Source organism: Amphritea atlantica, assembly GCF_900111095.1.
Taxonomy (GTDB): Bacteria; Pseudomonadota; Gammaproteobacteria; order Pseudomonadales; family Balneatricaceae; genus Amphritea; species Amphritea atlantica.
In genome coordinates this window covers 576,714-634,384 of record NZ_FOGB01000001.1, presented here as the reverse complement: position 1 = coordinate 634,384, position 57,671 = coordinate 576,714, and the positions used below count along the sequence as shown (strand labels likewise).

Sequence of the window (57,671 nt, the reverse complement as noted above, 5' to 3'; positions counted from 1 at the left end):
CAGCGCGTCTGCATCACTGGGTTGCTCAATCTGATCCAGTGTCATGCCCTGAAAAACGGGTAACTGTGCGATCTCATCCCGGGTTGGAGGCAGCTGTTTCTCTTTCATTCCGCTCAGCTCTTTTTACCGGTTTTAGCCAACGCTTTTGCCCAGACGGAGTGACTATCCACGTTTGTCGATTGCGCTGTTTTTTCAGCCGCTGGTTTATCAACGACAAACTTCACATCCTGTTTCGCTCGTCTTTCTGCAGAGGGTTTGCGTACCGGTTTATCGGATTTAGTGGCCGTTGTACGCGGAGGCTTACTGGTTTTAGCCCCCGGGGTTTTATCGCGCAACTGGCTTTGTAATCCGCTGAGAAAGTTGCGCAGTACCTGATCCTGACACTCACGATAGTTCTGGTGGCCCTGTTTGCGAAACAGTGCGCTCAGCTCATGCTTACTCAGTCTGACGCCGGCCAGCTTAAGAATTGCCAGAATATCGTCAGCGGTCAGATTAAGAGCGATCTTCAGCTTGCGGAAGATAATGTTGTTATTCAGCCGCTTTTCCGGCACCGGCTGATCCCCCTCCTGTCGGCCCCGCTTTTCGACAATCAAACCGTTCAGAAAGGTCGCCATCTCCAGATCCGGCATGCGTATATAATCGGCATCCTCCTCCCTTTTCAGCCAGCCAGAGAGCTGCACACGGGTTACCGCCAGATCAGCATGACGAAACACCCCGATCATTTTGGTATCACTAAAATCGAAGGTATAGCGCAGGCGGCGGAGAATATCGTTATTGTTCACAAAAAGGGTCCGGACTGAGGTGAATAAGGCTGGCACTTTACCACAGTTAGCCCCTGTTCAGCGCCTATTGTTTAAGGATTAATCGCAACAGAATTAATAGCCGCGATTTTTATCAACACACTCAGGCAGAATTCCCTGTGACAGGTAAGCGGTGATATTTCCGGCGACAATACGGCTGGCGGTGGCCACACTGGTCGGCGCAGAGATATGCGGCAACAGGGTGATTTGGGGGTGATGACACAGGGGGGACTCTGGCGGCAGAGGTTCTTCAGCGAAAACATCCAGCACCGCGTGGCTGATCAGCCCCAGGTTCAGAGCTTCCAGCAGATCGCTCTCAACCACCGTTGCGCCACGGCCAAAATTGATCAGTGCTGCACCGTTTTTAACCTGTTGGAAAAATGCCCGGTTCATTAAGCCCTGAGTAGCAGGCGTCAGCGGCAGAAGATTGACAAGAATATCCGCCTTAGCAAGCAACGCTGACAGCTGATCACCGGCATAGCAATCGACAGAATCGATCTGTTTTACTGAACGACTCCAGCCGGAAACACGAAAGCCATTATCCACCAGCCGTGACGCACTGCGTTGTCCCAGCAACCCCAGCCCCAGTACAGCAATATGCCGATCAGCAGGATCAGTATAAGGAAGCTGTTGCCAGAGAGAGTCCACCTGCTGCTGGCGGTATTGAGGCATATCACGGTGCAGATACAACACCCAGGCCAGCACCGCTTCTGACATCGTTTGTGCCAGTTGCGGATCGGTCAGACGAACAATTTCAAACGGCATGTGTGACAGGTTAGCCATCATCCCCTCGACACCAGCCCACACCGAGTGAACCCACTTCAATCGGGACAGTTGTGCAACCTCCACCGGATCAGGATTCGCCACAATAGCGATCTCTACCTGCCCCCTATCTACTGCGGACAGTTGAGAGAATTCACAGATATCACAACCGGGTAGTTGCGACTGTATTGTATCTATCCAGTCGCAGGCTTCCTGACGACTAAGCTGATGTATAAAAGGGATTAGGGGTCGCATACTGATCTCGTATTACCGCGTTCACAACGACTATATAAAATAGAGGTTGCCGGCACTCTCGCTATGATTTTTTACATCTTCCATAAAGCGGATGAATTCATCAATAGGTATTGGCCGACAGAAGAGATATCCCTGCCCCATCTCACAACCCAGCCGAATCAACTCATTCAACTGATCCTGTGTTTCTATTCCTTCAGGACACACTCGTAAGTTGAGCGATTTCCCCAGCGAAATGACATTTTTAACTATCGCCAGGCTGTCAGTATTATTTCCCATTTTCTGAATAAATGACTGATCAATTTTCAGTACATCAATATTGAACCGTTGCAGATAGGTCAGGCTGGAATAGCCCGTGCCAAAATCATCCAGCGCAATCACAATCCCCTGGTTATGCAACGCTTCGATAATCTCCTGGGCAGTCTCAATATTTTGCATCAGAGCGCTTTCAGTCACTTCCAGCTCCAACATTTCAGGCGGCAGGCTACTCCGACCAAGTATCGTCATAACCCTGTCTACAAAGTCTGTCCGCTTCAACTGAGAGGCGGACACATTCACCGCCACAGGAACTTCAGGATGATCTGGAAGCCATTTATCCGCATCGGAACACGCAGTTTCCAGCACCTGTTCACCCAGCTGTTCAATCAGGTTTAACTCTTCTGCTACCGGAATGAACTCACAGGGCGAGATCAGCCGTCCGTTTGAGTCCCGCATTCTTACCAGGGCTTCTACACCAACAATCCGGTATTCCCAAAGGGAGAACTTAGCCTGGTAGTGCACCTCAAAACTCTGATGTTTAATCGTTGTACGGATTAGCTGTTCTATTGCATGCCTGGAGAGCAAGTCTTCTTCCAACTGGTTGGAAAAAAAGCAGTGGCGCCCCCGACCTTCGTACTTGGCCCGATACATCGCTACATCGGCCAGACGCATCAGATCTTCTGCATCAGCAGCATCATCAGCCGCAATACTGATGCCCATACTCACCGACAGCCCACACTCCCCCTCGGTCAGCTTAAAAGGCTTTTCCATCTGCTTATGAATATTGATCGCCATCCGTTCGACCTGGCTAATATCATCAATATACGGGATAACCATTGCAAACTCGTCACCACCGATTCGTGACAACGTAGAACGGGTCTCACTCAGTTTACTAAGCCGGTCAGCCACCTGTTTAATCAGGCTGTTTCCCTGGGTATGACCCAACGAGTCATTGATATATTTAAAGTTATCCAGATCGATCAGTATTAAAGCTGTTTTCAATCCCGAGGCTTGTGCAAATGCAATGGCATCCTCAAGTCTCTGTTGCAACAGAACCCGGTTAGGCAATCCGGTCAACTGATCGTGGTATGCCAGATAATCCATTTTATCCGAGATCGCCACCGTATCACTGAGATCCCGGAACACAATCACCGCTCCGGTGATTGTGCCATCGGTATCGGTGACGGTGGCGGCAGACCCCTCTATGGGATAGACATGACCATCATCACCGGCTAACTGGCTGTTAGAGGAAAGGTAGTTAACACACAGATGCTCCAGTGCCAGAAGCCATGGACTATCAATGCGATCACCGGTTAATCCATCGTGTAAAACAAAGACCTCTTCAATAGGGAGACCGTATGCGGCTACGGGTGAAATTCCGGTTAAACGTTCAGCAATCGGATTCATATAGGTAACCCGGCCGTCGGTATTAATCGAGATAACGCCATCGCCAATTACATTAAGGGTGACATTATAGTTTTTATTTTGCAGCTGCAGCTCGCGCTCCGTTTTTTTCAGAGAGGTGATATCTATAAGTGTCAGCAAATACCCCTGAACGCCTGTCACCGGATTTGCATTAACAAAGTTCACCTGAAGGTGTCGTTCACTGCCGTTATGCAGATAACTGATCTGGGGAGCGGAACCGGTTTTTTGTGTTGCGAATCGCCTTAACAGCCGGGCTAAGCGGGGCGGTAACAGATCATCAATCGACCGACCGGACATCTCAGTAGCAGAATGACCAAACCATGCACCCTCGGGGTCATTGCTGTATTTATTAACCCAATCCCGGGTCCAGTAAGTGACCTGCACAGGTAAACTGCTAATCATCGATGTTAATGCCTGATGTTCGAGTTTAACCTGTTTCACCTGGGCAGATTGCTGTAGGTGATTTTTCACTTTCAGACGACAGTTTTCAACATTGATCGGTTTAGTCAGATAATCAACGCCTCCGGCCCCCAACGCCTGAGTTTCGATCACTTCGCTTTCAGTTGCTGTAATAAAGATGACAACCGGATGTTCAAATTCGGGATCGGCTTTGAGTATTTCGCACACCTCGATACCGCTTAAATCCGGCATACTGATATCAAGCAGAATGAGGTCCGGTCGATATAAGCGGGCCTGTTGCAACGCAGTTTCACCACAATCCGCTTCAATAATCTCGGCCATACCACTGACGGCGTCTGCTAACAAAAGGCGGGTAGCTTCATCATCATCGACTAATAGAACTGTTAGTGGAGCTTGAGTATCCGTTCTCATTTTTCCCATACTCATCTACGTTAGGATTAACCCGGTCTTTAGAGGTATTACTGAAACAGTCTGTTGCGACTAACCAGGCCTGCTGGATGCATAGGTTATAATCCAATTATAGACAATCTTTAACATTCTACTACTATACAAACTCTATTCCAGAATTATACAACGCCTCAAAAAGACCACATAAAAAGTAGGCAATACATTGATATTATTAAATAATTAATAGAGAGCAATTGACGCTTAGACACACATACACCAAAATTAGTAACAAAAAGAGTGTAATTAAATAGTCTCGTTAGAATGATTGCGAATGCAGATAGTCACCGGCAAATACCGATAAACCTATGAGTTTATTCATGTTATGCCATCGCGATCGAAAGCAACTGTCATATTTGCTGCTCTTATCAACTATTTTGTTATCTATTCTGAAACACCCTGCAGTACCGGGCAGACAGACTCAGGGAGAGTTTTATGCAATCGGCATTCAAATTGCGGCAATTTTATCTGGGAGTAATGATTGCCGTTATCTTATTTCTGACACTCTCTGCTGCCATTTACTACCAGGCGCAAACCAGTATCAGAGGAGATCAGCTTGTCAATCAAAGCCTGGATCTGAAACAGATTGAACGCTATCTTAATGATCAGTTAGACACTCAGCGCAAGCAGATTCGGTTTATTGCCCAACTCCCCGCCATTGAGGCGATTGTCCATAAACTGACTGACGCCAGCATCCCTGACTCCCGCGAAGCGCTCAGCCTGAATCAATGGAAGTGGCATCTGCAACAGACGTTTCTGGCGTTTGTGAAAACGACCCCTGAGATTCGTCAACTGCGCTTCATCGGTATCGCTGATAACGGTCGTGAGCTGGTCCGGGTTGACCGCCGTCAGGGACAACTCAGTATCATTTCTGAGCAGCACCTCCAGTCCAAAGGAGAGTCAGCCTATTTTAAGGAGATAACAAACTCAGCCGATGAGTCAGTCTATTTAAGTGATATTGAGTTTAATCGTGAGTTTGGCAAGATCGAACTGCCGGAGTGGCCCACCTACCGTCTGGCGGTCAGAGTATACGATGCCGACCATACGCTGTTTGGCTTTGTCATTATCAATTACAACGCCGGACCATTACTGCAGAGACTGAACAACATGCACCATGCCGGTGGTGTGTTTTTGCTCAATGACCGTGGTGATTTTCTGTTACATCCCGATCCGGATATCGCCTTTGCTTTTGAACGGGGTAACCCCATCACCTGGCTAGACTATTCAGGGCAGACAGAGCCGGTTAGCGGATCACAACACTGGCAACAGATTAGTACGCCTGATGGCGATACCCTGAACTACATCGCCAGCCAGATTAACCTGGGAAGCAGCAACGAGCCAAGACAGTTCACCGTTATAAAGACACTGACAGAAAACTCTCTACAGGCGCAGGTATATAAACACTTCCTGGCAACATTTGCCGGCCTGTTAATCATCTTCACGATCGCCCTGAGCGTGGTTTTTCTCTACCAGAAAGCACTTTCGGCCCGCAAAGAGCTACTTAAAACCCAAAGCAATTTCCGCGCAATTGTGCTGGGGTCTTCAGAAGCGATCATTACCGTCGACAGGAACGCCTGCGTGAAAGACTGGAACCCGGCAGCTGAGCGGTTGTTGGGCTACAACGCTGCGACACTGCTCAGTCTCAATATATGTCATGTCATAGCGGATACTGATGCGAGCAGCCAATGCCTGTTATCGGTGCAGGACGTCATTGACGATGGCAGAATACGCACAAATGAGGTTCAGATAAAAAACCGTGAAGGGCAGGTTCGTCATGTGGAGATGACGCTGTCGGCAATTAAGGATGATCAAGATAGCCAACACACTGCCACAGCCGCGGTGATCATTCACGATATTACAGCGCTTAAACAGGCACAGGCGCTGCAATTAAAGCACAATGAGGCGCTGGAGCAACAGGTTGAAGCACGCACCCGTGAACTGCAGGACGCTGTCCATGAAGCCCGGGCGGCCACCGAACTAAAAAGCCGCTTCCTGGCCAATATGAGCCATGAGATCAGAACGCCGATGAACGGCATATTTGGCATGCTGGGATTACTCCGTAAAGGGCCTCTCAGCCGCCGCCAGCAACAGCAGCTGGAGCTGGCAGAGAGCAGCGTTAAGTCGCTGACCCTGCTGATCAACGATATTCTGGATTTTTCTAAAATTGAGGCCGATAAACTGGAACTTGAGTTTATTGACTTTGATCTTCACCGGCTGCTGCACGCCTGTGTCCAGTCGATTTCATCTGTCGCCTACAGCAAAGATATTGAGATGATTGCTCATCTGGTGGATGTCGACACCGTCTGGGTCAATGGAGATTCAAACCGGATACGCCAGGTTCTCAATAATCTGCTCAGTAACGCCGTCAAGTTTACCATGACAGGACAGATCTGCCTCAAGGCAGCCACCTATATGAAGGATGACGAAACGCTCTGGCTTAGCTGTTCAGTACAAGACACCGGCATCGGTATTAGCTCGGAGAAACTATCCGGGATCTTTACCTCCTTCTCCCAGGAAGAGATTGGAACTTCCCGGCGATATGGGGGCAGCGGGCTGGGGCTGACAATCTGCAAACAACTCTGCCAACTCATGGGTGGCTCGATCAGTGTGGTCAGCGAAAAAGGGTATGGCAGCACCTTTTCCTTCACCATCCCCCTCAATCCAGCGACCACCGAAGCAACCCCAGCATTTAAACCGGAGCTGGGCGGCCAGGGTGTATGGATAGATGCAACGCAACCCAGCACTTCAGCCAACCTGACAAAAATTTTTCACAGCTGGGGAGCGCGTGTCACGCTGTCGGATGCTGATCAGTTTCATAATATATACCAATCGCCCTCCTACGACCTGCTGGTTGTCGATTCAGTCAATTACATCCGGCTGAAGCCCGGTATTGAGCATTACCTGCAGCAGAGCAACCCATCAGCGCAGGTGATGATCATCGATAACTGGCATGCCCCGGATCTGATCGATCCGGCCGTTCTGGATCCAGACACCGTGTTAATTGACTCACCGGTAACGCTGGTCAATCTGTCAACAGCCCTTGAAGCTTTAAAGATCGACCGAAAACATGCCGAAGATGAGCCGCCAGTTTCAGATACACCACAGCTCAACTTCCATAACCGTAATCTGCTGGTCGTCGATGACCACCGGATCAATCGTGAAGTACTTCAGGGGCTGCTGGAAGACTATCATGCCCATGTATTGCATGCACAGAACGGCCAGGAGGCCATCGAGATCCTCCGCCAGCAAACCGATGATACTGTGCTCGCTATTATCATGGATTGTCAGATGCCGGTGCTGGATGGTTATGAGGCGACCCGGAAAATCCGTACCGGGGAGGCTGGCCCGATCTATATGAATGTCCCGATCATCGCCTTAACCGCCGCGGCCCTGCAGGGCGAGAAAGAGAAGTGCCTGCAAGCGGGCATGAATGACTATCTGAGTAAGCCTTTTGAACCGGAGACGCTAAAACAGCTGCTGTGTCAGTGGCTACCCCACGTTATTGAAGCCCCTGCCCCGGTCAACAGTGCACAACCGCACACTCAGAGTGACGATTCACAAGCCCCCTCGCCGCTCTGGAATAAACACAAGGCATTGCAACAACTGAATCAGAAACAAACGCTGTTACAACGTATTATTGAGATCTATCTGAAATCCGCCCCTCAGATTCTGAAGACTCTTCAGAATGCGGCAGAATCTGGCGATACAGCCGCGCTGATCAGTGCAGCGCACAGCTTAAAAGGGATCTCCGCTAATGTCGGAGCAACCCGTATCGTTGAACGGGCCCGTCAGTTGGAGCGTGAAGCAACGCAGATGAGCGCTGATGAGATCGCAGCGGAAGTGTCACATCTGACAGCGGATATTCAGCAGTTCAGGTGTTTGCCGGAACTACTGAAATTCATGCAAGCGACAGGCTTTGAAGGCAATGATTAGGAAAAACACTGCGGACGAATGAACGGGTGACGCATGTACCAGTCACTAAAGCCCCGACAGATCGCATCATACCCAGAGATTGAAGCTTTAATCGACTCAGGGAAGCTGAGGTTTACTTCAGTTTTTTATAAACAAACAGCAGAATAAAGGCACCAACGGTTGCTGTTGCTATGCTGCCAAGGCTAAGACCATCCAGGGTGCCGAAACCGATCAGATTGCCGAGAAAACCACCGACAAAAGCGCCAGCGATACCCAGCAGAGTGGTGATGATAAAACCGCCACCATCCTTACCTGGCATAATCCACTTTGCCAGTACACCTGCGATTAAACCTAAGATAATCCAGGACAGAATCCCCATAGCCACACCCCTTTTCTGTTTTTTAAACTCGTATACAAGACTAGTCTATCTTAAAGCGCAACGAGATTTCCCCATATTTTTCATACTCTAAGGTAAAATTCATCTCGGGGGCGACTTCAATAACCCCGGCATAGGAACTGGTAATCACCACCTGACCCGCCTTGATATCGATACCCCGCTGGGAGAGGAAATTAACCATCCAGAAAAGTGGTGTCTGAGGATAGCCTGAAGGATGTTTGCCCTCTATTTGTCGACATCCACCTTCCAGCGAAGGGTCGGTAACAACAAATCGAATCTCTGACGCTGCACAGGCCTGTACAACGCTGATTGGCGGGCCGACAAATAACCCCTGATTAAACAGACAGTCGGCCAGATGTTCGAGATAGCTGATCGAATCGGGCTGAACATAACGACTCAGAATCAGCTCCAGTGCCAGATGTGCGCCACACAGAGCGTCCAGTATCTCCTCTTCACTGTAGGGTTCCTGTCGGTGCGGCAGATCACGCCCGAAGCGAAAACCGATCTCCGGTTCAATTTTGCACACCCCCTCGTCCAGTTGCATTGTACAGGGGGAATCATCAGAGATACTGCTGCTGAAAATCGGCGCGATAACAGGCACATTGTCCAGGCCATCAATCGCGATCGGCAGCGCACATTTCCAGCCACCCACCGTCTCTCCGGCTAATGCCATCTGTTCAATCAGTGACTGCTGAATCGCCAACGCCTCTTCTACTGTTGCAGGACGCTGTTCAACGGGTAAAGCTCCGCTGATCTGCTGATTAAGGCGACGGGTAAGCAGGGCCTGAGCGGCTGCCCGGATATCAGTTTGCTGCATAAACGGTTCGCATATGTGTTAACGAAAGCACTCACTTTACTGCAAAGTCAGACAATAGGAAGGGGGGTATAACGAAATCGACGGAAAATAAAAAAACCAGTGGCATCGGAGGAGATGCCAACCGGTTTTTGGGTGATGGAAACGGTAAAGCCTGAGCTTGTTATTGACTGCTCAGGAGAAAATTCTGGCCTGCCGGAGCGCCCTCAAACTCAGCCATGGCATCCAGCAGAGCATCCCAGAGATACGCGGCCGATGCACTGTCACTGAAGATTGAGTAGACAGTTTTCCCTGCCATCGGATGATGACAGATAATCCCGCCGACCCGGGCCAGCGAGGTCATCACCAGATCACCGGGGGCAAAGCTGTCCTCTCGCAGATCAACCGCACAGACCTTAGCCATAATATCCGCCAGATGCTCCCCTGCCAGCGCCAGCCAGGTATAACTGTCATGGCAATAGACCGGATAGATTCCGGAGCCGCTCAGCTGTTGCTGAAGTGCATCCAGATCACGCTCGGCAGCGGCGTTGGGTAGCGCCAGCACCCAGTACTCTGTCCGCCCCAGCCGTAACACCATCATGCCATCATCAGATACCGTCAGAGTGTTTGGCTGTTCCGGGTGCATTAGCCCGGCGGCGATCAGCGCCTCGCCCGCTTTCGGGCCGCGCAGACCAAAGCGGGGCCGCACGGAAAGATCAATCAAAGCGGTGTCCGGATCGCTCTGATCTGCATAGCTGAGCACCTGGGCAGCACCGCTTACCTCGGCAAACTCGGCCTGCGGATGCTTACGATAGATAAAACTTCGACTGTCAAACAGTTCAGGTTTAATAACGGTCATGATCACATCTCCTGTCTCAGGTTTTCAGGATCATAGAACGGCAGTTTAACCACATCCGCCATAATCTCTTCACCCTCTACGCGAATACTAATTCTGGAGCCCGGTTCACTATCTGCAATGTCCGCAAAGGCCAGACCGATAATCGCCTGACTGGCTGATGAGTACTCGCAGGAGGTGACATTGCCGGTAATCTTATCCCCTTTCAGCACCAGATGGCCCTCTTCCGGTTTAGTGCTGTTAAGCGGCAGTTTAAAGCCCACCAGTTTTCTCGTTTGTGGCTGAGCCATTACGATATCCACCGAACGACAACCGACAAAGAACGGCTTCTTGCGGTTCACCGCCCAGGTCAGATCCAGCTCGCCGGGATGGCTCATACCATCGGTATCCTGACTGACAATCAGATGGCCTTTCTCCAGTCGCAACAGACGCTGGGTTTCTACCCCGAATGGGCGGATATCAAACGCTTTACCTGCATCCATCAGCGCATCCCAGAGTGCTTCACCATAGCGGGTCGGTACATGGATCTCATAGCCCAGTTCACCGACAAAGCCAACCCGTAACAGTCGCGCAGGAATGCCCGCAACATGGCCTTCCCGATAGGCCAGATAGGGAAACGCTTCGGCACTGAGGTCGACATCATCCACCAGTTGCTGCAGCACTTTACGGGCATCAGGTCCGGCCAGATTAACCGCAGCAAACGCTGAGGTAACGTGCAGAATATCGACATCAAGACGCCACTGTGCATTCCACTTGGTCATATCCCGGTAGACCCGTTCAACACCACTGGTGGTGGCTGTCACGTAGAAATGGTCCTCGCTGATACGACAGGCAACCCCATCATCGATCACTACGCCGTGCTCATTAGTCAGCACCGCATAGCGGGTCTTTCCTACCGGCTGTTTCAGGAAGGCAAAGGTGTAGATCCGGTTCATAAACTCAGCCGCATCGGCCCCCCTGATCTCTATCCCCCCCAGGGTGCTGACATCGATCAGCCCTACTCTGGAACGCACATGCTCAGCTTCTTCCCGAATCCAGCGATCCCGCTGAGCGGCATCACCATAGAACGCAGGCCGGCGCCAGTTCCCCGCCGGAATCATCTTCGCCCCCAGTTCCAGGTGACGATGATGCATCGCGGTGTGTCGTCGTGGATCAAAGATACGTCCGGCAACATGCGCGAGTTTTTCCGGGGCAAAGGGTGGTCGTGCGGTGGTCACACCGGTTTGCGTTACCGTCCGCTCGGTGGATTTCGCCACTAGCCGGGCGGTTGGCAGAGCTGAATGACGGCCCTGGGACGGTCCCATACCCACGGTTGAGAAACGCTTCACCAGCTGCACATCGCGGTACCCCAGACGGGTCGCATTAACGATATCTTTAGCCTGCAGATCTTCATCATAATCGACAAAATCTTTACCCTTGGGATGGCTGAAGATTGGCCAGCTGAAATTGGGTTTGGCAAGACAGCTGACCGGCTGTTCAGACTCATCACTGAGTTGCAGACGGCGCAGTGCGCGGATCGCAGCATTCGCACCGTCATTCAGTACCGCTTCCAGTGTATGTAAGCCATTCACAGAACCGGCAATGTGCACCCCCTGGGGTAGCCCGGACAGGGTAAACTCTGCGGCATCATCGTTATAGGAGAGCTGCGCACCCGCCTGACACAGCAACTGATAAGCTGGCATATAACCCGCTGACATACAGAGCAGATCACACTCCAGTGTTGTACTGAACTCACTAACCTCGCCTTCGCCAACGATAGTGCGGATATCAACGCCCCGTATATGTTTGTTGCCTTTGGAGGGTAACGCTTCATAAACGGTGCTGTTCTGAATAACCTGCACCCCTTTCTGCTTCACGGCGCCCAACAGTTCCGGCCAGGGGTGTTCAGATCGCAGATCAACAATGGCGGCGACTTCAACACCATTTTCAAGCAGTTCCAGCGCCGTCAGATAACCATCATCATTGCCGGTCAGCACGACCGCCCTGCTGCCCGGTCTGACCGCATAGAGTTTCATCAGCCGGGTCACCGCGCTGCACAGCATAATGCCCGGCAGGTCGTTGTTGCGAAACACCACATGCTGCTCATAGGCACCGGATGCAACGATGCACTCCTTAGCCCGCAACTTATAAAATCGTTTGCCTCTGATCAGTGGCAGGTAGTTATCGGTAACCCAGGCGTTGCACACCGTATCGGTCATCACCTCGATGTTGTCGTGGGCGGTGACCTTGTCGATCAGCTCGCAACGCAGAGAGTCCGCCTGCTGCCCCGCAATATCGAAGCGGTTATAGGTCAGCGCACCGCCTAACAGCGGCATCTCCTCGACTAACAGTACTTTAGCTCCGGCATCGGCGGCTTTCAGTGCAGCACTGAGCCCCGCCGGGCCGGAACCGATAACAACCACATCGGTGAACAGATACTTTTTATCGTAGTATTCCGGCTTAAACGTCAGGTCCAGTTTGCCCAGTCCCGCTTTATCACGGATAAAACTTTCCCATTTATCCCACACGCCCATCGGCTTAAAGAAACTGCGATAGTAGAAGCCCACCGGCATAAAACGACCAAAGTGGCCGAGATAGGCATCTTTGTCCCCTTCGAGGGTACCGTTGTAGTTTTGACCCTCGGCACTGATCCCTTCGCGAATCATCTCACGATCGGCCAGTACATTGGGCTCACCGCCCAGCTGTACTAAGGTATTGGCATCCTGACCGGCCATGGTCAGAGGCGCACGGGGGCGGTGATATTTAAACGAACGGGACATCAGCCACTGCTGATTAGCCAGCAATGCACTGGCAATGCTGTCGCCTGCAAAACCCCGGTACTGTTTACCTTCAAAGCTGAACGACAGCGGTTTCTCCCGATCGATCAGCAACCCCATCGGGGCCTTTAGGCGCTTCTCGCTGCTCATGCGGTAATCTCCTCAGACTGACTGCTCTCTGCTTTCGCACTGAACTCGACCCGTTTGGTAAAGATTTCAGAGGGATCGTAAGTTCGCAAAATCTCATCGCTGCCGGTATGCCGTTCGGCGATAAACCAATAGCCTGACGGAGCGTGCAGCCACCATTCGGTAATCACGCCAATCTGGTTATCGCTGTAAAACACATACTCGGCCCACTCCCTGTCAGTGCAGTTGTTTGGGTCCGGCATCTCACGCAGCTCGCCACCATGGACAAATTCGCTGCTGTTTCGGGGTCCGTTCAGAGGACAATTAATAATCTTCATTGCAGATTCCTCAGTGGCTGGCCGCCGTAGCGCCCATCTCGTTAACCTGTCGGAATGTATCAAAGCGCGACATGGCAAAGGGCTCGATCAGTTCAGGCACTTTGCCCGTGGCGACCAGCTCGGCCATGGTTTTGCCGCAGATCGGTGTGGACTTGAAGCCCCAGGTTCCCCAACCCGCATCAAGATAGTAGTTATCTACCGGACTGAGTCCCATAATCGGGCTGTAATCAGATGTCATATCGGTCAGACCGCCCCACTGACGCATCAGCCGCATATTGGCCATAAAGGGAAACAGCTCGACCGCATGGGCCAGCAAGCTCTCTTTCAGATCCATGGTGGAACGGGTGCTGTAAAGGGGATAGGGATCAGAGCCACCGCCGAACACCAGTTCGCCACGACCAGTCTGCTGTACATAGCAGTGCAGTGCCGGAGAGCTGACCAGCGGATCAAGGAACGGTTTAACCGGCTGGGTCACCATCGCCTGGAGTGGATAGGTAGTGATCGGCATACGAATACCCGCCATCGCGGCCACCACTGAACTCATTCCGGCCACCGCCTGTACGACGCAACCACAGCTGACTTTGCCGCGATTGGTCTCGACGCCAGTCACTTTTCCCTGCTCGACAGTGACACCGGTCACTTCGGTCAGTTGATGTAGTTCAACACCCCGCTGTGTAGCACCCTTGGCATAGCCCCAGGCCACCGCATCATGGCGTGCTGTAGCCCCGTCGATATGCCACAGACCAGCCAGAACCGGCTGATCCGCAGGATTCATATTCAGGGTCGGTACCAGCTCACGAATCTGCTGTGGATCGATCAGCTCGGTTTTGCCGCCAAAGTGTTTATTCACCTCAGTACGCTGCCGGAACCCCCGCACTGCGGCATCTGAATGCGCCAGGGTCAGCTGTCCCCGACGGGAGTACATGATGTTGAAATCAAACTCGTTAGATAACCCCTGGAACAGCTTCACTGATTCGCTATAAAACTTCACCCCTTCGGAGGTGAGATAATTAGAACGGATAACCGCCGTATTCCGGGCCGTATTTCCGCCCCCAAGATAGCCTTTCTCCAGCACTGCAACATTGGTAATACCATGGTATTTCGCCAGATAGTAAGCGGTGGCTACACCGTGACCGCCGCCACCGATAATCACTACATCGTAGTGAGATTTCAGCGCTGAGGGCGCTGGCAGATCTGCATTCTGTTCAAATGGGTAGTCTTTATTCAGACCGTATTTCAGTAATGAGAAAGGCATCGACCTCTCCTCCATTCAATATCGCATTCTGTATCAGCTAATGGGATCATGCAGAGACCTGTTGGCGTGCCGCTGTGAGGGTGTTTTTCATCAGGCAGGCGATCGTCATTGGTCCGACACCTCCAGGCACCGGAGAGATCGCCCCCGCGACTTCACTCGCCTCACCAAACGCCACATCGCCGACCAGACGTCGCTTGCCATCTTTCTCAACCGCGTTGATCCCCACGTCGATCACCGTTGCGCCCGGTTTAATCCAGCTGCCTCTGATCATCTCGGGGCGCCCGACCGCCGCCACCAGAATATCCGCCTGACGGCAGATCGCTTCGATTTCGGCAGAGCGGGAATGAACCACGGTCACCGTGCAGTTTGCCTGCAATAGCAGCGCCGCCATCGGCTTGCCGACAATGTTTGAGCGCCCTACCACCACCGCATGTTTACCTGACAGATCGCCCAGTGTCTTTTCTAACATGATCATGCAACCCATCGGGGTGCAGGGGATCAGCTCAGCCATACCGGAGGCCAGCGCCCCGACATTAAGCGGATGGAAACCATCAACATCTTTTTCCGCCGCAATCAGACGAATGATCTCCGGTTCATTCAGTTGCTCAGGCAGGGGGAGCTGCACCAGGATGCCATGAACCGAGGGATCGTTATTCAGCTGTTCAACCAGTGCGTTAAGCTCTTCCTGGCCGGTGTCCGCTGGCAGACGATGTTCGGTGGAATGAAAGCCAGCCGCCGTCGCCTGTTTTACTTTATTGCGCACATAGACCTGACTGGCAGGGTCATCTCCCACCAGTACCACTGCCAGCCCCGGTGTCACACCAAACTCAGCGATAAAGGTTTTAGTATCGATCGCCAGCTGTTCTACTACGGCCGCTGAGATCTTCTTACCATCGATTAAAAGGGTCATGGTCAGCACCTATTTAAAAACAACGGTCTTATTACCATCCTGGAAAACCCGGTGTTCGGTATGCAGTTTGACCGCCCGGGCCAGCGCGACGGTTTCGGTATCCCGTCCCACGGCCACCAGCGCATCGGCATTGAAGGTGTGATCTACCGGCTGAACCGATTGCTCGATAATCGGACCTTCATCCAGATCAGAGGTGACATAGTGCGCGGTAGCACCGATCAGCTTCACGCCACGGGCGTGGGCCTGATGGTAAGGTTTGGCCCCTTTAAAACCGGGCAGGAATGAGTGATGTATATTGATCGCCCGGCCACTCAGTTGCTGACACAGGCCATCACTGAGAATTTGCATGTAACGCGCCAGCACCACCAGTTCAGAGCCGGTCTCTTCGACAATCGCCAGCAGTGCAGCTTCCTGCTCCAGCTTATTCTCTTTGGTTACCGGCAGGTGGACAAAGCGGATCCCCTCCCTTTCTGCCATAGGCCGCAGGTCTTTGTGGTTAGAGACGATCGCAGTGATCTCCATATTGATCTCACCCTTGTGGAGGCGATAGAGAAGATCATCCAGACAGTGGTCAAACTTACTCACCATAATCAGGGTTTTCATCGGTGATTTAACGGAGACCATCTCCCACTTCATATCAAAGCTGGCCGCCACTTCAGGGAATTCATTCTGCAGATCGCTGATCTGGTAGCCGCCATTCTCCACATGGAAACGGGCTCGCATAAAAAAGTTACCGCTGTCTTCATCATCAAACTGCGCTAGTTCGCTGATATAGCAGCCCCGCTCAGCCAGGAAGGTAGTGACTTTTGCAACGATTCCACTTCCAGCAACACAGCTGGCTTTTAATACAATCTCATTATCTGCTTCGTACTTACTCATGATGGCAGACTCCATAGTCTCCGGTTCATTATTCATCTATTCAGGCAAAGGGGTGCCGTTCACAGGATGCTGGTGCATCCCGTGTCGGTTCCACTTTGTGTATGCGTTTAGCTTTTTCGCAGCGCTTTCAGTAATGCTCTTTCTAGTAGCGCCCTTTAGTAGTGCTTCTAATAGCCCTTTCCTGGAATCCAGCTGGTACCCGCCAGGGGCACATTCGCCATCGCCGCCGACTCGACCGTCAGGGCAACCAGATCTTCAGGTTCCAGGTTACGCAGATCATTCTTACCGCAGGCACGGGCCAGGGTCTGGGCTTCCAGTGTCAATACATTGAGGTAGTTCGCCAGACGACGACCACCATCAACAGGGTCAAGACGTTTCATCAGCTCGGGGTCCTGAGTGGAGATACCCGCCGGGTCTTTACCCTCATGGTAATCATCATAGAAACCTGCTGCCGAGCCGATCTTTTTGAACTCTTCGTCATACATTGGATGGTTACATCCCAGTGCGATCAGTGCCGCTGTGCCGATCGCCACCGCATCCGCCCCCAGCGCCATACACTTGGCAACATCAGCACCGTTACGGATACCACCGGAAACGATCAGCTGTACCTTGCGGTGCATCCCCATCTCCTGCAGTGCACGTACTGCCTGAGGAATAGCCGCCAGCGTCGGAATACCGACGTGTTCGATAAACACATCCTGAGTGGCTGCAGTACCGCCCTGCATCCCATCGACGACGATCACATCAGCACCCGCTTTCACCGCCAGCTTGACATCGTAATAGGTCCGGGTGGCACCGACTTTGATGTAGATCGGTACCTGCCAGTCGGTAATCTCACGCAGCTCCTGAATCTTAATCGCCAGATCATCGGGACCGGTCCAGTCGGGATGACGGCAGGCAGAGCGCTGATCCACGCCCATCGGCAGGGTGCGCATTTTAGCAACCCGGTCAGTGATCTTCTGACCCAGCAACATACCGCCGCCGCCAGGCTTGGCCCCCTGCCCCAGAACCACTTCGATGGCATCGGCTTTACGCAGATCATCCGGATTCATACCGTAACGGGATGGCAGGTACTGATAGACCAGCTTGCTGGACTGACCACGCTCTTCAGGGGTCATACCGCCGTCACCCGTGGTGGTTGAGGTGCCCATCAGTGATGCTCCGCGCCCCAGGGCTTCTTTGGCGTTGGCAGACAGTGCACCAAAACTCATACCGGCAATCGTCACCGGGATATCCAGCACAATCGGTTTTTTCGCATAGCGGGTTCCCAGCGTTACCGAGGTATTACACTTCTCTCGGTAACCTTCCAGAGGATAGCGGGACATACTCGCCCCCAGGAACAGCAGATCATCAAAATGTGGCAGTTTGCGCTTGGCGCCGAAACCACGGATATCATAGATACCGGTTTCAGCAGCACGACGGATCTCGGTCATCGTATTACGATCAAACGTTGCTGACTCTCGCAGACCATCTTTTACTTTAATATCTTCACTCATCTTTTTGTCCTCGAAATCAGCCTTAGTAAGCGGAAGTGTTGTCCACTTTAAAGTTGTACAACTGACGGGCAGAGCCGTAACGTTTGAACGCGGTTGGATCTTCATCCACCCCGGCACGATTCAATAGTTCGGTCAGCTCTTCGATATGCTCTTCACGCATATCCTTCTGAATACAGTCGGCCCCCAGTGACTTCACCTCACCTTTGACATAGATGTGGGTTTCATAGAGCGAGTCCCCCAGCGCATCACCGGCATCACCACACACCACCAGCGCGCCCGCCTGCCCCATAAAACAACTCATGTGACCGACATTGCCTTTAACAACAATATCCACCCCTTTCATGGAGATACCGCAACGGGCGGCGGCGTTGCCTTCAATCACCAGCAAACCACCGTGGGCGGTCGCACCGGCTGCCTGGGACGCATCCCCTTTCACCCGCACGGTACCTGACATCATATTTTCGGCCACACCCTGTCCGGCATTGCCGTGGATCGTAACGTGGGCTTTCTTGTTCATACCCGCGCAGTAGTAACCAGTCGGGCCTTTGATATCGACCGAGATATTCTGATCCAGTCCACAGGCGATATTGTGCTGACCTTTCGGTTCCAGTACTTCCCACTCCCGCTCGGTACACTCGATAGCCTGATCATGCAGCGCCTGATTAAGGTCGCGGACGCTCTGTTCTGTTAGGTTGATTGTTTTCATCATGTCGCTCCTTAGTGGCTGCTGCGTTCCCAAACATAGATAGTGGCTGGCTCTGGTTCCCAGATCCTGGCATTTTCAATACCCGGCAGGGTAGTCAGTGCCTGATACTCTGATGCCATGGCAACATAATCATCGGTTTCAGCCATCACCGCAGGTTTACAGGCGATCGGATCGCGCAGTACTGCAAAGCCATCCCGGGTGCCAATGGTAAAGGTGAAGAAACCATCCAGATCTTTCAGCGAGTTGGTCAGGGCTTCATTGAGACTATCGCCCTGCTGCAAACGCCAGGTCAGATATCCAGCTGCAACTTCAGAATCATTCTCGGTTTCGAAAACAATCCCTTCGCGCTTCAACTCTTCGCGCAGACGGTTGTGGTTTGACAGCGAACCGTTATGCACCAGACAGAGATCCATCCCGGTAGAGAACGGATGACTACCCTCCATGGTGACCGCAGATTCAGTCGCCATACGGGTATGACCGATAATATGGCTGCCTTTCATCCCCTTCAGATTGAAGGTATCAGCAATGTTTTCGGGCAATCCCACCTCTTTGAGAATTTCGATGGACTGGCCGGCACTGAGTATCAGCACGTCAGGCGCCGTCTCTTTAATAAAAGCTTCAGCGATAGCGGCACTGGTCTGCAGTTTAAACACCGCAACCTTACTGTTTTTAAACCACTCAACACCCACATTCAGATCGCTCTGTGCTTTTTCAGCCAGCGCAGCCCAGTCATAGTTTTCATCCGCATGCCGCAGGGTCAGCTTGATACTGCCATCGGCAACCTCATCGCCGTAGATAGCGAAACCCGCACTGTCAGGGCCGCGATCCGTCATAGCGATCAGCATCGGCTCAAACAGCGCACCCAGCTGACTTTCCAGAGCCTTGTTCTTCAGATAAAGGCCAACAATTCCACACATAGTTATGTCCTCTTAAATCGACAATGTAAGCCTTCCGGGCTTAGAAGAATTCTGCGTAACGGTTAATCTCCCAGTCGGATACATGCCGGCTGTAGTCGATCCACTCGTCGCGTTTAACTTTGATAAATTCAGCAACAATCTCTTTCCCCATCCGCTCTGTCAGAACGGTATCCGCTTCAAGGGCCGTGATCGCTTCATTCAGATTCTGCGGCAGAATATCGATCCCTTTCTCCTCCCGTTGTGCTTCCGTCAGGGCGTAAAGATTGATGTTCTCAGGCTTGCCTGGATCCAGTTCCCGTTCGATACCATCCAGGCCGGCAGCGATAATGGCTGCATGCACCAGATAAGGGTTACAACCTGAGTCCGGCAGACGGAACTCAAGGCGACCATACGGCACCCGCACCATCGCTGAACGATTGTTGTCGCCATAAGCGATATAAGCTGGCGCCCAGGTTGCGCCGGACGCTGAACCGCCCACCACCAGACGCTTGTAGGAGTTAACAGTTGGCGCGGCGAAAGCACACAGCGCCTTAGCGTGATGCAACAGACCTGCAGTGAAGTGATAGGCCATTTTCGACAGCCCCATACCATTCACATCGCTGTCATCATTGAACAGGTTTTTACCGTTTTCATCACAGATTGACAGGTGGAAGTGCATGCCGTTACCGGTACGATCCGATGCGGGCTTCGGCATAAAGGAGCAGACCATCCCCATATCATTGGCGATCTCCCCTGCAGCCATACGTACAAAGGTGAAACGGTCCGCTGATTCAAGGCCGTTGCCGTAGGTGTAATTGATTTCAAACTGCCCGTTGGCATCTTCGTGGTCGATCTGATAAACATCAAAATCAACCGCCTGCAGGGATTCAACCAGGGTTTCCAGAAATGCCCGTGAACGGGACAAGCCTTTATAGTCATAGCAGGGTTTAGCCAGAGTATCGGTATCATCCACGGTTTTCAGGCCGCCATTGCTGTCCCGCTCGAACAGATAAAATTCCGGCTCAAGCCCGGTATTCAGCGTCCAGCCTTTATCTTCCAGCAGTTTCAGTTGTCGCTTCAGCACCACCCGGCTGTCATAGGGGTGTGGTTCCCCGTTAACATACCCTTCACACACAATCCGCGCATATCCCGGTTGCCACGGAACGATAGACAGTGTGTTAAGATCACCCCGGGCCATAAAGTCAGGTCCGTGGGGTTCCATGCCCATGCCCCATACAGCAAAACCCGCGAAACCCGCGCCAGTTTCAACAACATCCATCAGGCAGTTCGCCGGTACTGATTTGGTTTTCGCAACGCCGTGGATATCAACAAACTGAGCCAGTACATATTTAATGTCGTTATCCGCAATAAACTTTTCTGAATCCTGTGGCATGGTAGCCCTCCGTCTGATGCTGAGCTCTGCTCTGATAAGGAGCAGATCCATATATTTCTTAACAGTAATTTTTTATGCTTAATGAGAAAGCAACGCCTGTGCCAAAAAAGTTCTTTTTATGAATATTTATTTCCTGACAGGATAACTTGTTGATTTATATGGATCTGGTAAAAAAAAATTCTTTGTGGGAATATAAGGGATCTCAATAATAGTCTCAGGCCGCATGGACAGGCGCACAAAGCTGGTTCACAGCGCCCCAAGAAAGGGCAATCAGATGGCAGAACACAAAGGTCAGAAGTTCGAACTCGATCAATATATCGGTATGAAAGTAAAAAAGGCCCGGCTTGAAGAGGGGTTAAAAATTACCGATGTCGCGCGCATCTCCGGCATCAGTCAGGGGATGGTCAGTAAGATAGAAAATGCCCAGGTCTCCACCAGCCTTGAAACCCTCAGTCGCCTCTGCTCTGCACTGGGGATGCCGATGTCAAAACTGTTTAATGATTTTGACCGTCCGGAAGGGGGTGCACAGTTCACCAAAGCGGGCGAAGGTCTGGAAGTAGTTCGCAGAGGAACCGAGAAAGGCCATACCTATCAACTGCTGACCTACCAGCGGGGCGGCAAGAAAAACTTCGAACCCTTTCTGATCACCATGGATGATCTGTCTGAGGTGTTCCCAACCTTCTCTCACCCGGGGGAGGAGTTTATCCATCTTCTGAGCGGCAAGATCCGCTACCGCCACGGTAACCATCTCTATGATATGAAGCCCGGCGACAGCCTGACATTTGATGCCGAGATCCCCCACGGGCCAGAGGAGTTGTTAGAGGTTCCGATCAAGCTGCTCTCAATTATCCATTATGATGATAAAAGCTGAGTGACTCAGACGACTGGGTGTCTGCCCGAATACAGATACAGAGAGGCCCCGGCAATACCGCGGGGCCTGCCACTGTCTATTCAGCCGCGGGGTCCTGTATCAGGCCCCGGCTCAGAAACACCTCTTTGGCGACAAACATACCGTTTAAAGCCGCTGGGAATCCCGCATACACCGCCATCTGCAGTATCACCTCAATAACTTCCTCAGCAGTACAACCAACATTCAATGCACCATTAATATGAACAGCTAACTGTGGAGCACAGTTGCCCAGCGCTGTTAGCGCTGCAACCGTGCCTATCTCCCGTGATTTAAGATCCAGCCCGGGGCGCTGATAGATATCGCCAAAGGGAAATTCAATCGTATAGCGAGCCAGATCGGGGCAAACTGACTGCAGGCTGTCAATCACCCGTTGCCCGGCGTCACCATCGATCTCGGTAAGCTTTTCTAACCCTGATTCATACCGTGTTAATGCCATTTTCCATTGCTCCTGTGTGAGTGTATGGAACAAGGCTAAAGGTTAGAGCATGCTCTAAGTCAAGCATTTTAAGACTTCAGCGGCTAATCGTTCAGGGTTTATGTGATTGGTAATACGCTATTTTTGCATCCAGCGCCTGCAGATGCTCCTGCTCTCTTTGCAAACGTAATTTCAGAGCATCGCGGTGCCGCTCTAGTAAATGACAACGATTATCAAAGGTCGCATCGCCCGCTTCCCGCAGTTCAGCATAGTGACGAATCTCCGCCAACGGCATGCCGGTGTCCTTCAGTCGGTTGATAAAACGGACCCACTCCACATCCTTCGAAGAGTAGCGCCGATGCCCACTGGCATCTCTGGAGATATTCGACAACAAGCCGATCTTTTCGTAATACCTCAGGGTATGGGAAGAGAGCCCGGTCAACGCTGAAAATGTTGAAATATTCACGGTAAGGTCGTTTTCTTAAGTATTAGCGATACAACACTGGCAGACAGAGATCTCGTCCAAAGAGATCTGTCTCACTCAAACACAGGGGCATCGTAATCGGCACTCTCATCGGAATAAGCGGTCACAATAACATCCTCAACCAACCCCGCTTCGGCCTGAACCTGGGTTTCAAAGAAATGCTGAATCTGTGCCCTGCGTCCATGGGCTGACCAGGCGTCTGCATCCTTCCAGATCTCATTGAAAACGATTGAGTATTCATTACGGGTAGCACTGGGATGATCAATCTGGCGCGTCAGCCGATATTGAATACACCCCTCCTCACGACAGGAATCGGGCTCCAGCGCCTTAAGCACCTCAAACAGCTCTGACTCTTTACCTGGTTTCGGCTTAAACTGGGCGATCACATATACGCGGCTGGTCATCGGTTTTCCTTTCATTATCAGTAGGTCGAATGATAGTAGATGAAAACCTGGGCGACGTGAAACGCTCAGTGAGTTGTTACGATAAAAAATCTATTCCGTTACCCATAACTCAGAGATTGATCAAAGAAAGAAGGTATTGACCAATTGAATCACTACTTTGTATGAGCTGATTTAGTGTCCATATCAAAGCCTCTGCAGCACCTCTGTGCATTGGCAATAACCGTTGCAAATAACCCCTTGTTATTTGTTATTGTTATTTTTAGCCAGTTCGCCTCTAATAACGCGATGAATCGCTATGGATGGTGAGCGTTTACCCTATTCAGGGTCCCTCCCTGCTTTGAGTGATATCCCTTTTCGCTTCAGACTAAACGACAAAAACAATGAGCTTACTTGCCCGAATTTTAATGATATTCACTACTGTTTCTTATTCCCTCGCAGGCGGAATGGCCCAGGCCGATGAGTGGAATGTGGGCTTCAACATACTTCAGGTATCAGACCCAGAGCTGGATTACGACATTGACGTTGCGGTATGGTACCCCACTCTGGAGAGAGCGAAGGCTGAGACGGTGGGACCGGCAACCCTGAATGTGGCCCGTGGCGCCAGACCAATCACCAGCACTCATGGGTTGATACTGATCTCCCATGGTTTTTCAGGGAGTTTTCTGGGTCACAATGATACGGCTCAGTTTCTTGCGCGCCAGGGTTTTGTGGTGGCTACGCCAACCCATCCAGACTTACCCGGCCTAAAGTCAGGTAAACCAGCATTCGATCCGTTAGTGGTACGGCCACGTCATCTCCGCTTAATCAGCGACCGGCTCTTAAATCATCCGCAGTTTAAGGCAGGCTTTCTGCAACCTCGTGTCGGCGTTATTGGCTATTCCTTAGGGGGTTACACCGCGCTGGCAGCCAGCGGTGTGCAGCCCGACCCATCAGGTTTAACCGCTTACTGCAGTGCAGTGATTAATGATGCTCTGTTATGTTCACCTGAAGCAACCCAGCGTTTTGCCACTATCGCAGACCAACTGCCACAGCAAAAGATTGATCAGCTAGCAGCTATCGTGCTGCTTGCACCCGCGTATGGGCCGCTGTTCTCTGAGCAATCGCTGGCAGAACTCGATATTCCGGTCCGCTTGTTTAGTGCAGAAAAAGACCAGGAGCTGGATAACCGCTACAACGCTCAGCATTTTGAGAAATTTCTTGGCAACACCTCAGCTAACGAGGTGATCAAAGATGCGGGTCACTTTGTCTTTATGGCCCCCTGCCCGGAAGCCCTGAAACACGCTGTTCCGTTTTTGTGTGAAGACAGCAAAAATGTTGATCGGGTATCGGTTCACCAAAAGCTGAATGAAACGATTGGGCACTTTTTTGCGCGTGTATTTGGGCAACAGAAAACGGACGCTTAATCTCTCCCAACCGGGTGCTGCATAACAGTGCTAACAACCGGTTTAAAACCTTCATAACCTTTTGGCGTTCATTGGGTCAGCGGCGTTTTTGATCCCAGGTAGAAGAGAAGCAGAGCCCACCAGCCTGCCCTGTAATTCAAAGAGCGCCACTCACTCCATCACCTCAAGATACTCAATATGATCCTTTTTCAAAACCAGTTGGAGGTTATGAAACCCCGAGACAGATACCCGCTGCTGCCCTCTCTGGCTCAGATAGTTCGAGTACACCACTACATCGATTGCAGACCGATGCCTCTCGGGTAAATCAACCTCTTCGACAAAGTCACCTGGAGGTATCTCGAGGGAGACCAGGTCAGCCTGAAGGCCGAGTATCGATTTCAGAGCATCCCGTGCAGCAAACCACTCTCCAGCATCGCTGGGTAACAATGTTGCCGCACGGCTGCTGTAGATAAAAACCAGGTCTACCGCTGTGGATGATTGATCGTTGGCTTCGGGCAGCGCGACAAGCTGAAGGCTTTCAAGCTGACTGCCCTGGCCCTCCACTTGCACAACATCACAACCGGCAACCAGCGCGATGCTAAGATAGAGTCCCAACCAACATAAGAGAGTAGCGCCTCTGTTGTACCTATGGGTAGTCTGCTCTTCTATCCTTTCATCCCTTTTTGCCAAACAACGAAAAAACTGGCCAACCCATTTGATAACTCGTTTCAGTCTCATAAAATATACCGGCCCCATGTTGACCAGTTGAATATTCATTTACACTGTCGGCCTGTACGGATTGCAGATGTTAAACACAACAAGGATTTCTCTCTATGCAAAGTTCACCGAATGTTCTGCTAATGGTAGCGGCAATATCAAGCGGTTGCGCGGCATTATTACATTTTGCCTGCGTTTTTCTGGGTGCCCCCGGTTTCCGGATACTTGGCGCAGGAGACCGATTGGTTCACATGGCTGCACGGGGCAACAGTTACCCTTTTATCGTCGCTGTTCTGATCGGGATAATACTCGTTATCTGGTCGCTCTATGCGCTTTCAGGTGCCGGCGCGATCCCCAGGCTGCCATTTGTTAATGTCGTGTTATTTGCTATCACTGCAATATATCTACTAAGGTCTGTTGCGTTTCCCCTGCTAAAGCGGGTAATCCCGGGTAACAGTGATCAGTTCTGGTACCTTAGCTCACTGATTAGCCTGGCAATCGGTTTGCTGCATTTATTCGGCCTGATTCAGGTTTGGCAGACGCTTTAATACCGCTGCATATTCAGACACTCCAGCCAGCGTCTCACGGAACTCAGCCGGCCCTTTGGCTTTGGCTAACCTTCAGCTCTGCGAATACCTGATACGAGGAGTGGCACCACCTGAGTTAGTGCCATGTCTGAAACTGGGTTAAGTGCCAAGGCCGACTAAGATGGATTAATTTCATCAACAATTTCTTCATGTTCCAAGTATCGCTTGATTGCATAATCGAGCTTGGCAAATGCCTTATTGAGCGACTTTCCGTCATAGCAAAAAGCTACAATCATATTTGATTCTTAAGAGGCGACAATGAAATAGTTCCCATTGTATTGCGGATCAAAAGATATACTGCCACCTGAATTGATCCATTCCGTAATATTTTTGTACTCGTTTTCGATGCTCATTTTCTAGCAACATAGTCATGGTAGAGCCCCCCGTTACCAAGGGCGTCCCCACGCAGATCCGGATGTGGGAATTACCGCACCCGGCTCTTAAATAATAGCCTTGCCCGTGAAAAACACAGTCCCTCGGTACCAGTCCACGGCTATCAATCTTTTACTCATTTGCATAGGCGGGATTCCAAAATATCTTAGCATCTCTTTCATCCCTGACCATGTGTAAATAAAACGATGCCTCATTCTAAACACATGAAAAGCCTGTTTCTTTTTAAAGAGTGCCTGTCCTATCTTTTACCGCTATCTTTTTAACTTTTCCTACAACCCAAAATAATAGTTCACCCGCTCTTGCAGCAAGGCTTTAGCCTCATTTTCAGCTATACCATCCAGCCTCTTGTAAACACCCAGAGCAATGCCCTCAAACACTTTAACAATATCAGGATCAAAGTGACTGCCACTGTCCCTTATAAGTATCGACATACTTTGCTCAAAAGACATCGGCTCCTTATATGGACGCTTAGAACAGAGAGCATCAAACACATCCGCTACGGCAAATACCCTCGCGGCAAGCGGAATACTCTCTGCTTTAAGCCCTCGGGGATAACCCGTTCCGTTCCATTTTTCATGGTGACAGGCAACCACAGTACTGGCGTCATCCAGCCAACCGATCCCCTTCAATATAGATTCGCCCTGATCCACGTGGGTACGCATCAGCTCCATCTCATCATCCGTCAGCCTGCCAGGCTTCAGTAAAATAGAGTCTGGAATAGCTATTTTGCCCACATCGTGAAGAAAACTTCCGATGATCAGCGGTTGCATACTGTCTTTGGGTATTTCAATGGCTTCTGCAATCTTAGTTGCAACCCACGCGACTCTATAATTATGAACACCGGTATCAGAATCACGTTTCGCGATAGACCGACCCAAGGCTTCCATCATAGAAATATGAGAATCAAGCACCTCTTTTGCCCTGCGACGGTTTTCCTTAGATAAATAGACAACAATGGGATAGAGAACTGCACCACAGATTAATGATGCTAACGCAACCATCAGGGCAGCCGTAAAAGCAGTCGTAGTTATCTGTCTGCGCTGCCAATCAGGAACAATGCGTACCCCTTCAAAATAGCCTGCTAATGATTCAGAGCCAGACTTAACAAAATGCAGCGGAACAAACACTCTGAGAACCCAGTCACCGTCTGGCAGCTTCATACTTTCGTAGGAACTTTCCATGTAGACAGGCATGGCGTGTTTAGTTAACTGGTCTTCAACCTTCGCCCCCGATGGAGTCATTGCCTCAGCCAGCTTTTCACCGGATGCGCCATACAGTTCCGCAATATCAAAGAAACCGCCCGCTAAAATGTCCGCGGCCTGCTGAGCCCCCTCTCTGGATATCTCATTTGAAAAATCCAGCACATGGTAGTAAGCCAATAGACGCTCCGTCTCCTCATTGGCAAGCGAGACTATCGCACTCTCAGCTTCCTCTGTTGCAACATACCAGGCGATCGGGCTGGTGATTGACACAAGAATCACACTAACAAGACTGATCAGAACCGCCGTTCGCCGTTCGAAATTGGTTCTCATTCCATTTACCTTATCTAGACTCAGGCTTGAGTAAGCAGACAGAGATTAGTGCATCCATACCAACACTAGTCAACTAACCAGCTAGTAAAAAACAACTTTTCAGTACCCAAAATAACAGACAATAATCCCATTCCAGAAAAGGCAAGAGACTAATTCAAAGCAGGGCTAAACAGGGACAGGTATTTTTCAATTCTATTAATACTCTTTTAAGATAGAGCAAGGGTTAACTGTTTTTTTAAGCAGAGCTTAGACGACAGATTCAGATTATGAAGCAAACAACGGCTGGTAGTCATAACAGAAAACGCAGATTCACCCTGACAAAGGGCCCTGACTACTTCAGATTGGAATACTGAATAACCAGTAGGTGAATCCTGCAGCGGGTACTACCGCGATCAGAAACTTAATAATACTCACCGGTTCCCTTTCGCAATGTTCTGCGTTATCCCGGTCCTGCTTCAGCTTTCTTCCATGGATCATCGCCGGCACCAGCGGCTCTCCAAATTTCACCTTATAGAGAACGATAGCCAGGATATGCAGTCCGACAAGCAACTGGAGCAGTCCCTGAACGGTTTCATGTATCTCACCAGCCAATGCTGACACTGTTTCACCAACTGCGTTATAAAACGGTCCACTCCAGATAATATCATCGGTGGACATCATACCAGTGGCAAGCTGGATACCCAGCAATCCTAACAGTAGGATAACCATCATACTGCCAGCGGGTGTATGTCCGTAGTGAACAGAGTGCTCATCACCTAACAGCCCTTTGGTATATGAGAGAGCCTTAACCGGATTGAGGCTGAATGAACTGAAACGAGCGTAACGGGTTCCCAGCCCCCCCCCATATAAGTCGAAAAACGATCAGACCGGATAACAGATAACCCCCATAAAAATGCCACTCCATCAGATCATCGCTATCACCACTGATAATCAGAAATAAAAACAGGGCAACCAGTGACCAGTGAAACAATCGGGTGGGAATATCCCAGATGTTTATCATTTTACTCATGATGAAATACTCTTCTTTCAAACAAAAGGCCTCCGAAGAGGCCTTAACCCGGTCGTCGGACCGACTACACTATTTTGCTTTGTAATCGTCGTGACAGGCTTTGCCCACTGGCCCGAAGCTCATTTTAAGAGCATCTTTCCCATTGCCCGCATCCTGAGCCAGTTTTTCAACGGCAGCCTGCCAGTTTCCATGCTTCTCTTTAACATCATCAAAGTTCTCCCAGATAGCCGGTTTAGCCCTGGTCGTATCCAGTTGACTATTATCAGAACCTTTCGGCCAGAGCATGCTGTTATTCACTTTGCTCAGGTTATAGATGTTATTGGCAGCGGTCGCGGCAACACCGGCATCATAATCTTTTTTACCTTTGACCATGGCACCAAGAATGCCAAAGTTATACTTAACCAGCTTGTAGTATCCCTGTCGGGCATTGATCTCGTCTTTAAACGCGTCCTCTGCAACTGTTGGCGCTGAAATAGTTGCCAGCATTGCTGTACATAAAACGACCTTAACCACTTGCTTCATTCTCAATCTCCATTGAATTAACTAAGCATTACTCAGGGGCGCGTCATTGCGACCCGTTATATACAAAACTTCTAATATACTAATTCCGGGAGGGAGGTTATGCAATCGTTGTGACCACCAGGCAGTAAAAAATCTTGCAGCATGCAGCACAACGCTTTTAAACACTAAACAGGGACAGGCATTCTTCAAAACATTCTGGGAATAAGCTCAGGTTAACGTACCTGGGGCAATTACTCTGCCCTGTCGATTCAAAAGCGTTTTTACCACAGAGGACACAGAGCACACTGAGAAAAGAACTGATTCAGTTAAAGTAGCTGGATCAATGACTCTGACCCAGTGATTTGGTGAGCGACCGGAAGGAGCGAATCCTGTGAAGCTGACTGTTATGCATTTTTACCGATAATCTCATGACCATATGAATTGTCGATAGAACATAACCATGCGCCACTAGCCGATTTATTAAATACGTATGTAGCCTTGCGTTCAGTGGCCGGAAAACCTGGACCAGATACCACAGTATTTGCTAGCACCAAAGCGGTATCTCCTGACTCTAATATCTCCATACCGCTTTGCTCAACTTGCAACCCGTTTTTGAAATATACAGCTATAGCTTCAAAAGCTTTGCGGATTTCACTTTTTCCCACCGCATTCCGGCCCGGCTCTATAACTAATACTGCGTCATCAGTATAGACATCCATAAGGGCATCGAAATTCTCAGCAACTATAGCTTTGTCTGCCTTTTCAATTTGAAGCTGTACGGGATGTTGATTCACTTTCTCATTTCTCCTTCATACATAACGTCTGAGAATTAAAGGGCTCTACCCCCTTATTCTGCGCTGTCGATTCAAAAGCGTTTTTACCACAGAGGACACAGAGCACACTGAGAAAAGAGCTGATTCAGTTAAAGTAGCTGGATCAATGACTCTGACCCTATGATTTGGCACGTAATTGCGCAGCAATTTAAGTGACAGGTTGCCAAGTCCGTTGCTGCCACTTGTTATGCGCTGCCATTTAAAGATGCCCCTGCTTAACGCTGAAAAATACGTTGTTTTTCTTGTCTAAGATACCAAGGTCCAAACCTTCAAGATGCCAATCGAGATTAAATTTTGAAGGTGGTTCTAGATTAGCTTCCTTGTAGATACTGTTTACAAATTCCCTCTCACCAAGCCTCGGATCTATTTCAAGAATTCTTCGTGTGTAATGATCTGCCAACCTAATCAAATACAAGGGATGGCCAGAAGTCATTATCGGATTGTTCATATACACAGACCCTGGTTTCATTCCCAAAGTTGCATATTTTTCATGGACGTCCCACATCCTTTTTCGCTCATCAGTCATAGAGCCACTTGCATCTGATTGCTCAAATACTGAGTGGTCAAAAATCGCTATAGCGTGAAAACTTTTTCTATCTACAAACGCGAAAAGGACTTCATTCGTTCTTTTCGATAGCCCAGATTGTTCAAGGGTCATATCAAGGTGAAAATGATGAAAACCTTTGGTATTTAGAATTTGATCTTTATCTTCCCATCCATCGACTTCACCATCTTTAACTCTCTGAACAGGTGTATACCCTTTCTGGTGTGCTCTGTGAGATAAAAATGGATGTAACGATTCTCCATTCCTCACTTTATCCAAAAGACTATTGATGTCTTCCTTTAGAGTTTTGTATCGCTTATCTGAAGTTAACTCGGGTGCTCTGTGTACCGTTCTGATTCTTGCAGGTACTTGCCGAGTCTGCCAATGAAGATAATGAATCACTACTTCATTTATATTCTTTGACTCCAACTCTTCCAATGTCTTTTTTTCATTAGGAAAAAAAGGTAACTCCTTAATGAGCTTATTCTTGAGTCTATTTATACTTTTTGATTCTTCCATACACATCATTCTTCATAAAAAGGGCGATATTTCTATATTGCCTGCCGCATAACGCCGCATTCAGCGGCATGTCCGCTGTAATTATTTGTTAAGCGATGAGTAATGTTTCATATATAGAATACCTTTTCGGGTGCTTTCGTTTCTAATTCACCGAAAGTAAGTGTAATTTTTGCGCCACGCATGAAAGGTAAAGCCACCAACCCTGTTTTTAAATATTCAAATAATTCAATCGAATTTTCACAAGAAAAGACCGCCTCTGCGTCACCGCCATCAATTGCCATATCATCACCGAGATATTCTCCTAGACCTGCTCTTACGATTTCTTCCTTAGCCAATTTAATATAATTATGATAAGGAATAATGTCTCGCAATCCATGTTTAAAATATATAGTCAAATGTTCCATCGCACACCTTAACGTATTCGCTTAACAGCTAAATATACGACAACGGATTTGGAGAAATACGACAAGTTGTCGTATATCACAGTATCTAATCAGGTTAGAAATCCCACCCAACCATCTGAATTTTAATGATTTATATAAAGATTCTACTTTGTGGAAACACGACAGTTTGTCGTATATCTGCAGAAATACGACAAAATGACCATTAATAAGATTTATTCTCACTCTGACTCCCTGAGCTGAGGTGTTGTTACCCCTTGATTGATCAATACTTGCATAGAAAGCGATAAGATAAAAGCGCATTAAGCCACTGTTTTAAAGATCTTCACTTTCCCTAACCCACGCCCCTGGCGACACCCTGTTTTTGACGCTCAAGCAATGAGCAAGTCACGCTTTGTGTGACATTCTAACCACTAGCCACTAGCCAGCGGCGCAGCCGCGATCTAGCTACTTTCTCAGCTTTATTAAAAAAGGCCGACACATCTCTGCATCAGCCTTTTTAAACACTCAACCGGTCTATAACATCTCGACCGCAACCGCGGTGGCTTCACCGCCACCGATACAGAGCGAGGCGATGCCCTTTTTCTTACCCTGATTTTTCAGTGCGTAGAGCAGCGTGACCAGAATGCGGGAACCGGATGAGCCGATGGGGTGACCCAGTGCACAGGCACCGCCGTTAACGTTGACTTTTGACGCATCCAGCCCCAGTTCACTGATCGCCAGCATGGTGACGACGGCGAAGGCTTCGTTGATTTCATAGAGATCAACCTCGTCTTTGCTCCAGCCTGCCCGGGTCAGTACTTTATCAATGGCACCGATCGGCGCGATGGTAAACTCGGCGGGCAGCTGAGCATGGGTTGAATGGGCGACGATCCGAGCCAGCGGTTGTAAACCGCGTTTCTGTGCTTCGGATTCACGCATCAGCACCAGCGCCGAACCACCATCGGAGATGGAGCTGGAGTTGGCTGCGGTGATGGTACCGTCTTTTTTGAACGCAGGTTTCAGCTGACGGATCTTATCTTTGCGGGCATTGCCCGGCTGTTCATCGGTATCAACCAGCGTGTCACCCTGTCGGGTTTTCACTGTCACCGCGGCAATCTCATCTTTGAAAGCACCGCTCTCAATGGCCGCCAGCGCTTTGTCCAGTGAGCCGATAGCGAAATCATCCATCGCCTCGCGGGTGACGTTGAAATCATCGGCGCTCTTCTGGGCGAAACTGCCCATCAGGCCGCCTTCGTAGGCGTCTTCCAGGCCATCGAAAAACATATGATCAATTACCTGCTGATGTCCCATACGCATACCGGCACGGGCCTTAGGCAGCAGATAGGGTGACAGGCTCATATTTTCCATGCCGCCGGCCACCATAATATCGACCTGGCCGGCTTTCAGCTGATCATGGGCCAGCATCACCGCTTTCATACCGGAACCGCACATCTTGTTGACCGTGGTGGCCCCTGCCCCATCGTGTATACCCGCCGCGCGGGCCGCCTGACGGGCGGGTGCCTGACCCAGCCCGGCGGGAAGAACGCACCCCATAATCACTTCATCAATATCACTGCCCTGAAGAGCCGCACGTTCAAGCGCTGCTTTAATCGCAGTAGCGCACAGATCAGGAGAGCGCACCTCACTCAGAGCCCCCATCATGCCACCCATTGGGGTACGGGCCGCGCTGACAATTACAATTGAATCCTGACTCATAAATCTCTCCAATCCCACAACCATGTTACGAAATGCAATTACTCAAAAGGTAATAAGCCAAAAAGGGCGCCAGGCGGCACCCTTTTCAACTTAATAATAGTTAACCAAAGTTCTTTTTAACCAGCTTCTGGAACTCTCCGACAATACCGCTGCGGAATGCCAGCACACAGACGATAAAGATAAGGCCCATGATGATATGAATATAGTTGCCCAGCTCACCGCCAGAAAGCATATTCTGAATCGAGATCACCACCCCGGCACCCACCAGCGGTCCGAAGATGGTGCCCATACCGCCCAACAGGGTCATCAGGACTACTTCCCCTGACATATGCCAGTGAACATCGGTCAGCGACGCCAGCTGGAATACCAGCGTTTTTGTTGAACCGGCCAGCCCTGCCAGCGCCGAGGAGATAATAAAGGCCACCCACTTGTAATCATTGACGTTGTAGCCCAACGATACCGCACGGGGTTCATTTTCCCGGATCGCTTTGAGGATCTGCCCGAAAGGTGAATGCACCGTACGCTGCACCAGCCAGAAGCCGAAGATAAAGATCGCCAGCACAAAGTAATACATAGCAAAGTTATCATTCAGGTCGATCAGGCCAAACAGCGCTCCGCGGGGGACCCCCTGCAAGCCATCTTCACCACCGGTAAAGGGCGCCTGCAGGTAGAAAAAGAACGCCAGCTGCGCCAGCGCCAGGGTCACCATAGCAAAGTAGATTCCCTCGCGCTTGACTGCCAGCTTGCCGTAAACAGCACCCAGCAGCCCGGCCCCCAGGGTTCCCGCCAGAATTCCCAGTTCCGGCGTCAGGCCGGTGTGCAGCATCAGATAACCGGTGATATAACCGCCGGTTCCAAGAAACACCGCATGACCAAAAGACAGCAAGCCAACAAAGCCCAGCAACAGGTTGAAAGCACAGGCAAACAGCGCGAAACACAGCAGTTTCATCAGAAAAACCGGATAGACAAGGCTCGGTGCCACCAGTGCTATGACGATCAGAAACAGATAGAGCTTATTTATTTTTATCATCTCATTTATCCCCTGCCAGATGGCTCAGGCCTCTTTACCAAACAGACCGGCCGGCTTAACCAACAGCACGATCACCATAAACAGGAAGATGACGGTAGTGGATGCTTCCGGATAGAAAAACTTCGTCAGCCCTTCAACGACCCCCATCATCAGACCGGTAAGAATCGCCCCACCAATCGAGCCCATCCCACCAATAACCACAATGGCAAACACCACGATCAGAATATTGGAGCCCATCTCCGGACTCACGGAATACACCGGCGCCGCCAGCACCCCGGCAAAAGCGGCCAGTGCCACCCCAAAGCCAAAGGTCAGCGTGGTGATCAGCGGCACATTGATACCGAAGCCCTGCATCAGTTGAGGATTTTCCGTACCCGCTCGCAGATAGGCGCCCAGCTTGGTTTTTTCGATCACCCACCAGGTGCTGAAGCAGACCACCAGCGAGCTGACGATGATCCAGGCTCGGTAGTTCGGCAGGTACATAAACGGTAACTTGGTACCGCCTTTCAGTTCAGCCGGAATCTGATAAGGCAGACCGGAAGAACCATAGAAATGGGTAAACAGCCCTTGCAGCACCAGAGCGACCCCAAAGGTCAGCAACAAACTATAGAGGTGATCCTCATTGGCGATGGGACGCACCAGAAAGCGCTCCATCAGGATCGCCAGAACACCAACCGCCAGCGGCACCAGCAGCAGCGCCCACCAGTAATTGATGCCCATATAATTGAGAGCCATCCAGGCAAAGAAAGCGCCGAGCATATACATCGCGCCCTGCGCGAAGTTTATGATTTTTAACAGACCAAAAATAATCGCCAGACCGAGACTCAGCAGTGCATAGAATGAGCCGTTGATCAGCCCCACCAGCAGCTGTCCCGACAGCGCAAACAGATTTATACCAAATATCGTCGCCATAACATCACCCAGAGAAGCAAAGATGGTGTATGTAACCGTCCCCTTCAAGCCGGTTACATACAGTCCTTTCAGACTTACTTTTTATGAAAAGACCGGAGGGTATGCAGCGGCGCTGCACGCCCTCCTGATTTCAGGCTATTGCTTAAGAATTACTTGAAATCACACTCAGGCAGCATCGGATTAAACGCAACATCACCGGGGATAGTCGCTTCGATGTTGTAAATATCATCGGCAGACTTACGGCTTGCAGCATCTTTGATGCTCACCAGCAGCATATCGTGAACCATCCGGCCATCGTTACGCAGGTAGGCATTACGGGCGAAGAAATCATCCGGCTTAGTGGCCTTCATCTGCTTCATAACCGCATCGGAGTCATCCGTACCCGCCGCTTTAATGGCATTGAGATAGTGCATGGTCATAGAGTAAGCACCCGCGTGCGGCATAGCAGGGATAGAACCGTGACGCGCTTTAAACCGGGCAGACCATTCACGGGTCTGGTCATCCATATCCCAGTAGAAGCCAGTAGTCGCCTTCATGCCTGCAGCGATAGCAGGATCAAGCGCCTGGGCGTTAGGGGTGAATACCAGCAAGCCAGCAACATCAGTGGTTTCAGTCAGACCAAACTCTGCAGCGGTTTTCAGCGAGTTAACGAAGTCAGTACCGGCGTTTGCCAGACCAACCACATCAGCACCTGAAGCCTGCGCCTGCAGAACATAAGAGGAGAAGTCAGTGGTGCCTAACGGTGCGCGTACAGCCCCAACGACTTCACCACCACTGGATTCGATAACCTTAGTGGCAATCCCTTCCAGCGCGTGACCAAAAGCATAGTCTGCTGTGATGAAGAACCACTTCTTCTTACCGGATTCAACCATCGGCTTAACGGTACCGTTTGCCAGTGCCGCTACGTTATAGGTCCAGTGTGCATTGTAGGGAGAACAGGCTTTAGTGGTGAAAGCATTACTGGCAGAAGCCGAGATCAGCGCGATCTTCTTAGCGTCGGTCAGCACTTTAGTCACGGCACCTGTTACCGATGAGGCTACCAGGCCGGTTACCACATCAACATTCTCATCTTCGATCCACTGACGCACTTTCGCAGAGCCTACATCCGGCTTGTTCTGGTCATCAGCACTAACAATCTCGATTGGCTTACCGAGTACGGTGCCGCCAAAATCTTCGACCGCCATCTCGACGGCGGTAACACAGCCCTGGCCACAGATATCAGCATATACGCCGCCCATATCCGCCAGAACACCGATTTTAACCACATCGTTAGAGATGCCTTCGGCCTGAACACCGGTGGCTGCGGCCACGCTCATCGCTACAGCCAGTAGGGTCTTCTTCATTGCTTTCATTTTGTCACTCCTGCTTGAGAACTTGTTATTTTTATCGAACTTCATGTTTAGAGCTTTTTTACTACAACGCGTTTTCGGGCTTTAAACCCCCAGATAGGTATTCAACAGTTCCGTTTTTGCTTCCAGCTCATGCTTCTGAACCTCTTCTACGATATGACCATGTTCCATAACGTAGTGACGATCAGCGATAGGCGCAGCAAAACGGAAGTTCTGTTCAACCAGCAAAACTGTCAGGCCCCGCTCCTTGAGCATCACCAGAACCTCAGCCAGTTTTTGCACAATGACCGGAGCCAGCCCCTCTGTAATCTCATCGAGTAACAGAATATTTGCACCGGTTCGCAGAATGCGGGCCATCGCCAGCATCTGCTGCTCCCCGCCGGAGAGGCGGGTCCCCTGGCTATAACGACGTTCAGCCAGGTTGGGGAAAATGTCATAAATCTCTTCAACGCTCATACCATCGGAGCGAACGTTGGGCGGCAGCATCAGGTTCTCTTCCACATTCAGACTGGAGAAGATGCCCCGCTCTTCAGGGCAGTACCCCACCCCCAGATGGGCGATCTTATGAGCGGCCATACCGATGGTTTCATTACCATTGATATTGATCTTGCCGGTACGCCGCCCCACCATGTTCATAATCGCTTTCAGCGTGGTCGACCGGCCGGCGCCGTTGCGTCCCAGCAGGGTCACCAACTCCCCCTGCATGATGGTCATGTCGATGCCATGGAGAATATGAGATTCACCATAGTAGGCATGCAGATCGCTGATACGCAGCTTTTCACCTGTTGAGCTCATGCAACGTCCTCCTTCTTCGCAGCATTCGCGGCAGCGGTTTCTGCGGCAATGGCATTAGCCACCTCGTCATCCGCTTCAACCCCCATATAGGCTTCACGGACACGGGGATCCTGAGACACGGTTGCATAGTCGCCCTCGGTAAGAATGGCGCCTCGTTGTAATACGGTAATCTTGTCGGCCAGCTGAGCCACCACATGCAGGTTATGCTCAACCATCAGAATGGTACGGTTCGCCGAGACTTTTTTAATCAGATCGGCCACCACACTGACATCTTCGTGGCCCATGCCCTGGGTCGGTTCATCCAGCAGCAGCATCTCGGGGTCCAGCGCTAAAGTGGTCGCGATCTCCAATGCGCGTTTGCGACCATAGGGCAGATCCACAGTCACGGTGTTGGCATAGCCTTTCAGCCCCACCTCATCCAGCAGTTCAAGAGCCCGGGCATCGAGTTTTTGCAAAACCTTTTCCGACTTCCAGAAATGAAAGCTGTTGCCCTCTTTTCGTTGCAGGGCGATGCGCACATTCTCAAGCACTGAGAGGTGTGGGAACACAGCAGAGATCTGAAATGAACGCACAATCCCTTTACGGGCGATCGCAGCGGATTTCATATAGGTGATATCTTCACCGTTGTAGAGAATAGTGCCTCGGGAGGGTGTCAGAAATTTCGTCAGCAGGTTAAATACCGTTGTCTTACCGGCGCCATTAGGGCCGATCAGCGCGTGTATTGTTCCCCGCTCAACCTGAAGATTTACATCGTCAACGGCGGTAAAGCCCTTGAATTCCTTAACCAGATTCCTGGTTTCGAGAACGTAGTCGGCACTCATGCAGAACCAGCCTCACATATATTTGTTTTTATTATCGGATGGACAAAATAACGCTTTGCCCATGTCAGCCTTGGAGCCAAGTTAGCAATTTCCCCTACAGGATAACAAGTACTACTTTAGTATAATAAGAAGTGTCTCCACATAAAATAAATGATATTTATATTTATATATCAATAACTTAAGAACAATCCTACGAAATGTAACATTCAGGGCAATTTAAAAAACATACTTTACGTTTACGTAAACTTCCGCTACATTTAATCCCATAAGCGTCAGGAAGCAGATTATGAACACACGTACTTTTTCTATCAGTGAGCTGGCAAGTGAGTTTGATGTCACCACACGCAGCATTCGCTTTTATGAAGACCAGCAACTGCTCTTCCCCACCCGCCGTGGGCAAACGCGCATCTACAGTGCCCAGGACCGAGTGCGGTTGAAGCTGATTCTCAGGGGTAAGCGGCTCGGCTTCTCGCTGGCGGAAACCCGGGAACTGTTTGCTCTATGGGATGAAACCCCGACCGGCAGTATGAAACAGCTGCAGCTGCTGATGGCTAAAATTGAAGAAAAGAAAGCAGCCCTTGAACAGCAGTTAAATGATATCGCCATGCTTCAACTGGAACTGGACAGCGCAGAGAGTCGCTGCCGCGAAGCGATGGCTGATCTGACGGAGAAAACGCTCTAGACCGCCCAAGCAGGTCAGCAGATAAAGATTGATCAATAACGTAGTAACAACAATAAACACAAACCGGAGACGAAAACGGCAGCGACAACAAACCTGCCCTATCGACTCCCTAAGCCAGGTGGACAGAAAATGATTGCACAGTACAGCTCACTTAATTTCGGACTCGGCGAAACTCTGGATATGCTGCGGGAGCAGATTAACAGTTTTGCTGCACAGGAGATCGCTCCCCGCGCCGAGCAGATCGATCATGATAATGAGTTCCCCAATGATCTGTGGCGTAAATTCGGTGATATGGGTCTGCTGGGTATTACCGTGAAAGAGGAGTATGGCGGTGTCGAGATGGGCTATCTGGCACACATGATCGCGATGGAAGAGATCAGCCGTGCTTCAGCCTCTGTTGGCCTCTCTTACGGTGCCCACTCTAACCTCTGTGTTAATCAGATCCACCGCAATGGTACCCATGAGCAGAAGCTCAAATATCTGCCAAAACTGATCAGCGGCGAACATATCGGCGCGCTGGCGATGTCTGAGCCGAATGCTGGTTCCGATGTGGTTTCAATGAAACTGACGGCGCGCGACAACGGTGACCACTACCTGCTCAATGGCAACAAGATGTGGATCACCAACGGTCCTGATGCCAACACCTATGTCATCTATGCCAAGACCGATCTGACTGCCGGGCCTAAAGGGATCACCGCCTTTATCGTTGAGCGTGATTATCCTGGTTTCTCCCGTCATCAGAAACTGGACAAACTGGGAATGCGCGGCTCCAACACCTGCGAGCTGGTTTTCCAGGATTGCCCGGTGCCTAAAGAGAACATTCTTGGCGAACTGAACGGTGGTGTTAAGGTGCTGATGTCGGGTCTGGACTATGAGCGTCTGGTGCTGGCCGGTGGCCCACTGGGTATCATGCAGGCGGCAATGGATATCACCATCCCCTATACCCGCGACCGGGTACAGTTTGGTAAAGCGATTGGCGAGTTCGAAATGGTACAGGGCAAAGTGGCCGATATGTACACGCTGATGAACGCCTCCAAGTCCTATGCTTACACCGTCGCCAATGCCGCGATGCGCGGTGAAACTTCCCGTAAGGACTGTGCAGCCGTCATCCTCTATACCGCAGAGATGGCCACCAAAATTGCCCTGGATGCGATCCAGCTGCTCGGCGGCAATGGCTATATTAACGAGTTCCCCACCGGTCGCCTGCTGCGTGATGCGAAACTCTATGAGATCGGTGCCGGTACATCGGAGATCCGCCGGATGCTGATCGGTCGTGAGCTGTTCCTGAATAAGTAAACCCGTTTTCCATCAGTGGACTTTATGGGGAAGGGTGTTCTGCACCTCCCCACTTTTTCACTGTGAATCATGACGAATTCAGACAAGGCGTCTTTTAACATTGATCAGACAGGCGTGACGGATGAACAGATTATCCAACGGCTCTGAGAGAGGTGTTAACAGTGACGCCGGAGAGATGTAATGGCAACGATAAAAACAAAAATTAATCCCCGCGCAGAAGAGTTTCGTGCTAACTACGACGCCATGGACGCAATTGTCGGCGACCTGCGGGATAAAGCAGCACAGATTCATCAGGGTGGCGGCGCCAAATATCAGGAACGTCACCTCTCCCGCGGTAAACTGCTGCCCCGGGAACGGATCAACGCCCTGCTGGACGAAGGCTCGCCCCTGTTAGAGCTGTCACAACTGGCCGCCTATAAGGTCTACGATGACGATGTACCCGCTGCGGGCATCATTACCGGTATCGGCCGTGTCAGTGGCGTTGAGTGTATGATTATCGCCAACGATGCCACCGTTAAGGGCGGCACCTATTTCCCACTGACGGTGAAAAAACATCTGCGGGCACAGGAGATCGCCGAACAGAATCACCTGCCCTGTATCTATCTGGTGGATTCCGGTGGCGCCAACCTGCCACAACAGGATGATGTTTTCCCCGACCGCGATCATTTCGGCCGCATCTTCTATAACCAGGCGCGCATGTCTGCCAAAGGGATTCCCCAGATCGCCGTCGTTATGGGCCTCTGTACTGCGGGTGGCGCTTATGTTCCGGCGATGGCGGATGAATCCATTATTGTGCGCAATCAGGGCACTATCTTCCTGGCTGGACCACCTCTGGTAAAAGCCGCAACCGGTGAAGTCGTCAGCGCCGAAGATCTGGGCGGTGCCGATGTGCACTGTAAAGTTTCCGGGGTCGCCGACCATTACGCCGAAAACGATCAGCATGCGCTGGAGATCGCCCGCACCTGCGTGGCCAACCTGAACCGCCGCAAAGAGATCAACATTAAAACTCAGGCCCCCAAAGAACCGCTCTACCCGGCTGATGAGCTGTACGGCATTGTCGGTACCGACCTGAGAAAACCCTACGATGTTCGCGAAGTGATTGCCCGCATCGTCGATGGTTCTGAATTTGATGAGTTTAAAAAACTCTACGGCACCACACTGGTGACCGGATTTGCCCATATCCACGGTTATCCCGTTGGCATCATCGCCAACAACGGTATTCTCTTTGGTGAGTCAGCGCAGAAAGGCGCCCACTTTATCGAGCTGTGCTGCCAGCGCAAAATCCCGCTGCTGTTCCTGCAAAACATCACCGGCTTTATGGTGGGGCAGAAATATGAATCAGAGGGTATCGCCAAGCATGGCGCGAAGATGGTGATGGCGGTGGCCTGTGCCGATGTGCCTAAATTTACCGTACTGATCGGCGGCAGTTTTGGTGCCGGCAACTACGGCATGTGCGGCCGGGCCTACAGCCCTAACCTGATGTTTATGTGGCCTAACGCCCGCATCTCAGTGATGGGCGGCGAACAGGCAGCAGGGGTTCTGGCAACCGTTAAACGGGATAATATGAACCGTACCGGTGAACAGTGGTCGGCTGAAGATGAAAGCGATTTCAAAAAACCGATCATCGATACCTATGAGCATCAGGGACACCCCTACTACGCTTCTGCCCGTCTCTGGGATGACGGCGTTATCGATCCAAAACAAACCCGCGATGTGATCGGCATGAGTCTCTCTGCCGCACTTAATAAGCCGGTGGGTGACACCCGCTTCGGTGTATTCCGGATGTGATGGAGGATCAGACAATGACAATCAATACACAACAACTGGTGCTGTTGGAAAAAAGCGCCAACGGCGTTGCCGAACTGATTATCAACCGCCCAGAGGTGCACAATGCTTTTGATGATGGTGTAATCGAACAGCTGATCCACAGCCTTGAAGCCACCCATGAAGACCCTGAAGTGCGGGTATTGGTGCTGCGCTCCCGGGGTAAGAACTTTTCTGCCGGTGCCGACCTGGGCTGGATGAAGCGGATGGCCAACAACACCCATGAAGAAAACATGGTGGATGCCGGCCGTCTGGCAAAACTGATGGAACTGCTGCACAACCACAGCAAACCCACCATCGCCCTGATTCAGGGCGCCGCCTACGGTGGTGCCGTCGGTCTGGCCGCCTGCTGCGATATCGTGATTGCCGCCGAGAGCAGTTCATTCTGTCTTTCAGAAGTCAAAATCGGACTGATTCCCGCCGTGATCAGCCCCTATGTGGTACGTGCCATTGGTGAACGTCAGTCACGCCGCTATTTCCTTACCGCAGAACTGTTCAGCGCCCAGGCTGCGCAACAGTTTGGGCTGGTGCATGAAGTGGTGGAAAACGTTGAGCAACTGGACGAAGCCTGCGACCGGTTTATCGCCTCGCTACAAAAAAACAGCCCCCAGGGGATGAAAGCCGCTAAACAGCTTATCTATGCCGTCAGCCAGAAAGAGATCACCAGCGAAGTGATCGATGACACGGCCCGTCGCATCGCAGATATCCGCGTCAGCGACGAAGGTCAGGAAGGACTCAGCTCCTTCCTGCAGAAGCGTAAACCGAACTGGATTCAGGAGTAAGCGGCATGTTTAATAAAATTCTAATTGCCAACCGTGGGGAGATCGCCTGCCGGGTTATTCAGACCGCTCACCGTCTGGGTATCCGTTGTGTTGCTGTCTACTCTGAAGCCGATAAAAACGCCCGTCACGTGGCGATGGCGGATGAAGCCTTTCTGCTGGGGCCTGCCCCCAGCAGCGAAAGTTACCTGCGCGGTGACAAGATTCTTGAGATCGCCAAACAGTCCGGCGCTCAGGCGATCCACCCGGGTTATGGTTTCCTCTCAGAGAACGCCGAGTTTGCCCGCGCCTGTTTCGATAACGGTATCGAGTTTATCGGGCCACCCACGAGCGCGATTGAAGCGATGGGCTCCAAATCCGCCGCCAAAGAGATTATGTCTCACGCAGCGGTGCCACTGGTGCCGGGTTATCATGGCGAAGATCAGTCCCCGGCACTACTGAAAGAGGAATCGGTGCGTTGCGGCTTTCCCCAACTGTTGAAAGCGGTGGCTGGCGGCGGCGGTAAAGGGATGCGGGTGGTTAACTCTATTGATGAGTTTGATGAAGCGCTGAAATCCGCCTGTCGTGAGGCGAAAAACGCCTTTGGCAACCCGGATATGCTGATTGAGCGTTACCTCACCCAACCCCGTCATGTTGAGATCCAGGTGTTCTGCGATAAACAGGGCAACGGCGTTTATCTGGCGGAGCGGGACTGTTCGGTGCAGCGTCGTCACCAGAAAGTGATCGAGGAAGCGCCAGCCCCTAACCTGTCCGATACAACCCGTAAGGCGATGGGTGAAGCAGCGGTGCGCGCCGCTCAGGCGATCGATTATGTGGGTGCAGGTACGGTTGAGTTTCTCTATGACGTGGATGGTTCCTTCTACTTTATGGAGATGAACACCCGCCTGCAGGTTGAGCATCCGGTTACCGAGCTGATTACCGGGCAGGATCTGGTGGAGTGGCAGCTGCGGATAGCCAGTGGCGAACCGCTGCCGTTGCAGCAGGACGAGATCCGTATCAATGGTCATGCACTGGAAGCCCGGGTGTATGCGGAAGACCCTGATAACGATTTCCTGCCCGCCACCGGCATCCTGCGTTATCTGCGCACTCCGCAGGAAAGCCAGCATGTTCGGGTAGATACCGGCGTGGTGGAAGGCGATGAGGTAAGTGTCTTCTATGATCCGATGATCGCCAAACTGATCGTCTGGGATGATAACCGTGACCGGGCCATTGCGCGGATGGAGCAGGCGCTGGAGGAGTACCGCATCAGCGGCCTGAAAACTAATCTGCGCTTCCTGCGTAATCTGGCAGGCAGTGCGCCCTTTAAGGCGCTGGATCTGGATACCGGCTTTATTGATAAACATGAAGCATTGCTGTTTCCGGCCAGCAATCTGAACAGCGCATTCTGTCTGGTCATGGCGGCTTGTTTCTTCAGTGAAAAAACCAAGCAGCAGGCCAATAACCCGGACGACCCTTATTCACCCTTCGGTTATCAGAACAGCTGGCGGCTTAACTCAGAATATGCCCGCCCGCTGACACTGATCCATGCTGACACCGACTACCAGTTAAGCATTCTGGAAGGCGGCAATAAAGGTCAGTATCAGGTACAGATCGATGATGCCAGCTACCAGGTCACCGCGCAGCTGAATGATGATCTGCTGGATGTGGTGATCAATGGTCACCGCCTTAGCGTGCACCTGTTTAACGATGGCGATCAGCTCACCCTGTTCCACGAAGGCGAACAGTTTATCTGTGAGCAGCACCGGGAAACCTTTGGCAGTGATGATCAGGCTGGCGATAACAGCCTGACAGCCCCCATGAATGGTGCGGTAGTCGCGGTACTGGTTGAAGCGGGACAAGCGGTTAAAGCTGGAGACACGCTGGTGATTATGGAAGCGATGAAGATGGAACACAGTCTGAAAGCACCCCATGACGGCACGGTTGCTGAGATCTATTTCGCTGAAGGCGATCTGGTTGAAGATGGTGCGGAACTGATCTCTCTGGATGTAACGGAGGCATAACGATGGCATTTCCAACACATCTTCGCCTGTTCGAAATGGGAGCCCGTGACGGTTTGCAGAACGAGCCTGGAGCGGTGATTGATACGGCCATTAAGATAGAGCTGATCAACCGGCTGAGTGAGTGCGGGCTGCGTCATATTGAAGCGGCCAGCTTTGTGTCGCCCAAATGGGTGCCGCAGATGGGCGATGCCGCTGCCGTTATGAACGGTATCAACCGTAAAGCGGGAGTGACCTACTCTGCACTGACACCCAACCTGCAAGGACTTGAGGGCGCCATCGCTGCGGGCGCTGATGAGGTTGCTGTCTTCGGCGCAGCCTCTGAAGCGTTCACCCAAAAGAATATCAACTGTTCGATCAGTGAAAGTCTGGAACGCTTTGCCCCGGTGATTGAACGGGCTCAAGCCTGCAATATCCGGGTGCGTGGCTATGTTTCCACGGTGATGGGCTGTCCTTATGAGGGAGAGACAGATCCCGCTCAGGTGGCTGCTGTCAGCCGTGAGTTACTGGATATGGGCTGCTATGAGATCTCTTTGGGCGACACCATTGGCACTGGTACGCCGCTTAAAGCCAAGCAGATGCTGGAAGCAGTGAGCAAGCAAGTGCCTATAGAGAAGCTGGCAGCACACTTCCATGACACTTACGGACAAGCCCTGGCGAATCTGTATGCGGTGATCGAGGAAGGGATCGCGGTGATCGATGCCTCAGTTGCCGGTCTGGGTGGCTGCCCTTATGCCAAAGGCGCATCAGGCAATGTCGCCACCGAGGATGTCCTTTACATGCTGAATGGGCTGGGCATCGACACCGGCGTCGATCTTGAAAAACTGGCGCAGACCGGTCACTGGATTACCGCTCAGCTGGGTCGCACCAGCGGTTCCAAAGTGGCTCTGGCCATCGGTTGTCAATAAACACAAAGGGACAGTGAATAGATTTAATCCGATCTTAAAACTTTCCTCTTGAAAGAAAGTAAGGGTTTACCCTAATATAGAGCAGATATCCAGGTTCCTGCTTATGGACCCGGGCGGAACAATCCCGCTTATCTGCTCTGACGGACAAAAATAATACGGAGTAATACCATGTCTCAACCTGATCATATTACCGCGCTGGACCTGCACTACCCGTCACGGGAAGAGCTGCCCGACGACGTTAAAAAATATTTCGATGTTTGCGATGCAAAGCTGGGCATGATCCCCAATGTCCTCAAGGCCTACAGTCAGAACCTGGCTCAGCTGGAGGTGTTCTCCCGTTTCTACAATGAGATGATGTTCGGCGACAGCAATCTGACCACCCTTGAGCGGGAGATGCTAGCGGTAGCCGTATCCTCTCAGAATCACTGTTTTTACTGCATCGCCGCCCACGGTGCTGCAGTGAGAAACTATTCTGGCGATCCGGCACTGGGCGAGTTGCTTGCTATCAATTACCGCGCCGCTGAACTGTCAACTCGCCACCGGGCGATGCTGGATTTCGCCGTTAAGATGACGGTATCTCCCGACTGTATTGAGGAGAGTGATCGTCAGGCGCTGCGGGATGCAGGATTCAGCGACCGGGATATCTGGGATATTGCGAATGTAGCCGGCTTTTACAATATGACCAACCGGGTAGCAGGCGCCGTGGATATGCAACCTAACCCTGAATACCACTCCCAGGCACGTTAAACAGATGAGCGGATATCCGTGCTGATCAGGCTGACAGCACGGATATTTAAACCCTCAATATATAAAAATAATGAAGGGATGAAGCAATGAGCAATGCACAACCCAGTTATACCAGTGGCACCAGCAACACTCCCCTGCTGGGCATGACGATTGGCGAAAAGTTTGATGAGATCTGCGCCACCTATCCCGATAATGATGCGCTGATTGTTCACTATCAGGATATTCGCTGGACCTACACCGAGCTGAAAGAGAAAGTTGAACAGTGCGCCCGGGCCCTGCTGGCCATCGGCGTTAAGCCCGGTGATCGTGTTGGCATGTGGTCGCCCAATACCGCCCAGTGGACGATCACCCAGTTCGCCACCGCCAAAGTTGGTGCGATTCTGGTGAATATCAACCCGGCGTACCGTCTGCACGAGCTGGAATATGCCCTGAATCAATCGGGGGCTAAGTTTCTGGTGACGGCTGACAGCTTTAAGTCATCCAATTACACGGCAATGCTGCTGGAGCTGGCGCCCGAACTGAACAACTGCGAGATTGGGCAGCTTAAGTCGGCCAAACTGAAAACCCTGGAATGCATCATCAACCTGGCGGATGAGCAGCATCCCGGCATGTGGCGCTGGAACGCCTTTATGAAGCAAGCTGACAAGGTTGATCTGCAACAGGTTAAGGATATTCAGGCATCCCTGCAGTTTGATGACCCGATCAATATCCAGTACACCTCTGGCACCACCGGTTTCCCTAAAGGCGCGACCCTGAGTCACCACAATATTCTGAATAATGGCTTCTTTGTTGCAGAGAGTCAGAACTTTACCGACAAAGACCGGCTGATCATTCCCGTACCGCTGTACCACTGCTTTGGCATGGTGATGGGTAACCTGGGTTGCATGACGCACGGCGCAACCATGATCTACCCCACCGAAGGTTTTGAACCGAAAGCGGTACTGGAAGCGGTCGAGAAGGAAAAAGCCACCGCACTCTATGGTGTGCCCACCATGTTTATTGCCGAGCTGGATCATCCGGATTTTGATAACTATGACCTTTCCAGCCTGCGCACCGGTATTATGGCCGGATCAATCTGCCCCGCCGAGGTGATGAAAGCGGTCAATTCCAAAATGCATATGAAAGAGGTGCAGATCGCTTACGGCATGACCGAGACCAGCCCGGTCTCCACCCAGACCCGGGCGGATGATCCGTTTGAGAAACAGGTCACCACCGTGGGCCGTACCCAGCCACACCTGGAAAGTAAAATTATCGATCCTCTGACCGGGCGGATACAGCCGCGGGGCGAAATCGGTGAACTATGCACCCGGGGTTACAGTGTGATGATCAAATACTGGAACAACGAAGAGGGCACCAAAAGCGCCATCGATGAGCACCACTGGATGCATACCGGCGACCTGGCGACCATGGATGAAGACGGCTATATCCAGATTGTTGGCCGGATCAAAGATATGGTGATCCGAGGCGGCGAGAACGTCTATCCGAAAGAGATCGAGGAGTTTCTCTATACCCATCCGAACATCATCGATGTTCAGGTTACCGGTGTACCCGACAAAAAATATGGTGAGGAGCTGATCGCCTGGGTGAAACTGAGCGCAGATTCAGAAAGCGTCACCGAGGAGCAGCTGCGGGATTTCTGCAAAGGGCAGATCACCCACTTCAAGATTCCGCGCTACTTTAAGTTCGTTGATGAGTTTCCGATGACCGTGACTGGCAAGATTCAGAAATTCAAGATGCGTGAGATCTCGATCAAAGAATTGGGGCTGGATGATATCTGACCTGCTGATTTACCGTTAGACTATCAGGGCTCAAGCGTATTAACGTCAGGTTAAATTACGCTGGGCCCTGTTCTTTTTTGCACTGGAAATACTGATGGATATAGAGCACCACTACAGCGCTCACATGGCTGAAACCGCCCTGCTAAACACCCTGAAAGAATGTTATCCCGCAGGGCCGACACTGTATCAGTTGGCTCCAATCGATCAGTTGCATATCGGCGGCATCAAAGCGTCAGAAAAGCTCCTGCAACAGCTGGAACAGACGCAACCCAGACGTATTCTGGAGATAGGTAGTGGTGCAGGCGGACTGATGCGGATGATCAATAGCCGCTTCAGTGCAGAGGTGACTGGTATCGATATCACCCACCGTTTTAATACCCTGAACCGCGCTCTGACCGTGCTGACAGATAACTCAGCCGCCCCGGTAATCACCTGTGATGCGCAACAACTGCCCTTTGCTGACAACCGTTTTGACTGCATTATTCTGCAGCACAGTCTGCTGAATATTCCGGATACAGGGCGCTGCCTGCAAGAGTGTCTGAGAGTACTGGATGGGAATGGATCGCTGTTGCTACACGAGGTATTAGAAGGCCCCCACTCCGCCCGTATGACCTATCCGGTGCCCTGGGCACGCTCCGCAGATCAGTCACATCTGATTACCTTTGATACGCTATCTACATTGCTGGAGAGAAGTGGCTTTCAACTCAGCACGGCAGAAAACTGGTCAGAGGAAGCACTGCAATGGCGTCAGCGGCAAGCGGATAAAGAGAAGCACAGTGAAAAATCCCCTGCAGCCCCGCCAGTCTCACCGATTCAGATTCTCGGTGAAGCGTTTAAGCAGATGGGCCCCAACGTCATCACCAACCTCAGTGAGGGTGCGGTCGAAGTATGGCAACTGAGTTGTACGGCAACGTTATAATCACTGCCAATCCCACGGCCTTTCCTGTATCCTTCGCGCTCGTCATTTTGACAATACTGTTGATAGAGAGAGTGCATGAAATTTACTGATCTGGGCCTGTCGGCACCGATACTTGATGCCGTTACCGATAAAGGTTACGAGACCCCTTCCCCCATTCAGGCGCAGGCGATTCCCGCTGTACTGGAGGGCAAGGACCTGATGGCTGCCGCTCAGACCGGTACCGGTAAAACTGCCGGTTTCACCCTGCCTCTTCTGGAACTGCTAAGCCGTGGCGAACGCGCCCAGGGCAACCAGATCCGTGCACTGATACTGACCCCGACCCGGGAACTGGCTGCACAGGTTGCCGAGAGTGTGCAGGACTATGGCAAACATCTGCCATTGCGCTCCGCAGTCGTCTTCGGTGGTGTCAGCATCAATCCCCAGATGATGCAGCTGCGCAAAGGGGTCGATATTCTGATCGCCACCCCCGGTCGTCTGATGGACCTGTATAATCAGAACGCCGTTAAATTCAACAAAGTTGAAGTGCTGGTGCTGGATGAAGCGGACCGGATGCTGGATATGGGCTTTATCCATGACATCAAAAGAATCATCAACCTGCTGCCTAAACAGCGTCAGAACCTGATGTTTTCAGCCACCTTCTCCGATTCAATCCGCAATCTGGCCAAAGGGCTGGTCAACAACCCGGTCGAGATCTCTGTCACCCCGCGTAACACCACCGCAACCAATGTAAAACAGTGGATCTGCCCGGTTGATAAGAAACAGAAATCGGCACTATTCAGCGCCCTGCTGGCCGAACACCAATGGCATCAGGTGCTGGTGTTTACCCGCACTAAACGCGGTGCCAACCAGCTGTGTAAGCATCTGGATGCGGGCGGCGTCAATGCCGCGGCCATACACGGCAATAAAAGTCAGGGAGCCCGCACCAAAGCGCTGCTGGAGTTTAAACAGGGTAAAATTCAGGTACTGGTGGCAACCGACATCGCTGCCCGGGGCCTGGATATTGATCAGCTCCCTCAGGTCGTTAACTTTGACCTGCCCAATGTAGCAGAAGACTATGTTCACCGGATCGGCCGTACCGGTCGTGCCGGTGCCAGTGGCCAGGCGATCTCACTGGTCAGCGCTGATGAGTTTGACCAGTTGTCAGATATCGAGCATCTGATTGGCCGGATACTTGATCGGGAGGAGGTTCTGGGTTTTCAGCCGCTACATAATCTGCCCGAATCCAGCCTCAATAAGCGTAAACGCAAACCGAATAAGCCCAAAAGAGCTAAGCCTCAGGCTGAGCACAAAGATGGCCAGCGCTCGGCAGATGTTGCCCGTGGCCACAAGCCCGCCGGTAAAAACAAGCGTCACCGTGCCAGCGGTGCAGGTCGTCAGGAAGCCGCGTTAACCTCGGCTAAACCTGCCCAGCGTAAACCCGCACAGGCCAAGGCTGCCCAGGGCAACGCTTCTGGCAACAAGCAACAACCCGCGAACCGTGGCGGACGTTCCAACAGTGGAGGCAACAGCCCGGCCAAACCGGGGAACCGTCGCCCGGCACGGGGCAGACCCGGCATTTCCCGCGGTTAAAATTGTCATTCACAACGGCTTCCCGGGTGGAAATCGTTATCTTTTCAGGTAAAGTGCTACCCTCATCCAGAAACTGATATGAGCAGGTAGCACTATGCGTTTTCTTTTCATCGGTGCCGGTGGGATAGGCTGCTATTACGGCGCCCGACTGCAACTTCAGGGCCATCAGGTATGCTACCTGGCCCGGGGCGAGCATCTGCAGGCGTTGCAACAAAACGGACTGCAGGTAAGCCATCCTGACCTCAGTTTTAATCAACCGGTCGACGCGGTTGATATCGATAGCCTTCAACGGCAATACCCGTGCAACAGCTTCGACCTTATTCTGCTGACACTCAAAGCGGGCGCTACCGCAGCGATTCTGCAACAGTTGAAAGACTGGCTGCACACTGCTGAGGTACCAGTTTTATCACTGCAAAACGGTGTGGATAACGAACCTCTGATTGAACAGGCTCTGGGACGCCCACGCACTTTGGGAGGGCTGGCGGTGCGCATCGGCGGTCATATCATTGCGCCGGGACAGATTGAGGCCACAGGCCCCGCCCAGGTGGTGATGGGTAGCTGGCCAAACCAAAGCAGCGATCAGGCCTGCAACCCCAGCACCTTAGAACCGATTGTAGATGTGTTGAACCAGGCGGGCATCCCTACCCGGCTGAGTGCGGATATCCGCCATGAACTATGGCGTAAACTGCTGATTAATAATGGCGTCAATCCGCTTTCAGCATTAACCCGACTGGACACCCGCAGCCTGACATCACACCCCACCTATGGCAAAACGGTTTATCGCATGATGCAGGAGGTCGCCGCCGTTTCCGTTGCCGATGATGTCATCCTCAGCAAACAGGATGTCGATGAGATGTTTGAACTGATCAGCAGCTTTGATGCGATCAAAACCTCAATGCTGGTCGACAAAGAGAAGGGACGACCGCTGGAACTGGATGGCATCAGCGGTGCTGTTCTACAACGGGCCGTTCAGCTCGGCATCGATGTGCCCAACACGGAACTGGTTCACGCATTGCTGCAACAGCAGGAACAACCCTCCTTATAGAGCAATACACTTAAATCGCAGAAAATAGTAATCAACAGGAATACCGAATGGATCTTAAGCAGTTTCTTGAGCAACTTGATGACAGTGGTCGTTTTGATTTTGAAGACACAATGGCGACTATCGCAGCAAACTACGACTACACACCGGCCCGCTTCACCAATGGCGAACTGGTGAATGAAGCCGGCACCAATGAAGGCTCCTGCAAAATCTTTGCTTTCGCCCGCTTGAATGGACTGTCAGAGCAGCAAACCCTGAACTGCTTTGGTCGCTTCTATCACAACGATGTACTTGAGAATCCCCAGGGCAGCGATCACGGTAACATCCGTAATTTTATGGTGCATGGCTGGTCGGGCATCATTTTTGAGCAAACGGCGTTAACCGCCAAACCTTGATCTGAATCAAGTACTGAACAATGACGCCCCTTTTAGACAGGTAAGCCTCCCATTCAAGCCAAAATTAAGACTTTTTCCTATATTCTCACGACCACAATATAGCGATACTTATCCGCGTTGGATCGACGCTCTTCATGGACTTGAAGAACAGGCTGGGGGACATGGCAGTATAAACGCGATATGGACATGACCTATCGGCAGGACGCTGACTGGTATTTCGCAGAAAATTTCCATGGATGGGAAGCCTCTTCCGGGATTGCGAAGAGGTTACAGTATGGACCTGTTTTATACAGGGCAGCTAAGCAAGCACAGTTTAAAAAAAGAGCTCAGGGACCTGAAGCTCTTTTTTTATGTCTGAAATTTTTAGTCCTTGCCCTTTAGCAGACTTTGCAGCCCACCGGATACCGGTTCTTAGCATCCGCCACAGTAAAGCGCTTTCTCTATTGTGCGGCTCTGTGGCCAATGCATCAGATAACTGAACTGATCATCTTAATTGCCAGCCCCAGTAGTAATACTGCAAATACTTTCTTGAGTACCGGCACTGGTAACCGATGGGCAACATGCGCTCCCACAGGCGCTGTAAAATAGCTCATCATTGAGATAAGCACGACACCGGGCAGATAGATAAACCCAAACACGTAGTCGATCTGCAGATCTGCTGATAAACCATTGACAAGATAGCCAATGGAGCCTGCCACTGAAATTGGCAAACCGATGGCCGCAGAGGTACCAATCGCTTTCTTTACATCAACATTGTGCCAGCTCAGATAGGGTACGGTCAGCGTCCCGCCACCAATAGAAACCAATGCCGAGATACTGCCAATTACACTACCGGCAGCAAACAGCCCGGGCGTGCCCGGCAGATTTCGCGAAGGTTTAGGTTTGATATTCAGAAACATCTGAGCCGACGCATACACCAGAAAACAGGCAAAGAATATCCCAAGGGATGCCGAGCTGAGTACCGAAGCCAGAAAAGTCGCCAGAAACGCTCCGGTCACGATCCCCGGCGCGATAAGTCTTACTACCGGCCACAGCACCCCTCCCTTTTTATGGTGGGCACGCATACTGGAGATCGAGGTAATCACAATCGATGCCATCGAGGTACCCAGAGCAAGATGCACCACCTGCTCCTGAGGAATCCCCTGCCAGATAAACAGGGATGTCAGCACCGGCACCATCACCAGTCCTCCACCGATGCCTAACAGGCCCGCAAGAAAGCCGACAATCGTTCCCAGCGCAATAAAGGCGACAATCAGTCCAATATCCATTCTCAAATCCACTTAAAGTAAAAACCGCGACTATTGTCGCGGGTTTTCAGGAGATAACAAGTGGCAGATCATCCCAGCTTGTCATCAGCCACTTTGTAGTCGGGGTCTTCTTCCCGGTTGATCTCAACAGCACTGCCCGCCTTTTCAAGCAGACGGATACACTCATTACTCAGATGGCGAATATGGATATCGATACCAGCCTTCTCATATCGCTCCACCAGCGAATCGATCACCTCAACACCGGAATGATCCATTACCCGGCAGTTTGCGAAATCGATAATCACCTCCTGAGGATCAAACTTAGGGGTGAAATTATCCCGGAACGCCTGAACAGAACCGAAGAATAATGGCCCATGGGGCTTATAAACCTTGAGGAAGCCGTTCTGTTCAATACTGGTATCGATGCGCATATGCTTGGCGTGCTTCCAGGCAAATACCAGGGCTGACACAATCACGCCGACAATCACTGCAATCGCCAGATCGGTAAGCACTGTCACCACCGTCACCGTCACTACCACAATGGCATCAGAGGGTGGAATCTTACGCATCAGGTTGATACTGGCCCATTCAAAGGTACCAATCACCACGATAAACATCACCCCGACCAGTGCCGCCACCGGTATCATCTCAATCCAGCTTGACCCCACCAGAATGAAGAGCAGCAGGAACAGAGCCGCAGAGATACCTGAGGCCCGGCCAGTACCACCAGAACCGATATTGATCATACTCTGACCGATCATAGCGCAGCCGCCCATTCCGCCAAAGAAACCGGTGACCACATTGGCCACCCCCTGGCCGACACACTCTCTGTTACCACGACCCCGGGTTTCGGTGATCTCATCGATCAGTGTCAGCGTCAGTAGCGATTCGATCAGACCGATGGCAGCCAGAATCAATGCATAGGGCACGATCACTTTCAGGGTTTCTGCGTTGATATCCACCATGGGGATATGAAACTGTGGCAAACCACCCGCAATGCTTGCCGCGGGATTACCGGTCATATCCGCGAGCACATCCTGCACGCTACGGGCAGAATCAATATCCAGACCGATCACGACGCCGGTGACAACCAGAATCGCCACCAGCGTTGAGGGCACGGCGTTGGTTAACTTGGGCAAAAAATGGATAATTGCCATTGTCAGCACCACCAGACCCAGCATGATAGCCAGTTGCTGTCCCTGCATCCATCCCAGCACCCCGTCTGCATCGGCAACCTGAAACTGCTTCAGCTGAGCCAGAAAAATAACGATCGCCAGGCCGTTTACAAACCCCAGCATGACCGGATGGGGCACCATGCGGATAAATTTCCCCAAACGAAAAGTACCCGCGAGAATCTGAAAAATTCCCATCAACACCACGGTGGCAAACAGATACTCGATGCCATGTTCCGCTACCAGACTGACCATCACCACTGCCAGCGCTCCGGTTGCACCAGAGATCATCCCAGGCCGCCCGCCGATGGTTGCGGTGATCAGTCCCACCATGAAAGCCGCATACAGACCGACCAGGGGTTCAACCCCGGCAACAAAAGCAAAAGCCACGGCTTCCGGCACCAGCGCAAGCGCCACGGTCAGACCAGACAAGACATCGGATTTCATGCTTTGAGAACGTTTATAAATCAACTGCAGCATAGGAGAACACTTTTCCTGATTTTGAGAGCGGACGGAAAAAAAGCGCGATTATAGCATTGTGCATTTGCACAAAACAGGTTTAGGGACGGATATGCTTTAAAAGCTTCTCTCGCAATACAGGAAGGTTGGCTGAACTGATATCGGTAGCGAGCTGACGTACCGGTTCTGAAACATGGGCCTGATAGTGGGTTTGTAGCTGAGACAGGTTTCGCCAGGCTGGCGGCAGCTTATCAACACAGTGCAACATCCCGCCGTGCGAATCCGCTGCAATATACCGCACTGAACCAATACCGGATAACAGCAGCCGCGCCAGACACATCGGACAGGGTTCCAGAGAGACCAGCATTGTCAGCTGTTGAGGCAGATGTGCTATCAGGTTATCTTCCAACTGATCGATCAGCAGCATCTCAGCATGGGCCCTGCTGCTAAAACCCTGGCGACTGCGATCACTGCTGTCATGTGCGGCACTGAATACCTGGTTTTCCGACTGAGCCACCACTTCTCCCTGGGGATCCGTCAGAATCGCAGCCACACCATAGTTCCCCTGCTCTAATGCATCCAGCGCCAGACGGCAACAGTAAAGCGCATGGTGATCATCGCGAAACGCCGGATCGGCATGCAGTTGCTCCAGGCGACCAATCAATGGCGCGGTAAACATTGTGCCGGATGAAACCAGGCCTTCCTCGTCTGCCTTAGCCATCTGAGTCTCCTCCAAGCCTGTGATATTAAGCCAGTGATATTATTCGATCAGCTTCAGCTGGACCGCCATTTGCGAATTCTTTGGTTTCAGGCGATAACCCACACCAATCAGCCGCACCGCTTTCTTGCCCCGTTCCCAGGCTTCACGGCACAGATGCTGATAGAGCGCCAACGAGCACTCAGTGCCACTCTGCTCCATTGTAGTCTGGGTAAAGTCGGCAAACTTCAGTTTAATCACCCCGCCCGCTATCTCCCGCTGATCTGAATGCCGCTTAAAGCGTGATTCAAGCTCATTCAGCATCACTGGCAACTGTTCCAGACAACTGGCTATGTCGGGCAGGTCAGCAGAGAATGTGTGTTCGACACTGATCGACTTACGCTCTCTGCTGGTTCGTACAGGGCGATCATCCTCACCCCGGCTCAACTCATAGAGCCGCTTACCAAAGCGGCCAAAACGATCGACCAACTGGGCCATACTCAACGCTCGCAGATCAGCACAGGTCTCGATCCCCATCTGCTGTAACTTCGCTGAAGTGACCTTTCCCACACCATAGATTTTCTTCACCGGAAGCTGCAGCACAAAAGATTCCAACTGATCGGGTGTAATCACACAGAGACCATCCGGCTTATTCCAGTCACTGGCAATCTTGGCGATAAACTTATTTGGTGCAACACCGGCGGAGATGGTGATGCCAACGGTGTCCTTAACCCGCTGGCGGATCTCCCGGGCGATCAGGGTAGCACTCCCCCCCTTTAGCGTTGTCCCAGTCACATCAAGATAGGCTTCATCCAGCGACAATGGCTCTATCACATCAGTATAGTCCTCATAGATCGCCATAATAGCAGCGGAGGCCTGACGGTATTTTTCCATATTGCCGGGAATAACCTTCAGCGCGGGGCATAACTTGAGCGCGTGGGCAGTTGCCATAGCGGAGTGAATACCAAATTTCCGGGCGGGATAGTTACAGGTAGAGATCACTCCCCGACGCTCAGAGGAGCCACCGATAGCCAGCGGAATCTCTCTGAGCGAGGGGTCGTCGCGCATCTCTACGGCTGCAAAGAAGCAATCACAGTCGCAATGGATAATTTTTCGTTGAAGTGTCTCTGTCACTGCCAGGCCCGGATTAACGCGGTTAGAATGCGTTTTCCTAAGCCTACTACGAAATACTGTACAAAAAAACAGTTAATTAAAGTTCAGCGTACTCTTCACATCATCGATATTCTGACTCAACCAGTCCGGATTAATTGCGCCCCAGTGGTCGATAACATAATAACCATCATTATTGCGTCGACCATCCTGCTTGAAGTAGATATTAACCCCCATACCGGGAATCGCTTTAATAACATCCTGGATGGTACGTCTGGGCCAGCCTGTTTTCTCCATCAGGACAGGTACGCTGGGGCGATCAACAGTGGTAATAAGATGGGAGATGAAAAGCCGACGAGCAAATGTCGTATTAAGGTTGTCCATAATGCGTCTATTCCCTTAGATGTGCGTGAAGCTTAAAAATTTCAGCTGCTAATTTAGAAGATTAACGGGCTTAACGTCAAGAAAACAACCAGAAAAACCTCTGCCTCCGTCAACAACAGGTGCGATAGCAAATCATTCGGAACTCGAATTTGCGAAAAAATCTTCTAAGCTGAAGGAGTAATACAAAAAGGGCCCTATAGATGGAAACAGATCATACCAATAGCCACGAACAACCAAAACGAATAATACCCGAGCGAAGATCGGGTAAGGACCGTCGACGCACTCTTGACCGGCGCGATGAGATCCGTTTTGAAGCGAATCGGCGTAAGAATCATGGCCGCAGGACAGAAGACCGC

The 57,671-nt window shown here is 51.3% G+C and carries 55 protein-coding genes (2 of these 55 cut by a window edge); 17 read left to right on the top strand and 38 right to left on the bottom strand.

From position 1 onward, the window contains the following. From BMY09_RS02900 to BMY09_RS02885, 4 genes are all read right to left on the bottom strand, one after another. Positions 1 to 108, bottom strand: the start of a protein-coding gene (locus BMY09_RS02900) for a 3'-5' exonuclease (RefSeq protein WP_091353652.1). It extends 522 nt beyond the left edge of the window; only the first 108 of its 630 coding nucleotides appear in the window; its start codon is at positions 106 to 108; the stop codon falls past the left edge of the window. Positions 109 to 113: 5 nt separating this feature from the next. Further along, entirely contained in the window at positions 114 to 782 is a 669-nt protein-coding gene (locus BMY09_RS02895; protein WP_091353958.1) for a YehS family protein, read from the bottom strand. A 93-nt stretch (positions 783 to 875) separates the two neighbouring features. Further along, a complete protein-coding gene (locus BMY09_RS02890; RefSeq protein ID WP_091353651.1) occupies positions 876 to 1,817 on the bottom strand; it encodes a 2-hydroxyacid dehydrogenase in 942 nt (313 codons plus the stop codon). Between the two features lie 30 nt (positions 1,818 to 1,847). Continuing rightward, complete coding sequence (locus BMY09_RS02885; RefSeq protein WP_175483421.1) at positions 1,848 to 4,328, bottom strand: EAL domain-containing protein; 2,481 nt, start codon at positions 4,326 to 4,328, stop codon at positions 1,848 to 1,850. Between the two features lie 468 nt (positions 4,329 to 4,796). Between BMY09_RS02885 and BMY09_RS02880 the strand changes: the two genes are divergently transcribed. Next, the gene (locus BMY09_RS02880) at positions 4,797 to 8,294 is read left to right on the top strand and encodes an ATP-binding protein (protein ID WP_091353645.1); all 3,498 of its coding nucleotides are present in this window, start codon (positions 4,797 to 4,799) and stop codon (positions 8,292 to 8,294) included. A 112-nt stretch (positions 8,295 to 8,406) separates the two neighbouring features. Here the strand turns inward: BMY09_RS02880 and BMY09_RS02875 are convergent, their stop codons facing one another. The 12 genes from BMY09_RS02875 to glnT form a co-directional block, all read right to left on the bottom strand. Then, positions 8,407 to 8,652, bottom strand: coding sequence for a GlsB/YeaQ/YmgE family stress response membrane protein (locus BMY09_RS02875; RefSeq protein WP_091353642.1), 246 nt, complete (start codon positions 8,650 to 8,652; stop codon positions 8,407 to 8,409). A 40-nt stretch (positions 8,653 to 8,692) separates the two neighbouring features. Next, entirely contained in the window at positions 8,693 to 9,487 is a 795-nt protein-coding gene (locus tag BMY09_RS02870) for a hypothetical protein (RefSeq protein ID WP_091353639.1), read from the bottom strand. Between the two features lie 160 nt (positions 9,488 to 9,647). After that, the gene (locus BMY09_RS02865; RefSeq protein WP_091353636.1) at positions 9,648 to 10,322 is read right to left on the bottom strand and encodes a sarcosine oxidase subunit gamma; all 675 of its coding nucleotides are present in this window, start codon (positions 10,320 to 10,322) and stop codon (positions 9,648 to 9,650) included. A gap of 2 nt (positions 10,323 to 10,324) precedes the next feature. Next, positions 10,325 to 13,225 carry a 2Fe-2S iron-sulfur cluster-binding protein gene (locus tag BMY09_RS22425; protein ID WP_091353634.1) on the bottom strand — a complete coding sequence of 967 codons (2,901 nt, stop codon included), beginning with the start codon at positions 13,223 to 13,225 and terminating at the stop codon, positions 10,325 to 10,327. After that, positions 13,222 to 13,539 (bottom strand): sarcosine oxidase subunit delta, encoded by a 318-nt coding sequence (locus BMY09_RS02855; protein WP_091353631.1) that lies wholly within the window; start codon positions 13,537 to 13,539, stop codon positions 13,222 to 13,224. Before BMY09_RS02855 ends, BMY09_RS22425 begins: the two co-directional genes overlap by 4 nt. 10 nt (positions 13,540 to 13,549) lie before the next feature. Next, positions 13,550 to 14,794: an FAD-dependent oxidoreductase gene (locus BMY09_RS02850; RefSeq protein ID WP_091353629.1), complete on the bottom strand. Its 1,245-nt coding sequence runs from the start codon at positions 14,792 to 14,794 to the stop codon at positions 13,550 to 13,552. 46 nt (positions 14,795 to 14,840) lie between these two features. Continuing rightward, on the bottom strand, positions 14,841 to 15,704 hold the full coding sequence (gene folD / locus BMY09_RS02845) for a bifunctional methylenetetrahydrofolate dehydrogenase/methenyltetrahydrofolate cyclohydrolase FolD (protein WP_091353956.1): 864 nt from the start codon (positions 15,702 to 15,704) through the stop codon (positions 14,841 to 14,843). A gap of 9 nt (positions 15,705 to 15,713) precedes the next feature. Further along, a complete protein-coding gene (purU, locus tag BMY09_RS02840; RefSeq protein WP_091353954.1) occupies positions 15,714 to 16,583 on the bottom strand; it encodes a formyltetrahydrofolate deformylase in 870 nt (289 codons plus the stop codon). Between the two features lie 167 nt (positions 16,584 to 16,750). Beyond that, the gene (locus tag BMY09_RS02835) at positions 16,751 to 18,079 is read right to left on the bottom strand and encodes an FMN-binding glutamate synthase family protein (protein WP_091353626.1); all 1,329 of its coding nucleotides are present in this window, start codon (positions 18,077 to 18,079) and stop codon (positions 16,751 to 16,753) included. 22 nt (positions 18,080 to 18,101) lie between these two features. Next, the gene (locus tag BMY09_RS02830) at positions 18,102 to 18,785 is read right to left on the bottom strand and encodes a GltB/FmdC/FwdC-like GXGXG domain-containing protein (RefSeq protein WP_091353624.1); all 684 of its coding nucleotides are present in this window, start codon (positions 18,783 to 18,785) and stop codon (positions 18,102 to 18,104) included. A gap of 11 nt (positions 18,786 to 18,796) precedes the next feature. Further along, a complete protein-coding gene (locus tag BMY09_RS02825) occupies positions 18,797 to 19,702 on the bottom strand; it encodes a class II glutamine amidotransferase (protein ID WP_091353621.1) in 906 nt (301 codons plus the stop codon). Positions 19,703 to 19,742: 40 nt separating this feature from the next. After that, positions 19,743 to 21,074, bottom strand: a complete 1,332-nt coding sequence (gene glnT / locus BMY09_RS02820; RefSeq protein ID WP_091353619.1) for a type III glutamate--ammonia ligase — start codon at positions 21,072 to 21,074, stop codon at positions 19,743 to 19,745. 274 nt (positions 21,075 to 21,348) lie between these two features. Between glnT and BMY09_RS02815 the strand changes: the two genes are divergently transcribed. After that, positions 21,349 to 21,945: a helix-turn-helix domain-containing protein gene (locus BMY09_RS02815; protein ID WP_091353951.1), complete on the top strand. Its 597-nt coding sequence runs from the start codon at positions 21,349 to 21,351 to the stop codon at positions 21,943 to 21,945. A gap of 76 nt (positions 21,946 to 22,021) precedes the next feature. Here BMY09_RS02815 and BMY09_RS02810 read toward each other — a convergent pair whose 3' ends face one another. From BMY09_RS02810 to BMY09_RS02800, 3 genes are all read right to left on the bottom strand, one after another. After that, the gene (locus BMY09_RS02810; protein WP_091353617.1) at positions 22,022 to 22,420 is read right to left on the bottom strand and encodes a carboxymuconolactone decarboxylase family protein; all 399 of its coding nucleotides are present in this window, start codon (positions 22,418 to 22,420) and stop codon (positions 22,022 to 22,024) included. A 91-nt stretch (positions 22,421 to 22,511) separates the two neighbouring features. Further along, positions 22,512 to 22,865, bottom strand: coding sequence for a MerR family transcriptional regulator (locus tag BMY09_RS02805; protein WP_091353615.1), 354 nt, complete (start codon positions 22,863 to 22,865; stop codon positions 22,512 to 22,514). 71 nt (positions 22,866 to 22,936) lie between these two features. Next, on the bottom strand, positions 22,937 to 23,287 hold the full coding sequence (locus tag BMY09_RS02800; protein WP_091353612.1) for a putative quinol monooxygenase: 351 nt from the start codon (positions 23,285 to 23,287) through the stop codon (positions 22,937 to 22,939). A gap of 443 nt (positions 23,288 to 23,730) precedes the next feature. Here BMY09_RS02800 and BMY09_RS02795 point away from each other — a divergent pair, with 443 nt between their 5' ends. Beyond that, positions 23,731 to 24,690 (top strand): alpha/beta hydrolase family protein, encoded by a 960-nt coding sequence (locus BMY09_RS02795; RefSeq protein ID WP_175483419.1) that lies wholly within the window; start codon positions 23,731 to 23,733, stop codon positions 24,688 to 24,690. A gap of 150 nt (positions 24,691 to 24,840) precedes the next feature. Here the strand turns inward: BMY09_RS02795 and BMY09_RS02790 are convergent, their stop codons facing one another. Then, positions 24,841 to 25,407 (bottom strand): hypothetical protein, encoded by a 567-nt coding sequence (locus tag BMY09_RS02790; protein WP_139203123.1) that lies wholly within the window; start codon positions 25,405 to 25,407, stop codon positions 24,841 to 24,843. A 95-nt stretch (positions 25,408 to 25,502) separates the two neighbouring features. Here BMY09_RS02790 and BMY09_RS02785 point away from each other — a divergent pair, with 95 nt between their 5' ends. Next, a complete protein-coding gene (locus BMY09_RS02785; protein ID WP_091353603.1) occupies positions 25,503 to 25,934 on the top strand; it encodes a hypothetical protein in 432 nt (143 codons plus the stop codon). A gap of 701 nt (positions 25,935 to 26,635) precedes the next feature. Here the strand turns inward: BMY09_RS02785 and BMY09_RS02780 are convergent. From BMY09_RS02780 to BMY09_RS02720, 13 genes are all read right to left on the bottom strand, one after another. After that, positions 26,636 to 27,838 (bottom strand): HD-GYP domain-containing protein, encoded by a 1,203-nt coding sequence (locus tag BMY09_RS02780; protein WP_217647374.1) that lies wholly within the window; start codon positions 27,836 to 27,838, stop codon positions 26,636 to 26,638. A 396-nt stretch (positions 27,839 to 28,234) separates the two neighbouring features. After that, positions 28,235 to 28,732 (bottom strand): cytochrome b/b6 domain-containing protein, encoded by a 498-nt coding sequence (locus BMY09_RS02775; protein ID WP_091353597.1) that lies wholly within the window; start codon positions 28,730 to 28,732, stop codon positions 28,235 to 28,237. Then, positions 28,683 to 28,907 carry a cytochrome b/b6 domain-containing protein gene (locus BMY09_RS22420; RefSeq protein ID WP_091353594.1) on the bottom strand — a complete coding sequence of 75 codons (225 nt, stop codon included), beginning with the start codon at positions 28,905 to 28,907 and terminating at the stop codon, positions 28,683 to 28,685. Before BMY09_RS22420 ends, BMY09_RS02775 begins: the two co-directional genes overlap by 50 nt. Before the next feature lie 69 nt (positions 28,908 to 28,976). After that, complete coding sequence (locus BMY09_RS02765; protein ID WP_091353591.1) at positions 28,977 to 29,429, bottom strand: c-type cytochrome; 453 nt, start codon at positions 29,427 to 29,429, stop codon at positions 28,977 to 28,979. A 383-nt stretch (positions 29,430 to 29,812) separates the two neighbouring features. Beyond that, entirely contained in the window at positions 29,813 to 30,202 is a 390-nt protein-coding gene (locus BMY09_RS02760) for a YybH family protein (protein ID WP_091353588.1), read from the bottom strand. Positions 30,203 to 30,440: 238 nt separating this feature from the next. Continuing rightward, complete coding sequence (locus tag BMY09_RS02755; protein WP_091353585.1) at positions 30,441 to 31,304, bottom strand: hypothetical protein; 864 nt, start codon at positions 31,302 to 31,304, stop codon at positions 30,441 to 30,443. 107 nt (positions 31,305 to 31,411) lie between these two features. Further along, positions 31,412 to 31,708: a hypothetical protein gene (locus tag BMY09_RS02750; protein WP_091353582.1), complete on the bottom strand. Its 297-nt coding sequence runs from the start codon at positions 31,706 to 31,708 to the stop codon at positions 31,412 to 31,414. A gap of 513 nt (positions 31,709 to 32,221) precedes the next feature. Then, a complete protein-coding gene (locus tag BMY09_RS02745; protein ID WP_091353579.1) occupies positions 32,222 to 33,403 on the bottom strand; it encodes an acetyl-CoA C-acyltransferase in 1,182 nt (393 codons plus the stop codon). Between the two features lie 100 nt (positions 33,404 to 33,503). Further along, complete coding sequence (locus BMY09_RS02740; protein WP_091353576.1) at positions 33,504 to 34,433, bottom strand: branched-chain amino acid ABC transporter permease; 930 nt, start codon at positions 34,431 to 34,433, stop codon at positions 33,504 to 33,506. 24 nt (positions 34,434 to 34,457) lie between these two features. Further along, on the bottom strand, positions 34,458 to 35,345 hold the full coding sequence (locus BMY09_RS02735; RefSeq protein ID WP_091353573.1) for a branched-chain amino acid ABC transporter permease: 888 nt from the start codon (positions 35,343 to 35,345) through the stop codon (positions 34,458 to 34,460). Between the two features lie 149 nt (positions 35,346 to 35,494). Further along, a complete protein-coding gene (locus BMY09_RS02730) occupies positions 35,495 to 36,697 on the bottom strand; it encodes an ABC transporter substrate-binding protein (protein WP_091353570.1) in 1,203 nt (400 codons plus the stop codon). A gap of 81 nt (positions 36,698 to 36,778) precedes the next feature. Continuing rightward, positions 36,779 to 37,489, bottom strand: coding sequence for an ABC transporter ATP-binding protein (locus tag BMY09_RS02725; protein WP_091353567.1), 711 nt, complete (start codon positions 37,487 to 37,489; stop codon positions 36,779 to 36,781). Continuing rightward, on the bottom strand, positions 37,486 to 38,310 hold the full coding sequence (locus BMY09_RS02720; protein ID WP_091353564.1) for an ABC transporter ATP-binding protein: 825 nt from the start codon (positions 38,308 to 38,310) through the stop codon (positions 37,486 to 37,488). The genes BMY09_RS02725 and BMY09_RS02720 overlap by 4 nt, the downstream gene beginning before the upstream one ends. Before the next feature lie 286 nt (positions 38,311 to 38,596). On the opposite strand from BMY09_RS02720, the gene BMY09_RS02715 reads away from it, so the two are divergent. The 12 genes from BMY09_RS02715 to BMY09_RS02660 all read left to right on the top strand — a co-directional run bounded on the left by BMY09_RS02715 (position 38,597) and on the right by BMY09_RS02660 (position 52,246). After that, a complete protein-coding gene (locus tag BMY09_RS02715; protein ID WP_091353561.1) occupies positions 38,597 to 38,992 on the top strand; it encodes a MerR family transcriptional regulator in 396 nt (131 codons plus the stop codon). 129 nt (positions 38,993 to 39,121) lie between these two features. Continuing rightward, positions 39,122 to 40,288 carry an isovaleryl-CoA dehydrogenase gene (locus BMY09_RS02710; RefSeq protein ID WP_091353560.1) on the top strand — a complete coding sequence of 389 codons (1,167 nt, stop codon included), beginning with the start codon at positions 39,122 to 39,124 and terminating at the stop codon, positions 40,286 to 40,288. A 180-nt stretch (positions 40,289 to 40,468) separates the two neighbouring features. Beyond that, positions 40,469 to 42,076 (top strand): carboxyl transferase domain-containing protein, encoded by a 1,608-nt coding sequence (locus tag BMY09_RS02705; RefSeq protein ID WP_091353557.1) that lies wholly within the window; start codon positions 40,469 to 40,471, stop codon positions 42,074 to 42,076. Positions 42,077 to 42,090: 14 nt separating this feature from the next. After that, entirely contained in the window at positions 42,091 to 42,894 is an 804-nt protein-coding gene (locus tag BMY09_RS02700; RefSeq protein ID WP_091353949.1) for an enoyl-CoA hydratase/isomerase family protein, read from the top strand. 5 nt (positions 42,895 to 42,899) lie between these two features. Then, complete coding sequence (locus BMY09_RS02695; protein ID WP_091353555.1) at positions 42,900 to 44,891, top strand: acetyl/propionyl/methylcrotonyl-CoA carboxylase subunit alpha; 1,992 nt, start codon at positions 42,900 to 42,902, stop codon at positions 44,889 to 44,891. Positions 44,892 to 44,893: 2 nt separating this feature from the next. Then, a complete protein-coding gene (locus BMY09_RS02690; protein WP_091353552.1) occupies positions 44,894 to 45,796 on the top strand; it encodes a hydroxymethylglutaryl-CoA lyase in 903 nt (300 codons plus the stop codon). A 168-nt stretch (positions 45,797 to 45,964) separates the two neighbouring features. Continuing rightward, positions 45,965 to 46,543, top strand: coding sequence for a peroxidase-related enzyme (locus BMY09_RS02685; protein WP_091353549.1), 579 nt, complete (start codon positions 45,965 to 45,967; stop codon positions 46,541 to 46,543). An 86-nt stretch (positions 46,544 to 46,629) separates the two neighbouring features. Further along, positions 46,630 to 48,321 (top strand): AMP-binding protein, encoded by a 1,692-nt coding sequence (locus BMY09_RS02680; RefSeq protein WP_091353548.1) that lies wholly within the window; start codon positions 46,630 to 46,632, stop codon positions 48,319 to 48,321. A gap of 94 nt (positions 48,322 to 48,415) precedes the next feature. Next, positions 48,416 to 49,240, top strand: coding sequence for a class I SAM-dependent methyltransferase (locus tag BMY09_RS02675; protein WP_091353545.1), 825 nt, complete (start codon positions 48,416 to 48,418; stop codon positions 49,238 to 49,240). A gap of 75 nt (positions 49,241 to 49,315) precedes the next feature. After that, positions 49,316 to 50,809, top strand: coding sequence for a DEAD/DEAH box helicase (locus BMY09_RS02670; RefSeq protein ID WP_091353543.1), 1,494 nt, complete (start codon positions 49,316 to 49,318; stop codon positions 50,807 to 50,809). Positions 50,810 to 50,903: 94 nt separating this feature from the next. Further along, a complete protein-coding gene (locus BMY09_RS02665) occupies positions 50,904 to 51,854 on the top strand; it encodes a ketopantoate reductase family protein (RefSeq protein ID WP_091353541.1) in 951 nt (316 codons plus the stop codon). Positions 51,855 to 51,901: 47 nt separating this feature from the next. After that, on the top strand, positions 51,902 to 52,246 hold the full coding sequence (locus BMY09_RS02660) for a HopJ type III effector protein (RefSeq protein ID WP_091353538.1): 345 nt from the start codon (positions 51,902 to 51,904) through the stop codon (positions 52,244 to 52,246). A 467-nt stretch (positions 52,247 to 52,713) separates the two neighbouring features. On the opposite strand, the gene BMY09_RS02650 is transcribed toward BMY09_RS02660, so the two are convergent. The 5 genes from BMY09_RS02650 to BMY09_RS02630 form a co-directional block, all read right to left on the bottom strand. Continuing rightward, positions 52,714 to 53,514: a sulfite exporter TauE/SafE family protein gene (locus tag BMY09_RS02650; protein WP_091353534.1), complete on the bottom strand. Its 801-nt coding sequence runs from the start codon at positions 53,512 to 53,514 to the stop codon at positions 52,714 to 52,716. A gap of 68 nt (positions 53,515 to 53,582) precedes the next feature. Further along, positions 53,583 to 55,145 carry a SulP family inorganic anion transporter gene (locus BMY09_RS02645; RefSeq protein WP_091353531.1) on the bottom strand — a complete coding sequence of 521 codons (1,563 nt, stop codon included), beginning with the start codon at positions 55,143 to 55,145 and terminating at the stop codon, positions 53,583 to 53,585. A gap of 79 nt (positions 55,146 to 55,224) precedes the next feature. Beyond that, on the bottom strand, positions 55,225 to 55,845 hold the full coding sequence (locus tag BMY09_RS02640) for a nucleoside deaminase (RefSeq protein WP_091353528.1): 621 nt from the start codon (positions 55,843 to 55,845) through the stop codon (positions 55,225 to 55,227). Between the two features lie 39 nt (positions 55,846 to 55,884). Next, a complete protein-coding gene (gene dinB / locus BMY09_RS02635; protein WP_376787866.1) occupies positions 55,885 to 56,961 on the bottom strand; it encodes a DNA polymerase IV in 1,077 nt (358 codons plus the stop codon). A 66-nt stretch (positions 56,962 to 57,027) separates the two neighbouring features. Beyond that, positions 57,028 to 57,315: a helix-turn-helix domain-containing protein gene (locus BMY09_RS02630; protein WP_091353522.1), complete on the bottom strand. Its 288-nt coding sequence runs from the start codon at positions 57,313 to 57,315 to the stop codon at positions 57,028 to 57,030. Between the two features lie 200 nt (positions 57,316 to 57,515). Here BMY09_RS02630 and BMY09_RS02625 point away from each other — a divergent pair, with 200 nt between their 5' ends. Then, a protein-coding gene (locus tag BMY09_RS02625; RefSeq protein ID WP_091353519.1) for a hypothetical protein crosses the window boundary here: on the top strand, positions 57,516 to 57,671 show its 5' portion. It continues 33 nt past the right edge of the window; only the first 156 of its 189 coding nucleotides appear in the window; its start codon is at positions 57,516 to 57,518; its stop codon lies off the right edge, out of view.

What these genes read in the sequence shown, in the direction of transcription:
- BMY09_RS02890 (WP_091353651.1), bottom strand. Translation starts at nt 1,817, where the DNA reads ATGCGACCCCTAATCCCTTTTATACATCAGCTTAGTCGTCAGGAAGCC.
- BMY09_RS02885 (WP_175483421.1), bottom strand. Translation starts at nt 4,328, where the DNA reads ATGAGAACGGATACTCAAGCTCCACTAACAGTTCTATTAGTCGATGAT.
- BMY09_RS02880 (WP_091353645.1), top strand. Translation starts at nt 4,797, where the DNA reads ATGCAATCGGCATTCAAATTGCGGCAATTTTATCTGGGAGTAATGATT.
- BMY09_RS02875 (WP_091353642.1), bottom strand. Translation starts at nt 8,652, where the DNA reads ATGGGGATTCTGTCCTGGATTATCTTAGGTTTAATCGCAGGTGTACTG.
- BMY09_RS02870 (WP_091353639.1), bottom strand. Translation starts at nt 9,487, where the DNA reads ATGCAGCAAACTGATATCCGGGCAGCCGCTCAGGCCCTGCTTACCCGT.
- BMY09_RS02865 (WP_091353636.1), bottom strand. Translation starts at nt 10,322, where the DNA reads ATGACCGTTATTAAACCTGAACTGTTTGACAGTCGAAGTTTTATCTAT.
- BMY09_RS22425 (WP_091353634.1), bottom strand. Translation starts at nt 13,225, where the DNA reads ATGAGCAGCGAGAAGCGCCTAAAGGCCCCGATGGGGTTGCTGATCGAT.
- BMY09_RS02855 (WP_091353631.1), bottom strand. Translation starts at nt 13,539, where the DNA reads ATGAAGATTATTAATTGTCCTCTGAACGGACCCCGAAACAGCAGCGAA.
- BMY09_RS02850 (WP_091353629.1), bottom strand. Translation starts at nt 14,794, where the DNA reads ATGCCTTTCTCATTACTGAAATACGGTCTGAATAAAGACTACCCATTT.
- folD (WP_091353956.1), bottom strand. Translation starts at nt 15,704, where the DNA reads ATGACCCTTTTAATCGATGGTAAGAAGATCTCAGCGGCCGTAGTAGAA.
- purU (WP_091353954.1), bottom strand. Translation starts at nt 16,583, where the DNA reads ATGAGTAAGTACGAAGCAGATAATGAGATTGTATTAAAAGCCAGCTGT.
- BMY09_RS02835 (WP_091353626.1), bottom strand. Translation starts at nt 18,079, where the DNA reads ATGAGTGAAGATATTAAAGTAAAAGATGGTCTGCGAGAGTCAGCAACG.
- BMY09_RS02830 (WP_091353624.1), bottom strand. Translation starts at nt 18,785, where the DNA reads ATGAAAACAATCAACCTAACAGAACAGAGCGTCCGCGACCTTAATCAG.
- BMY09_RS02825 (WP_091353621.1), bottom strand. Translation starts at nt 19,702, where the DNA reads ATGTGTGGAATTGTTGGCCTTTATCTGAAGAACAAGGCTCTGGAAAGT.
- glnT (WP_091353619.1), bottom strand. Translation starts at nt 21,074, where the DNA reads ATGCCACAGGATTCAGAAAAGTTTATTGCGGATAACGACATTAAATAT.
- BMY09_RS02815 (WP_091353951.1), top strand. Translation starts at nt 21,349, where the DNA reads ATGGCAGAACACAAAGGTCAGAAGTTCGAACTCGATCAATATATCGGT.
- BMY09_RS02810 (WP_091353617.1), bottom strand. Translation starts at nt 22,420, where the DNA reads ATGGCATTAACACGGTATGAATCAGGGTTAGAAAAGCTTACCGAGATC.
- BMY09_RS02800 (WP_091353612.1), bottom strand. Translation starts at nt 23,287, where the DNA reads ATGACCAGCCGCGTATATGTGATCGCCCAGTTTAAGCCGAAACCAGGT.
- BMY09_RS02795 (WP_175483419.1), top strand. Translation starts at nt 23,731, where the DNA reads ATGGCCCAGGCCGATGAGTGGAATGTGGGCTTCAACATACTTCAGGTA.
- BMY09_RS02790 (WP_139203123.1), bottom strand. Translation starts at nt 25,407, where the DNA reads ATGAGACTGAAACGAGTTATCAAATGGGTTGGCCAGTTTTTTCGTTGT.
- BMY09_RS02785 (WP_091353603.1), top strand. Translation starts at nt 25,503, where the DNA reads ATGCAAAGTTCACCGAATGTTCTGCTAATGGTAGCGGCAATATCAAGC.
- BMY09_RS22420 (WP_091353594.1), bottom strand. Translation starts at nt 28,907, where the DNA reads ATGAGTAAAATGATAAACATCTGGGATATTCCCACCCGATTGTTTCAC.
- BMY09_RS02765 (WP_091353591.1), bottom strand. Translation starts at nt 29,429, where the DNA reads ATGAAGCAAGTGGTTAAGGTCGTTTTATGTACAGCAATGCTGGCAACT.
- BMY09_RS02755 (WP_091353585.1), bottom strand. Translation starts at nt 31,304, where the DNA reads ATGGAAGAATCAAAAAGTATAAATAGACTCAAGAATAAGCTCATTAAG.
- BMY09_RS02750 (WP_091353582.1), bottom strand. Translation starts at nt 31,708, where the DNA reads ATGGAACATTTGACTATATATTTTAAACATGGATTGCGAGACATTATT.
- BMY09_RS02745 (WP_091353579.1), bottom strand. Translation starts at nt 33,403, where the DNA reads ATGAGTCAGGATTCAATTGTAATTGTCAGCGCGGCCCGTACCCCAATG.
- BMY09_RS02740 (WP_091353576.1), bottom strand. Translation starts at nt 34,433, where the DNA reads ATGATAAAAATAAATAAGCTCTATCTGTTTCTGATCGTCATAGCACTG.
- BMY09_RS02735 (WP_091353573.1), bottom strand. Translation starts at nt 35,345, where the DNA reads ATGGCGACGATATTTGGTATAAATCTGTTTGCGCTGTCGGGACAGCTG.
- BMY09_RS02730 (WP_091353570.1), bottom strand. Translation starts at nt 36,697, where the DNA reads ATGAAAGCAATGAAGAAGACCCTACTGGCTGTAGCGATGAGCGTGGCC.
- BMY09_RS02725 (WP_091353567.1), bottom strand. Translation starts at nt 37,489, where the DNA reads ATGAGCTCAACAGGTGAAAAGCTGCGTATCAGCGATCTGCATGCCTAC.
- BMY09_RS02720 (WP_091353564.1), bottom strand. Translation starts at nt 38,310, where the DNA reads ATGAGTGCCGACTACGTTCTCGAAACCAGGAATCTGGTTAAGGAATTC.
- BMY09_RS02715 (WP_091353561.1), top strand. Translation starts at nt 38,597, where the DNA reads ATGAACACACGTACTTTTTCTATCAGTGAGCTGGCAAGTGAGTTTGAT.
- BMY09_RS02710 (WP_091353560.1), top strand. Translation starts at nt 39,122, where the DNA reads ATGATTGCACAGTACAGCTCACTTAATTTCGGACTCGGCGAAACTCTG.
- BMY09_RS02705 (WP_091353557.1), top strand. Translation starts at nt 40,469, where the DNA reads ATGGCAACGATAAAAACAAAAATTAATCCCCGCGCAGAAGAGTTTCGT.
- BMY09_RS02700 (WP_091353949.1), top strand. Translation starts at nt 42,091, where the DNA reads ATGACAATCAATACACAACAACTGGTGCTGTTGGAAAAAAGCGCCAAC.
- BMY09_RS02695 (WP_091353555.1), top strand. Translation starts at nt 42,900, where the DNA reads ATGTTTAATAAAATTCTAATTGCCAACCGTGGGGAGATCGCCTGCCGG.
- BMY09_RS02690 (WP_091353552.1), top strand. Translation starts at nt 44,894, where the DNA reads ATGGCATTTCCAACACATCTTCGCCTGTTCGAAATGGGAGCCCGTGAC.
- BMY09_RS02685 (WP_091353549.1), top strand. Translation starts at nt 45,965, where the DNA reads ATGTCTCAACCTGATCATATTACCGCGCTGGACCTGCACTACCCGTCA.
- BMY09_RS02680 (WP_091353548.1), top strand. Translation starts at nt 46,630, where the DNA reads ATGAGCAATGCACAACCCAGTTATACCAGTGGCACCAGCAACACTCCC.
- BMY09_RS02675 (WP_091353545.1), top strand. Translation starts at nt 48,416, where the DNA reads ATGGATATAGAGCACCACTACAGCGCTCACATGGCTGAAACCGCCCTG.
- BMY09_RS02670 (WP_091353543.1), top strand. Translation starts at nt 49,316, where the DNA reads ATGAAATTTACTGATCTGGGCCTGTCGGCACCGATACTTGATGCCGTT.
- BMY09_RS02665 (WP_091353541.1), top strand. Translation starts at nt 50,904, where the DNA reads ATGCGTTTTCTTTTCATCGGTGCCGGTGGGATAGGCTGCTATTACGGC.
- BMY09_RS02660 (WP_091353538.1), top strand. Translation starts at nt 51,902, where the DNA reads ATGGATCTTAAGCAGTTTCTTGAGCAACTTGATGACAGTGGTCGTTTT.
- BMY09_RS02650 (WP_091353534.1), bottom strand. Translation starts at nt 53,514, where the DNA reads ATGGATATTGGACTGATTGTCGCCTTTATTGCGCTGGGAACGATTGTC.
- BMY09_RS02645 (WP_091353531.1), bottom strand. Translation starts at nt 55,145, where the DNA reads ATGCTGCAGTTGATTTATAAACGTTCTCAAAGCATGAAATCCGATGTC.
- BMY09_RS02640 (WP_091353528.1), bottom strand. Translation starts at nt 55,845, where the DNA reads ATGGCTAAGGCAGACGAGGAAGGCCTGGTTTCATCCGGCACAATGTTT.
- BMY09_RS02630 (WP_091353522.1), bottom strand. Translation starts at nt 57,315, where the DNA reads ATGGACAACCTTAATACGACATTTGCTCGTCGGCTTTTCATCTCCCAT.